At 50.4% G+C, this 50,129-nt stretch carries 41 protein-coding genes (1 of these 41 only partly in view); 21 read left to right on the forward strand and 20 right to left on the reverse strand.

The window, feature by feature from the left end; all coding sequences use genetic code 11:
• A protein-coding gene (locus H6F68_RS28420) for a WG repeat-containing protein (protein ID WP_199299980.1) crosses the window boundary here: on the forward strand, positions 1-1,356 show its 3' portion. It extends 378 nt beyond the left edge of the window; 1,356 of the gene's 1,734 nt are visible here — the last part of the coding sequence; its start codon lies off the left edge, out of view; the stop codon is at positions 1,354-1,356.
• Between the two features lie 44 nt (positions 1,357-1,400).
• Here the strand turns inward: H6F68_RS28420 and H6F68_RS08315 are convergent, their stop codons facing one another.
• Positions 1,401-3,065, reverse strand: a complete 1,665-nt coding sequence (locus H6F68_RS08315; protein WP_190558046.1) for an NAD(P)/FAD-dependent oxidoreductase — start codon at positions 3,063-3,065, stop codon at positions 1,401-1,403.
• A 63-nt stretch (positions 3,066-3,128) separates the two neighbouring features.
• Positions 3,129-4,253, reverse strand: coding sequence for a class I SAM-dependent RNA methyltransferase (locus H6F68_RS08320; RefSeq protein WP_190558048.1), 1,125 nt, complete (start codon positions 4,251-4,253; stop codon positions 3,129-3,131).
• Between the two features lie 254 nt (positions 4,254-4,507).
• Here H6F68_RS08320 and H6F68_RS08325 point away from each other — a divergent pair, with 254 nt between their 5' ends.
• From H6F68_RS08325 to H6F68_RS08355, 7 genes are all read left to right on the forward strand, one after another.
• On the forward strand, positions 4,508-5,431 hold the full coding sequence (locus H6F68_RS08325) for a C1 family peptidase (RefSeq protein ID WP_190558050.1): 924 nt from the start codon (positions 4,508-4,510) through the stop codon (positions 5,429-5,431).
• 182 nt (positions 5,432-5,613) lie between these two features.
• The gene (locus H6F68_RS08330; RefSeq protein ID WP_190558052.1) at positions 5,614-6,864 is read left to right on the forward strand and encodes a hypothetical protein; all 1,251 of its coding nucleotides are present in this window, start codon (positions 5,614-5,616) and stop codon (positions 6,862-6,864) included.
• 147 nt (positions 6,865-7,011) lie between these two features.
• On the forward strand, positions 7,012-7,344 hold the full coding sequence (locus H6F68_RS08335; RefSeq protein ID WP_190558054.1) for a hypothetical protein: 333 nt from the start codon (positions 7,012-7,014) through the stop codon (positions 7,342-7,344).
• A gap of 42 nt (positions 7,345-7,386) precedes the next feature.
• Entirely contained in the window at positions 7,387-8,907 is a 1,521-nt protein-coding gene (locus H6F68_RS08340) for an IPT/TIG domain-containing protein (RefSeq protein ID WP_190558056.1), read from the forward strand.
• The gene (locus H6F68_RS08345; protein WP_190558058.1) at positions 8,904-10,715 is read left to right on the forward strand and encodes a DUF6734 family protein; all 1,812 of its coding nucleotides are present in this window, start codon (positions 8,904-8,906) and stop codon (positions 10,713-10,715) included. The genes H6F68_RS08340 and H6F68_RS08345 overlap by 4 nt, the downstream gene beginning before the upstream one ends.
• Before the next feature lie 143 nt (positions 10,716-10,858).
• Complete coding sequence (locus H6F68_RS08350) at positions 10,859-11,548, forward strand: ParA family protein (RefSeq protein ID WP_190558060.1); 690 nt, start codon at positions 10,859-10,861, stop codon at positions 11,546-11,548.
• Entirely contained in the window at positions 11,545-12,522 is a 978-nt protein-coding gene (locus tag H6F68_RS08355) for a ParB/RepB/Spo0J family partition protein (protein ID WP_190558062.1), read from the forward strand. The genes H6F68_RS08350 and H6F68_RS08355 overlap by 4 nt, the downstream gene beginning before the upstream one ends.
• Before the next feature lie 11 nt (positions 12,523-12,533).
• Here the strand turns inward: H6F68_RS08355 and H6F68_RS08360 are convergent, their stop codons facing one another.
• The 5 genes from H6F68_RS08360 to H6F68_RS08380 are packed head-to-tail and all read right to left on the reverse strand — an operon-like array spanning position 12,534 to position 20,326.
• Complete coding sequence (locus H6F68_RS08360; RefSeq protein ID WP_190558064.1) at positions 12,534-13,715, reverse strand: VWA domain-containing protein; 1,182 nt, start codon at positions 13,713-13,715, stop codon at positions 12,534-12,536.
• A 2-nt stretch (positions 13,716-13,717) separates the two neighbouring features.
• Positions 13,718-16,171, reverse strand: a complete 2,454-nt coding sequence (locus H6F68_RS08365; RefSeq protein WP_190558066.1) for a DUF5682 family protein — start codon at positions 16,169-16,171, stop codon at positions 13,718-13,720.
• 45 nt (positions 16,172-16,216) lie between these two features.
• Complete coding sequence (locus H6F68_RS08370) at positions 16,217-17,380, reverse strand: AAA family ATPase (RefSeq protein ID WP_190558068.1); 1,164 nt, start codon at positions 17,378-17,380, stop codon at positions 16,217-16,219.
• Between the two features lie 4 nt (positions 17,381-17,384).
• Positions 17,385-18,935 carry a DUF5691 domain-containing protein gene (locus H6F68_RS08375; RefSeq protein WP_190558070.1) on the reverse strand — a complete coding sequence of 517 codons (1,551 nt, stop codon included), beginning with the start codon at positions 18,933-18,935 and terminating at the stop codon, positions 17,385-17,387.
• Positions 18,932-20,326, reverse strand: a complete 1,395-nt coding sequence (locus tag H6F68_RS08380; RefSeq protein ID WP_190558073.1) for an SWIM zinc finger family protein — start codon at positions 20,324-20,326, stop codon at positions 18,932-18,934. Before H6F68_RS08380 ends, H6F68_RS08375 begins: the two co-directional genes overlap by 4 nt.
• A gap of 362 nt (positions 20,327-20,688) precedes the next feature.
• Between H6F68_RS08380 and H6F68_RS08385 the strand changes: the two genes are divergently transcribed.
• The 4 genes from H6F68_RS08385 to H6F68_RS08400 all read left to right on the forward strand — a co-directional run bounded on the left by H6F68_RS08385 (position 20,689) and on the right by H6F68_RS08400 (position 25,470).
• Entirely contained in the window at positions 20,689-20,922 is a 234-nt protein-coding gene (locus H6F68_RS08385) for a DNA-binding transcriptional regulator (RefSeq protein WP_190443022.1), read from the forward strand.
• A 13-nt stretch (positions 20,923-20,935) separates the two neighbouring features.
• Positions 20,936-23,908, forward strand: a complete 2,973-nt coding sequence (locus H6F68_RS08390) for an ATP-binding protein (RefSeq protein WP_190558075.1) — start codon at positions 20,936-20,938, stop codon at positions 23,906-23,908.
• An 86-nt stretch (positions 23,909-23,994) separates the two neighbouring features.
• Positions 23,995-25,101: a catalase family protein gene (locus tag H6F68_RS08395; RefSeq protein ID WP_190558077.1), complete on the forward strand. Its 1,107-nt coding sequence runs from the start codon at positions 23,995-23,997 to the stop codon at positions 25,099-25,101.
• 57 nt (positions 25,102-25,158) lie between these two features.
• Positions 25,159-25,470 carry a hypothetical protein gene (locus H6F68_RS08400; protein WP_190558079.1) on the forward strand — a complete coding sequence of 104 codons (312 nt, stop codon included), beginning with the start codon at positions 25,159-25,161 and terminating at the stop codon, positions 25,468-25,470.
• Between the two features lie 85 nt (positions 25,471-25,555).
• On the opposite strand, the gene H6F68_RS08405 is transcribed toward H6F68_RS08400, so the two are convergent.
• From H6F68_RS08405 to H6F68_RS08420, 4 genes are all read right to left on the reverse strand, one after another.
• Positions 25,556-25,882 (reverse strand): hypothetical protein, encoded by a 327-nt coding sequence (locus tag H6F68_RS08405; RefSeq protein WP_190558081.1) that lies wholly within the window; start codon positions 25,880-25,882, stop codon positions 25,556-25,558.
• A gap of 112 nt (positions 25,883-25,994) precedes the next feature.
• Positions 25,995-26,708 carry a L,D-transpeptidase gene (locus tag H6F68_RS08410; RefSeq protein ID WP_190558083.1) on the reverse strand — a complete coding sequence of 238 codons (714 nt, stop codon included), beginning with the start codon at positions 26,706-26,708 and terminating at the stop codon, positions 25,995-25,997.
• Positions 26,709-26,910: 202 nt separating this feature from the next.
• Complete coding sequence (locus H6F68_RS08415; protein WP_190558085.1) at positions 26,911-27,777, reverse strand: glycerol acyltransferase; 867 nt, start codon at positions 27,775-27,777, stop codon at positions 26,911-26,913.
• A gap of 59 nt (positions 27,778-27,836) precedes the next feature.
• Positions 27,837-28,898, reverse strand: a complete 1,062-nt coding sequence (locus H6F68_RS08420; protein WP_190558087.1) for a tRNA-dihydrouridine synthase — start codon at positions 28,896-28,898, stop codon at positions 27,837-27,839.
• Positions 28,899-29,072: 174 nt separating this feature from the next.
• Between H6F68_RS08420 and H6F68_RS08425 the strand changes: the two genes are divergently transcribed.
• From H6F68_RS08425 to H6F68_RS08435, 3 genes are all read left to right on the forward strand, one after another.
• On the forward strand, positions 29,073-29,468 hold the full coding sequence (locus tag H6F68_RS08425; RefSeq protein WP_190558089.1) for a tetratricopeptide repeat protein: 396 nt from the start codon (positions 29,073-29,075) through the stop codon (positions 29,466-29,468).
• A gap of 305 nt (positions 29,469-29,773) precedes the next feature.
• The gene (locus tag H6F68_RS08430) at positions 29,774-30,298 is read left to right on the forward strand and encodes an HAD-IIIA family hydrolase (protein WP_190558091.1); all 525 of its coding nucleotides are present in this window, start codon (positions 29,774-29,776) and stop codon (positions 30,296-30,298) included.
• A 440-nt stretch (positions 30,299-30,738) separates the two neighbouring features.
• Complete coding sequence (locus H6F68_RS08435) at positions 30,739-31,575, forward strand: SGNH/GDSL hydrolase family protein (RefSeq protein ID WP_190558093.1); 837 nt, start codon at positions 30,739-30,741, stop codon at positions 31,573-31,575.
• A 66-nt stretch (positions 31,576-31,641) separates the two neighbouring features.
• On the opposite strand, the gene H6F68_RS08440 is transcribed toward H6F68_RS08435, so the two are convergent.
• The 3 genes from H6F68_RS08440 to H6F68_RS08450 all read right to left on the reverse strand — a co-directional run bounded on the left by H6F68_RS08440 (position 31,642) and on the right by H6F68_RS08450 (position 35,105).
• Complete coding sequence (locus tag H6F68_RS08440; protein ID WP_190558095.1) at positions 31,642-32,364, reverse strand: alpha/beta hydrolase; 723 nt, start codon at positions 32,362-32,364, stop codon at positions 31,642-31,644.
• Between the two features lie 381 nt (positions 32,365-32,745).
• Positions 32,746-34,056 (reverse strand): type III glutamate--ammonia ligase, encoded by a 1,311-nt coding sequence (gene glnT / locus H6F68_RS08445; protein ID WP_190558096.1) that lies wholly within the window; start codon positions 34,054-34,056, stop codon positions 32,746-32,748.
• A gap of 74 nt (positions 34,057-34,130) precedes the next feature.
• The gene (locus H6F68_RS08450) at positions 34,131-35,105 is read right to left on the reverse strand and encodes a fatty acid desaturase family protein (protein ID WP_190558098.1); all 975 of its coding nucleotides are present in this window, start codon (positions 35,103-35,105) and stop codon (positions 34,131-34,133) included.
• A 49-nt stretch (positions 35,106-35,154) separates the two neighbouring features.
• On the opposite strand from H6F68_RS08450, the gene H6F68_RS08455 reads away from it, so the two are divergent.
• Complete coding sequence (locus H6F68_RS08455) at positions 35,155-35,316, forward strand: hypothetical protein (protein ID WP_190558101.1); 162 nt, start codon at positions 35,155-35,157, stop codon at positions 35,314-35,316.
• Positions 35,317-35,435: 119 nt separating this feature from the next.
• On the opposite strand, the gene H6F68_RS08460 is transcribed toward H6F68_RS08455, so the two are convergent.
• Positions 35,436-35,849, reverse strand: a complete 414-nt coding sequence (locus H6F68_RS08460) for a hypothetical protein (RefSeq protein WP_199299981.1) — start codon at positions 35,847-35,849, stop codon at positions 35,436-35,438.
• Between the two features lie 276 nt (positions 35,850-36,125).
• Between H6F68_RS08460 and H6F68_RS08465 the strand changes: the two genes are divergently transcribed.
• Positions 36,126-36,338 carry a hypothetical protein gene (locus H6F68_RS08465; protein ID WP_190443004.1) on the forward strand — a complete coding sequence of 71 codons (213 nt, stop codon included), beginning with the start codon at positions 36,126-36,128 and terminating at the stop codon, positions 36,336-36,338.
• 41 nt (positions 36,339-36,379) lie between these two features.
• Here H6F68_RS08465 and H6F68_RS08470 read toward each other — a convergent pair whose 3' ends face one another.
• On the reverse strand, positions 36,380-37,414 hold the full coding sequence (locus tag H6F68_RS08470; RefSeq protein ID WP_190558105.1) for an isochorismatase: 1,035 nt from the start codon (positions 37,412-37,414) through the stop codon (positions 36,380-36,382).
• A 93-nt stretch (positions 37,415-37,507) separates the two neighbouring features.
• On the opposite strand from H6F68_RS08470, the gene H6F68_RS08475 reads away from it, so the two are divergent.
• Positions 37,508-38,200 (forward strand): NrtR DNA-binding winged helix domain-containing protein, encoded by a 693-nt coding sequence (locus H6F68_RS08475; protein WP_190558107.1) that lies wholly within the window; start codon positions 37,508-37,510, stop codon positions 38,198-38,200.
• A gap of 66 nt (positions 38,201-38,266) precedes the next feature.
• Here the strand turns inward: H6F68_RS08475 and H6F68_RS08480 are convergent, their stop codons facing one another.
• The gene (locus H6F68_RS08480) at positions 38,267-38,833 is read right to left on the reverse strand and encodes a tetratricopeptide repeat protein (RefSeq protein ID WP_190558109.1); all 567 of its coding nucleotides are present in this window, start codon (positions 38,831-38,833) and stop codon (positions 38,267-38,269) included.
• 503 nt (positions 38,834-39,336) lie between these two features.
• On the opposite strand from H6F68_RS08480, the gene H6F68_RS08485 reads away from it, so the two are divergent.
• On the forward strand, positions 39,337-39,585 hold the full coding sequence (locus tag H6F68_RS08485) for a hypothetical protein (protein ID WP_190558111.1): 249 nt from the start codon (positions 39,337-39,339) through the stop codon (positions 39,583-39,585).
• A 332-nt stretch (positions 39,586-39,917) separates the two neighbouring features.
• Positions 39,918-43,397 (forward strand): ATP-binding protein, encoded by a 3,480-nt coding sequence (locus tag H6F68_RS08490; RefSeq protein ID WP_190558113.1) that lies wholly within the window; start codon positions 39,918-39,920, stop codon positions 43,395-43,397.
• Positions 43,398-43,441: 44 nt separating this feature from the next.
• On the opposite strand, the gene H6F68_RS08495 is transcribed toward H6F68_RS08490, so the two are convergent.
• The 3 genes from H6F68_RS08495 to H6F68_RS08505 all read right to left on the reverse strand — a co-directional run bounded on the left by H6F68_RS08495 (position 43,442) and on the right by H6F68_RS08505 (position 49,134).
• On the reverse strand, positions 43,442-46,315 hold the full coding sequence (locus tag H6F68_RS08495) for a GAF domain-containing protein (protein WP_190558132.1): 2,874 nt from the start codon (positions 46,313-46,315) through the stop codon (positions 43,442-43,444).
• A gap of 220 nt (positions 46,316-46,535) precedes the next feature.
• Entirely contained in the window at positions 46,536-48,299 is a 1,764-nt protein-coding gene (locus H6F68_RS08500; RefSeq protein ID WP_190558115.1) for an ATP-binding protein, read from the reverse strand.
• A gap of 19 nt (positions 48,300-48,318) precedes the next feature.
• Entirely contained in the window at positions 48,319-49,134 is an 816-nt protein-coding gene (locus H6F68_RS08505) for an alpha/beta fold hydrolase (RefSeq protein WP_190442988.1), read from the reverse strand.
• A gap of 306 nt (positions 49,135-49,440) precedes the next feature.
• Between H6F68_RS08505 and H6F68_RS08510 the strand changes: the two genes are divergently transcribed.
• Positions 49,441-50,129 (forward strand): DUF305 domain-containing protein (locus H6F68_RS08510; RefSeq protein ID WP_190558117.1); only part of this gene is annotated, 689 nt, incomplete at its 3' end.

A 50,129-nucleotide genomic window follows, 5' to 3' on the forward strand; every position in this document is an offset into this window, starting at 1 on the left:
GTCCAGGCGATCGCGATTGCTACCAATGCCTTAAATCATCCAGCTCCCGATCAACCTGATGCAGTCTTACGACAATATTTTGACGATGCCGCTCAAGTACCTACTTATGCCAAACGGGCGATCGCCGCAGGGACACTGAACCGTTTAGTCGTGAATTACCCGCAGGTCAAACAACTCCGACCCAACCAAGCAGCTACTAGGGGGGAAGTGGCAATACTCCTTTGCCAAGCTTTAGCTTCTAGCCAACCAGAACTCGGTCAAACGGTTCCTAGTCAGTACATTGCTGGGAACCAGAGCGGGTTTGCCATTCCTTCTGCATCGGGTGGGTTTGGACAGTTTTCTCAAGGGCTTACAGTTGCACAGAAAGATGGACGCTACGGATATATCGATACGACTGGCAAAACCGCGATCGCCCCTCGCTTTAATGTGGCTTTGCCGTTTTCGGAAGGGTTTGCGGCTGTGGGAGTTGTCCCCGATGCCCAAGGAACTCGCTGGGGCTATATCGATCGCCAAGGGCAATGGCTAGTGGAGCCGCAGTTCGCTAGCGCCCAACCTTTCTCCGCCGGACTGGCAGCCGTTAGAGTAGGCAACAAGGTTGGCTTTATTGACCGCACTGGCAAACTTGTAATTTCGCCGCAGTTCGACGACGCTCTCCCCTTTTCCGAAGGATTGGCTGCTGCACAACTCAATCAGCAATGGAGTTTTATCAACCCTCAGGGGCAGTGGGTGATTCCCATCCAACCTTATGGCTCAGTTGCTCCATTTTCTGAAGGATTAGCTCAGGTTGAGCGCAACAATCGGATTGGCTTTATTGATAAAACCGGAACGGTGGTCATTCCACTCCAATTTACGGGTGCTCAGTCGTTCGCAGGCGGATTGGCAGCAGTACAAACCACTGAGAGCCGCTGGGGCTACATTGATAAAAGCGGCAAGCTAGTGATTCCACCCCAGTTCTATCGGGCACAATCCTTTGCTGAAGGGTTAGCGGGCGTATTAATTGCTGATAAATGGGGTTTCATTAATGCCCAAGGCGCGATCGCGATTCCGGCGCAGTTCTATGCTCCCCAAGCTCAAGCGGGCAATGGCACCTCCGTCGTGGCCGAAGATGTAGCCGTAGTATCTCCCTTCTCCAGTGGGCTGGCAATGGCACGACTCGGAAACAAAGCAGGCTTTATCGATAAAAGCGGCAAGTTTGCGATCGCACCTCAATTTGCAGATGCCAATTCCTTCTCAGAAGGTTTGGCCTACGTGAATCTGGGTGGACGTTGGAGCACTCAAGCTCCTGGCCCTGAAGGTCCATACTTAACGCAGCTTGAAGGAGGGGAGTGGGGCTATATTCGCGCTCCGGGTCGTTAGTCTATTAATTGGTTATGAAGCAAGAGTTGTGAAGCAGGAGTGAATTAAGCAGTCTGAGTTGCCCCCTGCCCAGTTCCTTGATTCACCCCTTGCAAGATGTTGAGGGCGACTGCCTCTGCGACTTTAATGCCATCGATACCCGCCGAAAGAATTCCGCCAGCGTATCCCGCTCCTTCACCCGCCGGATAAAGCCCTGCCGTGTTGAGGCTCTGATACTCTGTGTTGCGTTTAATCCGAATTGGGGAGGAAGTGCGGGTTTCTACCCCGGTTAAAACGGCATCGTGCATGGCAAAGCCTTTGATCTGTTTGTCGAAGGCAGGCAGCGCTTCACGGATGGCGGCGATCGCATAATCGGGCAAGCTAGAGCTGAGATCGCAGAGATGCACCCCCGGACGATAGGAAGGCTTGACACTACCGAGGGTAGTTGAAGGCTGCTGAGCTAGAAAGTCGCCCACCAACTGTCCCGGAGCCTCATAAGTGCAACCGCCCAACTCAAAAGCTCGCTCTTCTAATTGACGCTGAAGCTCCATTCCTGCTAGAGGGTTGCCCGGATAATCTTCTGGCGTAATGCCAACGACGATGCCGCTGTTCGCATTTTTGCCGCTGCGCTCATACTGGCTCATGCCGTTTGTGACGACTCGCCCCACTTCTGAGGTTGCCGCTACCACTTGCCCTCCTGGACACATACAGAAGCTGTAGACCGATCGCCCATTTGAGCAGTGATGCACCAACTGATAATCGGCTGCACCCAAAATCGGATGGCCCGCCTGAGATCCCAATCGGCACTGATCGATCACAGATTGGGGATGCTCGACTCGGAAGCCAATCGAAAAAGGCTTAGGTTCAATGTAAACACCTTGCTGATGCAGCATCTCGAACGTGTCACGGGCACTGTGACCCACAGCTAGGATCACGTGTTCGCTGGGGATATACTCCCCAGTAGCTAGAACCACACCTCGCACTTGCCGATTTTCACCATGCTCCTCGATCTCAATCGTTTGCACCCGACTCTCAAAGCGGAATTGACCGCCCAATGATTCGATCGTGCGACGCATATTCTCAACAATTTTGACTAGTCGATAGGTACCAATGTGGGGTTTGTTGACATAGAGAATTTCCGGAGCAGCCCCTGCATTCACGAATTCTTCGAGGACTTTTCGCCCGTGATGATTGGCATCTTTCACGCGGCTGTAGAGCTTGCCATCCGAAAAAGTGCCTGCACCCCCTTCGCCAAATTGCGCGTTAGATTCGGGGTTGAATTTGCCCTTGCTCCAGAAGCCAAAGGTATCGACCGAGCGATCGTGGACTGGCTTCCCCCGTTCTAGAATCAGCGGGCGAAACCCCATTTGTGCCAACAGCAACCCCGCAAAGATGCCACAGGGACCCGCACCAATTACGATCGGTCGATTCGCCAAAGATGCAGTTGTCGTGTTAGGAGCCTGGGCCACATACCGATAGCTCGTATCAGGCGTGGGCACAACATGCGGATCTTTTCTGAATCGCTGGAGTAGCCGCTTTTCTTGAGTCGTTTCTACATCCAGAATATAAACAAAAACAATGTCATCTTTTTTACGAGCATCATAGCTGCGCTTGAAGATGGAAAAGCTGACTAGCTCGGCAAGCGTAATTTGCAGCTTTTTGAGGATTGCGGCCTGAAGTGCCTCTTCAGGGTGATCAAGCGGTAGTTTTACTTCGGTGAGTCGGAGCATGATCGATGTTGGGTGGTGCTACGAGCGTTCTTCCAGCCTGGATTTGATATTTAGTCCAGATCTCTAGTACAGCTCATATTTCATTAACTGGCAGGGCAGCGTTCCATTGTACACCGCGATTCGCTGGCTTGATTTCAGCCCGATCGACTGAGCCAGCTCTTTGTTGCCGCTCAAGATAAAAGCAGTCCAACCTTTAAACCGCTGTTTCAAAACGTCACCGAGCTGTTTGTAAAATGCGCCCAGGTCAGTGTCTCGGCCCAAGCGATCGCCGTAGGGAGGATTGCAGAATACAACCCCGCTATCGGTCGGTGCGACTACCTCAGAAAGATCCATCTCCGAAAACCAGATCTGATCCAATACCCCGCACGTTTGGGCATTGGCGATCGCCTGCTCAATCACCTTGGCATCGCGATCGCTGCCCCAAATCGGTGCAGGTAACGTGTCCCGTTGATTGGATTCCGCCTCTTGAATCAAGCCTTCCAGAAGATTGAGGTCAAAGTCAAGCCAGGTTTCAAACCCAAATCGTTCCCGAAACAGTCCTGGGGCAATATTGAGCGACTTTAGACAAGCTTCTAGGGGTAAGGTGCCAGAGCCACAGAGCGGGTCATAAAACATTTGCTCCGGTTGCCAGCCGGAAAGCTGAATTAAGGCTGCTGCTAAAGACTCTTTCAGCGGGGCCGCTCCAACCGCAGGACGATAACCTCGGCGGTGCAAACTGTTTCCAGAACTATCCAGGCTGACTGTGCAGCCCTCACGATCGATATGAATATTAATCTGCACATCCGGTTCTTGCAGCTCGACATTGGAGCGATCGCCAAACTGCTCTTGCTGCTGGTCCACGATGGCATTTTTAGCCTGTAGCGCGGTGAAGTGAGTGTGGTTAAGTTGATCGGTTTTGCCCGTCGCGTTCACTGCCAACGTTAAATCTGGCGTCAGATACTCGGACCAATCGATCGTCTGAATCCCACGATAAAGATCTTCGGCACTCTGGCAAGGAAACTGGTGCAGCTTCATCAGGATACGGAACGGCAACCTTGCCCACAGGTTAACGCGGTAAAGCAAGGTACGATCGCCCTCAAATGCGGCACCACAAAACCCTGGCTTCACAGAATGTGCGCCTAGCTGCTCTAATTCCTGAACGATGAGTGGCTCTAAACCATTCGCCACCGTAGCAAAATACTGATTCATACTGACTCACTGCTGAATAGGTCGCACCTTCTTATTGATATAGTCCCTTAGCCGAGGCGCAACCAGAGCGGTTTCATCCAAGAAAACAATCTCCCCTAACACGAAACACCCTGTAATCTCAGTTCCCTAGGTAGAACGCGATACAGCACGGTAAGTTTTGTAACTAATTGGGGAAAATACGGAATTAACCAAACAAGGGCTGAAGCATATAAAAGTCCGCACCTCATCCTGAAAATCGAAAGTCACAACATTGCATGAATGGAATCCCTAGTCGTCAACATGGCATGGGCTGGATACGCGATTATCCTGATCATCGAGATCTAAGGTTGACCAGTAAAGTCATCCGACCCATGATGGAAACTGTCATGGGTCAATCTGCAGAACTGATTGAAAAAAGGCAATTCAAAAAGTTAGAGTTACCTGCTTTCGTTGATCTGCGCTCAGGGTTCTCTCCAGTTGAAGATCAAGGCAAAATCGAGTCTTGCACTGCTCATGTTGTGAGCGCCATTGCCGAGTACTTGGAACAAAAAGCTTTCAATGAGTACAGCCATCGCTCCCGCTTGTTTCTCTATAAAGCCACCAAAAATTTGTTGCGAGCCCAAGGCAATGTTGGAGTGTTTTTACGCACTGCGATGGGAGCTTTGCGGTTATTTGGGGCTCCGCCAGAGGAGTACTGGCCCTACGACCTTAGCAAGCAAGACGAAGAACCACCCGCGTTTTGCTATGCCTTCGCTGCTAACTACAAATCAGTTAACTATGTCCGTCTAGATACCCCAGACATTGATACTGCCGAGTTGTTGATGGCTATCAAAACCCAATTAGCAGCAGGTTTTCCCTTAGCTTTCGGCACCATGCTCTTTGATACGCCTTTGATGCATGCTAGTCGGCCTGAAACCCTCGGTCAATTGCCATATCCATGCAACAGCGATCGCCCGAAGGGAGGTCATGCAATGGTGGCTGTGGGCTATGACGACTCCATTGTGATTGAGCATCCCAAAGCGGGTGGGAGCAAAAGCAAAGGCGCAATCTTAATCCGGAATTCCTGGGGCACGGGTTGGGGTAAAGATGGGTATGGTTGGCTGCCCTACAGCTACATTCAGGGTGGACTTTCGGTGGATTGGTGGGTGCTTCTTAAACAGGACTGGGTAGATACTGGCGTATTTGGCCTCAGCTGCTAAAACCAAGCGCTGTTCGCGATGTGAACAAACAACATCGTTACTCTCTCGCTAAAAGTTTTTGACTGTCACTGCAAGCTCCAAATCAGAAAAAACAGATTCAAGAGAAACAGTCTCTGCTGATTTGCTGGTGCTCAGCGGTCGAATTGCCTCGGATTTATTAAACATCAAGGAGATCTTTAGACATGGCTCGTAATCGCAAGCAAAACAATGATTCCAACCCTGAGAACTTGAGTGCTGATATGGAACTACAACCTCAGCCTGAAGCGATCGCCCCTGTAGATGAAGCAGTGGCAGGTGGCGTAGAGCGCTTGATGGAAGTCATCGAGCGTAGCGTGGAAAACGTTGGCAGTGATGAAGCCGAGCGCGAATTGCTCCGTCAGGGAGTGACCACGATTGTGCAAGATACCTTGTTGGAATTCTTGCGACCCCAAGAAGGCAACATGGAATCGATGGCGATGGGCTTAGTCCAACCTGTAGGTGAATCGTTAACCCTGGGTGCTGATGGTGCAAATGGCACCACAGAGCGGGCGATCGATGCAGCGGTGAGAGGTTCTCAGCAAACGGGTATGGCGTTTGTTGACTTCACTCAAGGCTTAATCACAGGTACTTTCAACTCGATTATCAAAGCTACCGTTGATCAGATGAAAGCCTACAGTGAAATGGTGGCTGACCTGACCAAGAGCTTGAAGGAATTTGCCTCCGATAACGTTTCCGAGGATGCGATTTCGGAAACGTTGTTAGAAATGGCTTTTGAGGAAAAAGTTGGTAACGAAACTAAACCCTTTAAGGTGGAAGCAGATCAACCTCGACGCTCCTATCATCTGAAGCGGCTTTACTTCCTTGCTCCTGTCACGGGTGGCTACCGAGCAGAAATCCTGAAGGTGTTCGGCCTTGGTACATTTGTTAATTCTAAAGGTCAAATTGATGATAGCGTTAAAGACCAGTTAGACAAAGACGACATCACAGGTCTTGGTGCCCTAGATGGCTCGGGCAAAAAGAATTATCTAGCTACCGATATTGCCACCATTCGAGCCGCAGTTAAGCATGGTCTCGCCAAGGATGGCATGAACCAACTTCGGCAGATGGCGCGTGAGGGCATGGCTCGGATCGTCATCACCGAGGGTGAAATCAATACCAAACTTCTGTTCCGGGTGTCCTCTACTGACTCCACCACCACAAACAAGACCAACACTAATCGCACTAGCTTCGGTGGTTCGCTAAAAGCAGGTGCCATGTGGGGTTGGGGTAATGCTAGCCTCAGCGCCTACTACAATAACCTGAGCGTCAGTACGGTAGATCAAACTACGGTGGGCAACATCGAAACGCTGACCCAAATGAGCGGTCAAGTCACCTTGAAGTTCAAGACTGACTACAAGCCACTCAACGATGGTACAGGTACAGTGAAAGAGTCGGATCTCGCTCCTATCGTTTAGAGCTTCATTCCTCTGGTATGGACTAGCGTTGATACCCAGTTAGACCTAACCCCTTCCCTTTCCTCAAGGGAAGCTAGATTTAAAGCCTCTCTTCGCTGCGGAAGGGGTTGGGGAGAGGTCAGCCGAAACTTTCAATTTTTCGAGAATATGAATCCCGCTATTCACTTTAGTGACTTAGTTGTGATGACCGCTGGGGAGATCTCTCAAATTCCCGTGACGCACGAACTAGCGCCCGATGAAATTGAGGAATTAGTAACTGAGTCGAATCTCCAGAACTTGGCCTCAGAAATGGCTCTTCCAACTTTAAGGCTTGATGAAATTGCGATCGCGGTCCCGGTGCATTTTCATCTCTCGCCGCGATCGGACAATTCGCTATCAGAGACTCGACTGATGACTACCTTACCTTCACCTCTGGTACCAAAGTCAGTCAATGCTTTGAGTCATTTTAGAGTTACCTTAAAGCTAAATCCTCTGGACTAAATTCTTTTAGTTCTTGCCATCTCATTACGTGACATAGCCTCTGTGACCAATAGCGATCGCCCCCTGACTCCCAATGAACCTCCTGCTCTACCTAACGATGAGTGGGAGTTATCTGAACTAATCCAAGTGATCACGGCAGAGTTGGATCAAGCTCAAGATACCTTGATCCTCAAGTCGCAAAATCGTCGGTTGTCCATGATGGTCAACCAGTTAAACCTGGATCTCCAAGTGGATGTTCGCCGCGACCCCAACGGCCATCTCATGTTTCGCACCGTAGCTCCTGGTCAAACGGGGGCTACTGTTTTAAAGCTAGGTTTCACGCCCGCCCTCGATACCCAAGTTCAAGAAACCCGTAAGTCTGTCGATCTGGAAACGGGTGATTATCGACGCCTAGAAGACCTGCCAGAAATCCAGAGTGTCGAGATCCAGAAACTCAAAACGGTTGGGATTCACTCCGTCAATGATTTGGAAGTGGCAACCCAAACGCCTGCCATGCTGACAGAGATTTCGTCTAAAAGCGGGTTGGGTGAAACGCGGTTGCGTTTGTGGCGCAACTTACCATTGATTACGCAAATCAAACCGGAGAGCGGTGCTCCTGGAAGCACTGTGATCATTGATGGTGCCAACTTCGGTGCGCCAACAGATACGGTTGAAGTTTACTTTCAAGATAAACTGGCTAGAATTCGCGATCGCACTAATAGTCGCTTGACGGTAGAAATGCCGCGAAATGTCATTGGTGGCGGGTTGGTGGTGGTGAAAACTGCGAACCAGAAAACCAATCTGCTACCCTGGCGAGCCGATATTGTGGATCTGAATGTTCAAGATGTTGTGCTAGATTCACCTACCCCATTGGTAGCGGGGCAAGAAGTGACATTTCGAGCAATTCTAAGTAACCAAGGTAACGTGGATGCTGCAGGCTTTGATGTTAGCTGGGAAGTCTCTCAGGTCGGAATTCGTAGGGTGCCGCCATTAGACTCTGCGGGTTCGATGATGCTACGAGCTGTAGTGGATGACTCAGACGATATCCAGGCAACGCCTACCCAATCTATTAAGCAAGTGCTGTATTCCCATACGGCTCTGCGATCGCAACAGCAATCAACTGATGGTGCGCTCCTGTTTACCCACAAGTTTGACCAACCTGGCACTTACCAAATTAGTTTCACTGCTGATCCAGGTAATCAAATTTTCGATCAATTACGCACGAATAATCAATTTGTGCGTGAGTTTGTAGTGAATCCTCCGCCACCTCCTGCTCCCTTCTTCAATGCAGCGCCGGATCAGTTTACGCCCAAATTTGGCAAGGCAGGGGATATTATCACTCTGTCTGGCCAAAACTTCACTGTGGGGACAGCTGCCGTTCGGTTTGGTTCTGTGAATGGCACTATAGTCGGTACGCCGACTGCAACACAGATTATGGTGAGAGTGCCGTCCTTCTCACGAGGGGTAAAAGTGCTAGTCACAGTTCAGACAAGAGGTGGAACCGTGACTAGCACTGATAGTTTCACCGTCGTTGTGCCTGGTTACTATGGTTCGGGAACGGCGATCGGAAGTAATCTCTTATGAACCAAGCGATCGCCCGCTCGGTGTGGTCGTTCTGGACGAAACCTTTCCGATCGCATCGCCAAACCATCTGGTTTAGTGAAAAACATCATCTGCTGGCTTGGATCTTGTCGCTCGAAACCGCGCGAAAACATTATCCTGAGACTGCGCTGGTGACGGATAATGCTGGAGCCAAGATGTTGATCGATGGGTTGGGCCTAGAGTTCGATGCTGTAACAACCGAGTTGAATGCGTTGCAAGCTCAAGACCCAGATTGGTGGATTTTAGGTAAACTATGGGCTTACCGCAGCCAAACCCAGCCTTTCATCCATGTCGATAACGATGTGTTCTTGTGGAAGCCGCTGCCCCCGGTCGTCAACACTGCGCCTGTGCTTGCTCAGAACCCGGAGTATTTTGTCTTTGGCAAACCCTTAGCAACGTGCTGGTGGTATCGCCCAGAAATTTTTAATCATCGCGTCAAAAGTACAAATGGTTGGCTACCGGATGAGTGGAACTGGTATTTTGCCAAGCGCCGAAATCTGGCTTATTGCTGCGGTATTATGGGCGGCGCTCAGGTAGACTTTATTCGCCACTACGCTGACATGGCTTTGCGAATTGCTGCCGATCCTGGCAATCAAGCGGCTTTGGCGTTGATGGATAACAAACTAGGAGATTGCCTACTGATTGAGCAATATTTTTTAGCAGCTTGTATTGAATATCATCAGCAGTTGGCAGATTCGCCCTTTGCCGATGTCAGTATTGAATGCCTGTTCGATTCCCCAGAAGCGGCTTTTTCCTCTCAACAACCTGACCAGCTCGGCTATACCCATTTAATTGGAGAAGCCAAGCGAGATGCTGCGATCGCCCAGCGTCTAGAAAAACGAGTAGCTGAAGAGTACCCAGATCAGTATCAACGGTGTTTACGGTATTTAGAAAAAGTGGAATTTTTTCTGGGTAGCGATCGCACCTATTCGCCAGTTGCCGCTCAAACTGAAGATTTACTAGAAGTGTCAGGTAGCGACACCGAACTAGGCTCAAGCCTTAACTCTACTGCATCTCCGCTTACATACCCAACGCCTACAGACCTGAATCGAGTTATTTATGCAAGTTGGCATCATGATCAGGTGTTGGCTAGAAACGCATTTCTAGAGCTAATACAGACTGTAGGACTGGTGATTCAGTTTGCTAAACCAGTACGTGTAGATAGCCTCCATCAGCGAAGTGTTTTGCTTTGGAGCCATGGTACAGACGCGATCGCTACTCAGCAGCTAATGCATCAGCTCAAAATTCAGCCTGTGCAGGTCACTGCTCTGACGAACAAACAAATTTGCTGGCGCGTTGGTGAAACAGGCATCGAAAATGGGTTTCAGCTGATCGGTGAAACTGAAGCGTTAGAAAATGTCCTGCTTACAGACGCAGTTCAGCTGACTTGGCCTGAAGCGCAGCAATTTATAAAAGCAAGCGAACTAGATCAGCTCACTGTCGAACTGCGAGGGGACTGGATTCTAAATGAAGAAGTTCTGTTCAATATAGATCTAGAGTTGCAAATGGAGTTAGAGCGAGGCACTATTTCACCAAAGTTGCGAGAGTGTTTTAGTAGTAATGGCATTCCACTTTCGGGATCTGTAGCGATCGCGTCTGAAGCAACAGGATTATGCTGGCGCTTGGTTGCCCAGGACAAGCTGTATGTGATTCGAAAAGATACAAGACAGTTGAGCGTTCGTCGTCTTTGCGCCTTAGATGGGAATCATATTTGGCCTGGGGTACCAGAACGTCCTAGCGGCAATGGTTGTGAGGGTGGAGATTGGCTCAGCGTCATTCATCTACAGTAATGAAGGACTGGCGATCGCGAAATCTTCTAATTCCAACCAATTTTTTAACCAAAACGTTTTGGTTAGCCTCGAATCGTTGGTTTACTGTTGCACTGCACAAAATCAGTGATACTATCAAACCATAGGTTTTGGTTATTTAACTTATGCCAAGAGCTAAAGCTGTAAAAGCGGTGAGTGTGGCGACGAAGTTGCCCAAGATATTAGCCTTTGCCAATCAAAAAGGTGGAGCGGGTAAATCAACCGGAGCTGTACATGCAGCTGACTGGTTTGCTCAGAAAGGATATTCGACAATTTTGGTCGATGCGGACGGTCAACAAAGTTCATCTGGTTGGCTGAAAGAGCTAGAGCTGCCCTGCCAAATCATTAGTGATCCAGAAACTTTATTTGATGAGTTGCCAAAATTAGCCGAGTCCTATGATGTGGTAATTGTGGATGGTCCTGGTAATGCCAGCGAAATTACTAAAGCGATGCTAATTCGCTCCAACTTGGTGCTAATTCCCTGTCGAGACTCCATGATTGACTTAGCCAGCACAGGCAAGATTGTGCAGTTTGTGCGGCAAGCTAGAGAGATCCGGGGTGGATTACCCGTGGCGGCACTATACCTCAATGCTGTCAAAGACAACACAGTTTTGTTGCGAGAAGCGAAAGAAGCTTTGCAAAGTGGTTTATTGCCGCTTTTAGACACTACGCTTCCCGATCGCCAATGTATCAAAGATGCACCGGGCCAAGGCAGCACTGTGTTTCGGATGAAAGGAACTGCCCCAAAGTCGGCAGCCAACGTCTACACCAAACTTTTAACCGAAGCCCTGAAACTGTTTGAGGCTGAATCATGACGACACGACGCAAACTCAGTGACGCGATCGCCAACAGTGAGGAACTAAGCTTTGTTTTTGGTCAAGCAGCCACGCAAAAAATTACGCAAGCTGCTGAAGAAACCAAAGAGCAAATCATCCCCTGGAAAGCGATCGCCTGTACGTTTACCTTTGTGCCGGATGGCAAACCTGTTCGTCACTACTACGACAACGACGAGTTGCAACAATGGGCACTCAACGACATCAAACCAAATGGCATTCGATCGCCGCTGTGGGTGCGCCCCCATCCCAGACAGTCGGGTCAATATGAGCTGGTTGCAGGACTGCGTCGGTTTAAGGCAGCAGAAATTTTAGGGCTGGAGACAGTTCCAGTTAAGGTATTCGACTGGGACGATCGCACTGCATTTCAAGCTGCGATCTCTGAGAATTCCAATCGTCGTGATTTTAGTGCCCTAGAAGAACTAGATAACACGCTGCGTTTGTTGGAAATTCAGTTGGGGTATGACACTGAAGAAGTGATCAGTTTCCTTTATCGGATGAATAACGCCGCTAAAGGGACAACTAACCAAAACGTTTTGGTTAGCCAAGAAGCAGAACTGGTTAAGCAAGTCTTTGATGCCTTTGGACGCATCACTTGGCAATCTTTTGTCGCGACTCGACTGCCACTCCTAAAGAAGCCGAGCGAAGTTTTGGATGGGATTCGCCAAGGCAAGATTCACTATACCAAGGGAATTGTGATTGCCAGTATTAAAGATTTAGAGGCGCGACGACGAGTATTAAAGGAGGCTGTGAGTAAATCTCTCAGTTTGTCCGAAATTAAACAACGAGTCAAAGCTCTAAATGACAGTACGAAACCAGCTGCTCAGCCAGACCTAAAGCAGCGCTTAACCCAAGTAGTACAACAAGCGAAGAAAGATCGAGCCCTGTGGAGTAGTCCAGAAAAAACTCAGCAGTTAGAAGAGTTGCTGAGCCAACTAGAAGCCATGCTCAAGTGAAGGTAGAGCCGTTAGCGATCGCTGCGAGCTGTTACGATGTCTTGCTTAGCGGCCCACTGTCCTAGATCTTGCCGATTAATCGCTGTGGCCATCAGATCTGGAAACAGATCGGGGGTGCAAGCAAAGGCAGGGATGCCTAAATTAGCCATAAATGCAGCGTTTTGATGGTCGTAGTAAGGGGCACCTTCATCATTTAGCGCTAAGAGTGTGACAAGCTGGACGCCAGAGGACGAGAGAGCCACGACTCGTTTCAACATTTCCTGGCGATTACCTCCTTCATAGAGGTCACTGATTAACACCAGGATAGTTTCTTGCGGTTGGCGAATGAGAGTCTGGCAGTAAGCAAGAGCTTGATTGATATCGGTGCCACCGCCGAGCTGAGTCCCAAACAAAACTTCTACAGGATCTTGTAAAAGATCGCTCAGGTCAACTACGGCGGTGTCGAATACCACTAGACGAGTTTGCACCGCAGGTAAGGATGCCAAGACTGCACTGAAAATGCTTGCATAGACGACAGAAGTTGCCATTGAACCGCTTTGATCTACGCACAAAAGGATGTCTCGCAAGGAGGAGCGTTTGCGCCCATAGCCGATGCGAGTTTCAGGAATGATCGTGCGGTATTCAGGTTGGTAGTGCTTGAGGTTGACGCGAATGGTCCGATGCCAGTCAATCTCGTTGTGGCGAGGCCGACGATTGCGGATGGCTCGATTTAAGCTCCCCATCACGGCTTGACGAGTAGGGTTTTCTAATTTGCGCTGTAACTCTTCAACCACCCGCCGCACCACAATCCGGGCCGTCTCTTTGGTCTTGCTGGGCATCACGCCACTGAGGGATAACAGATTTGAGACAAGATGCACATCTGGTTCTACAGCTTCTAGCATTTCTGGCTCTAGCAACATTTGCCGTAGATTCAAGCGGTTGAGCGCATCTTGCTGCATCACTTTGACCACGGAAGAGGGGAAATAGCTACGAATGTCCCCCAACCAGCGAGCGACCTTAGGCGAAGAACTGCCCAAGCCACCCTGGCGATCGCTGTCATACAAAGCACTCAAGGCATCATCCATCGCTTGGTCGGCGGCACTCAGGGTCAGATCAAGCCCATCTGTATCCCCACCTGTACAAATCCCATCTGCTGATCCGCCACCCAAAATTAAACGCCAGCGGCGGAGACGTTCGTCAAACGGTTGAGTCATAGCTAATAGGTATCCTTAACGGCGGGGTCAGAATTGACAGGATAATGTGGGGTCAGTTCAATTCCCAGAAGTTGGGACACGATCGCCAAAACCTGATCGGCGCGATCGCGATCGAAGCTTTCACTTGAAGTTGATGTAGTAAGGTTGGCCGAACCAGAACTTCTACCTTGCCGCACTTGCTCGCCCATCTGCCGCCGTTCTGGAGCTGAAAAGGTCGAAAAGGTACGACGCAGCAATGGCAAAACCGTTGTGAAATGCTCGGCCGATAGCGTGCTAATCCACTCATCTAAAACCTGCCACAAAGTTGGGTTATGAAGTAACAGCAAACCGCTGCCTTGCAATAGCCCTTCTACCCAAGCCGCAGATTGGGCGGGTTCATTGCCGCTAGAAAGGGCAAGACCAAGACGCTGAGCAGTTTCCTCGGCACTGAAAGCCCCAGACTCTAAGAGCAAGCGACAGCAACGTCCCGCCAACAAACCATGTAATCCTTGCTGATCGGCTAGTTGGGTTAAGACTGCTTGCCAGTCCGCGAGATGTTCTGGCTTTTGCAATAGGGTCACGACTCGGTGCATCTCTAGAAGCAAGTTGTACAAAGTCGCAGCCGCTTCATCATTGAGCGAGGCACAAGCCACGGGTAAACCAATACAAACGCGCGTGATCAGGCCATCCACTACAGGGCCAACAATGCCTGTGTCAATTTGACGAACGTTGCCATAGCGCAGCACATTGGCTAGGGGAGGAAGGGCAGCCATGAGATGAGCGACATCACTGGCGATCGCAGCTTCAGCTTGCAGCCGTACCATTAAGTGGTGAATCGCCTCTGGCAGGTTCGCTAATAGAGTTTGATCAATTAGTCGGGTTAATGTGGGCAAGTCAGCAGCCCGATTCGCAGCATCGCAGACAAAGGCGATCGCGGCTGCTTCAATCGTGTTGCCCCAAATCCCCGCCTCAATCAGGGCGATCGCAAACTCTGGTTGCCACTGCAAGCGCCACAATTCATGGAAGGTACCTTTGCTACCAGAATTTTTCTGAGGTTTACCCCAACCAATACCGAACAAATTAAGTCGATGCAGGAGATGCGATCGCTCTAGATCCGTGGGCTTCCGCAAATCTAAATCTAGCGCTTGCTCGGTAGCATCAACTTTCAGCCGCAAGCGCTTTTGTTGCCGCAACAAATCCTGCTGCAAAGGCACCATCGGCGTTTCGTCGGGCACCTCGCCTAAGCGTTCTCCGACGATCAGCTTTTTGTGGATTAGCTTCATTGGCAACGCATCCCCAAAACAAAGCACGGTTTGCGTGGCTTCATTTAGTTCCATGAGGCTAGGTAGAGCGCGATCGCGTAAAGCTGCTAACGCTTCGGCTAAGCGCACAGCCTCAATCACACTGGCGGAGGAGGCATCGAGATCTTGTTGCCGCAACAGACGAGCGACGCGGGTCATCCAACTGATGGTGATTTGAGAGGCGGAAGTGGAGTTTGGTTCGTCAGATGCGCCTGCTTGCCAAAGGTGATAATACCAACCGGGGGATTCAATGCCTGCGCCATAGCCGCTACTCATGGCTAGTCGCCCGTAGGTCCAGGGAACCCAGGTGGTTTGGACTTTGGTTTTGGGTAGTCCTTTAAGAGTTGCAGTATCCGCTTTTGCGTTTGACAACTCGGCTAAGGCTGGAGCGTGCCAAGCCCCACAAACTACAGCAATCCGCTCTTTACCTTCCTTCTGGGCGGCCCGAATCGTTTGGCGCATGTAAGCTTCTCGCTTAGCTTCTCGCTCAACCTGGAGCGGATGGCGTTGAGCGAGGCCAGAACTGTAAGCTGGGTCAGCCTCGACTTCGGCACGGAGAACTGTCATCACCTCCAGAATCGCCGCGAAGAGATCGGTGCTGTCCTGGCGATGTTCTACCATGTGCTCCCACCAGCGCTCGCCATCGCTATAGCCCGCAGCTTGGGCTAACCAGGTAAGAGGATCCGAGATCACAGCCTGACTGGGGTCTGTAGGAGAAAGAGGGCGATCGCCTGATAGTTGCAGATCTATCGCTGGGTCAGGGGTTGCCTCCTCTGGTTCGGCGGTGGCAATGTTCTCTTTTTCGTCACTAGTTCCTGTTTCCCTGGCGGTTTCTTCAACCGGGCTTACCCCTAGCTGATGCATTTGCGGTAAGTCCATGAACCGAACAGGAATCTGATGTTGCAGGCCATAGTGCAGGGCTTGCCATTCTGGAGAAAAAACGGCAAACGGATAGTAGACTGCCTGCTGTGGTTGATCTGGGGCATAGATTAGCAGGGCAACCGGAGGCTTCATGTCTGTCTGGGCCAATAGCGGTAAAACATCATCTGCATCGGGAGGCCCCTCAACCAAAATCACATCCGGTTCTAGGGTATGCAGCGCTTGCACCAAACTCCGGGCAGAACCGGGGCCATGATGCCGAATGCCAAAAATATGAACATTAGAACTTGGCGACATAACTCAAGGGGGTCAGTTTTTCTGGAGATCTAAGCAGCGATCGCGCTACATCACTTCTCGGCTAGCGCGGTAGAGATCTTTCCACCCCTCTCTTTCTTTCACCACTGTCTCCAGATATTCCTTCCAGACCACCTGATCCTGCACTGGGTCTTTAATCACAGCTCCAACCAGACCTGCCATGAGATCGCTAGCGTTTAAGCTGCCGTCTCCAAAATGGGCGGACAACGCCATGCCGCTGCTGACAACGGAGATGGCTTCCGCCGTGCTCAGAGTGCCTGTGGGAGATTTCAGTTTGGTCTTGCCATCGCTAGTCACGCCATTGCGTAACTCTCGAAAGATGGTGACGACTCGGCGAATTTCTTCGAGGGCGGGCGGTTCGGCGGGTAACTCCAAGGCGCGGCCTAAGCTAGTCACCCGACGCTGCACAATATTCACCTCGTCCTCGGCGCTATCTGGAACGGGCAGAATCACGGTGTTAAAGCGACGCTTCAAAGCACTGGAGAGTTCATTCACCCCGCGATCGCGATTGTTAGCTGTGGCAATTACGTTAAATCCCTTGGTTGCCTGCGCTTCGGTATTCAGTTCTGGGATGGGTAGCGTTTTTTCCGAGAGAATCGTAATCAGTGTATCTTGCACATCTGAGGGAATCCGGGTTAGTTCCTCAACTCTGGCAATCTGTCCGATCTCCATCGCTCGCATCATGGGGCTAGGAACCAAGGCTTGCATGGATGGGCCTTCTGCTAGTAGCCGCGCATAGTTCCAGCCGTAGCGGATGGCTTCTTCACTGGTTCCCGCTGTACCCTGAATTAGTAGCGTTGAGTCACCTGCGATCGCGGCGGATAGATGCTCAGATACCCAAGATTTTGCTGTTCCTGGCACCCCATAGAGGAGCAGAGCGCGATCGGTGGTCAAGGTTGCCACGGCAATTTCAATCACGCGACGATTACCAATGTACTTAGGAGACACCTCAAACCCATTGTCGAGAGTACCTCCCAGCAAATAGGTTGAAACGGCCCAGGGAGAGAGCTTCCAGTTGGGGGGACGCTGGCGCGTATCTTGTTTGGCGAGTTCATCGAGTTCATGGGCGAACTGATGCTCGGCGTGCTCTCGCAATAAGGTGGTCTGGGTTGAAGCGATCGCGGGACTAGCTTCGACCGTTGCGGCTTTCTTCGAGGTGCGGGTTTTGGTAGTTTGCTTGCTGTCTGTCATGGTTTCACTTTGATTGCTGGGTAATGGCCTGTAACATGTCTTGCCGGAACTGAAGCAGCGCTAAGAATTTCTCAATTTCTCTAGACCAACAACCTTGATCAGTGCTGGCAGCCCAGTTGCTACGGTTCTCAATGGCTGCGGCTAAGGGGATGGCTTCGGTTAATAAAGAGGGAGGTATCCAAAGGGCAAATTCTTTCAAAGCTTCTAGCAGGTGCCACAAAGGCTGCGCTTCCAAGACAGTGATGTATTGATAGAGCGCATCCAGCACCGCTCGGCCTAGCTGGATACTCCAGGCTGAGCGCACCTGATATAGCAGTCGCAATACGGCTGAATTTTCTATCCCTTTGATCTGCAAGTGATTGAGCGCCAATGCTTCTTGCTCAGCTTCAAGTAAAAGCGCCATAAGTTGTTGTAAGTCTTCGTCCTGGAGATAGGTGACATCTTGGGTTGTGGCCAGATGAAACTCCAGCAGAGCAGGCACCCAAGTCGGCGATCGCTGGCGAATAGTCGCTTGCTTCCAGCCTTGCCAAAATACTGGAGTCCATTCACTCTGCACGGCAGCTTGCACTAACACTTCTGGAGCGCATTGTGTTTGCGTCCAAACCCTTAGGGGAGTGGCCGCTACAATCTGCAACAGCCACCAAGCTTTTTCGCCCATCGAGTAGTTATAGGGTACTTTTGGCTCAATCCCATCTCGAAGCAGGTCAGGATCAAGCGCTTCAGGCAGGGTGACTTCTAGGGTTTGGTTCGGGCCAAACTTGATGTAGCGGTGGACTCGTTCTGTCATTCGTTGGCAGAGGCGGGAGTCGGGTAGTCTCGCCAACAAATCAGCGGCAACCCGGCGCACATCCTTGCTGCGATCGCTCAACGCCGATTCTAGAAAAGGTTCATCTGCCAAGCTCAACTGGGTTGAAAAAGTTTCCAGAAAGGCTGCTTTTTCGGCGGCAGTTTCTTGTTTCCAAGTAGCTTCTAGGGCATGGCGGGCGCGTTCTGGGTCTTGCGATCGCCAGCGATTCAGCAAAGCTTTTCGAGCGGCACGGTTGCCCGTCTCCCAACTTGCATCATCCTCAGCCCCCGTGACAAAATTCCAGTCTGGGTTTTGCGCTGCTAACCATTGCCCTCGCTTGCCTAAAACAGGCGCAATTGCCGTTTGTAAATCGGTTTTGCGTTGACCCAGATCCAGCAAAGCAGGCAAATTAGATTCTGGTACTCGCTGCCCTGCCGCCGCTACTGCCGCTAACCATTCTGGTAACACTTTGGCGTAGTCTCCGCTTAGCATCAGGCTCAGGTGATGACCCGCTTGAGGACTACAGCGGGGTAGGTCGTCTAAGTCGCAAGCCGTGGGTAAAGGCTGACGCGCGATCGCGGGCAATTGCCCGACCTGTTGATGCAAAGAGACAGTCGCCGCCGCGCTGAGTAGAGCCGCTTCCGGGTTGGCAGCATCTAAACGCGAGAGCAATTTACCCAGCAAGCCAGCCTCAGCAGGCGGAGTAAACGCTTGGCGCTCTGTGCCCAAAAGAGCCGCTGTTACAAGGGCTTCCCAAAGCGAAGTCATAGGGCACCACCCTTCAAAACATAGAATTTGTTTTCTGTCCAAACGCTGAGCGGCAGTAGCGTCTCTCCTTCCCATTCGGCAAACAGCGCTATCAGATGTCCTCCGCTGAGGGCCAGCAATTGCCAGCTTCCAGAAAAGCGATCGCTAAGCTTGAGGAACCGCCCCTCGGAGTCCTGCACAAACCAATGGTTGCCTTCACAGACTGGAGTTACCGCTTGGAGCACAACTGGAAACCTCTCTAGCCAGGGATTGCAGCTCATTGCCTGAGCATAAGCTTGCAGGGCGATCGCAATGGTTGGATAACCTGGCATCTCCTGCATTGGAGTTGGGACGTGGTGGCGAGTTTTGAGCAAGGCTCGGAGCGGGTAAGCGCTAGGGTAAAACACCAACTCTGCATCCAAAACTGTGCCTGCAATCAAGCTGGCATCCATCGGCTGATTGCCATGAGCAAAATCGAGTAATAGGGCGCTGTGTTGGCTCTCCTGCCCCCAAAGCCAGCTCCGCCGAATTCGTAGACGGTCTTCTTCGGAGTGATACTGTCCTAGGATTAACCAATGGTCACGCAGCACCTCTTTTGAATCATCACGCCCTGCGTTTTGAAGTTCGTTGGGTAGCTCTGTCGCGATCGCCTCTGCCAATAACTCGTCTTGAGTTTGGGTCCAGCCAATTAAACTCCGGATGTCGGCCTGAGTTCCAGGAGGTAGCGACTCCAAACGCTGGAACCCTTCTAGTAGCAAGTGAAGTTTTCCTAAACGGCTCAGCAATCGTTCTGCCCACCCCGACCCCGAAGACGGAATGCTTGCCATTTCTCGCAGTTGTCGAGCCAATCCGGGTGCTTGGGCATCTACCAGCCGAGCTGCGGGCATGTCCCAAAACTGATAAGAATTTTGTTGCACCGTCGCTAACCCATGACGAGTTAGGTCATGAAGCCATAGTTGCAAATCTTGGATACCAGCCGTAACCTTAGCCGCGCGATCGCTAGCCCGCTTTGCCTGAGCAGCCGGATCAATCGGTTTGGATTGCTCTTGTTTTTGTTTTTGCGTGCGCTTTTCTTGACGCTGTTGGCGAGAACTCAGCCACTCTTCAACCCAGGACGGCGGCGTGCCAACACTAAAGGCAGTGGATTGCTCGGCCCAGACCAGAAACAGCCCTAAGCCATGTTTACAAGGAAACTTACGGCTGGGGCAACTGCACTGAAACGCGGGTTCGCTCAAGTCAATCTGCGTTCGATAAGGGTTTTTGCCACTGCCTTGACATTCTCCCCAAACTGCTAGCTCCGCTTGGCCCAACACAACCCATTTGCGAATGCTCGCCAAGCCTTTGCCGTTCTTAGCAGAACTTGCATCGGGCGCTAGCGCCAAGATTTGCTCAGCGGTCCAGGTCGCAGACATCAGCGGGATCTCCAACGCTTACCAAAATAGGTGAGGAAATAGGTGGCTCTGAAAAAGCTCCAAACGCTTAGAACACATCGGTTCTGTTAACACCAGATGGGTCAGACGCTAATCTGATCAACAGTAAACCCAAATTGCTTCGCTCTCTACCAAAGGGCCTCCGCATCCTTTACTTCATTACTGTGGAATTCTTCGGCAAGCAGTAATGCCAACAGTTACAAAAATAAGACCGATCTCGACTTTATTCCTGTAACGAGTATTCCTTAGACGAGATAGCAACGTATTTCCTGTGTCTTCTGAGGGAGAAGGCTTTCTATACCACGTGGTATAGCTAGTGAATGCTGTTTTATGGTTTGTGCCTTATGCCTGCGATCGCCGCATCGGAGCTAGCGGATCTCGTGCGAGAAACGCGACAACGGCTAGCACTCTCCCAAGTCAAGTTTGCCGCGAAGCTAGGAGTTTCATTTCAGAGCGTCAATCGCTGGGAAAATGGGCGAACCAAGCCCTTACCCATCGCGTTGAAGCAGATTGAACAATTGCTGCATCAGATGGGTGAAACTGGCAAAGATTTGCTCGCCAAATATTTTTCAGAGTAAGGATGGAGACTGTATGACTGATAGCCTTCGTCGCTCTGTCGCTTCTGACAAGTATTTATCTCAAAACATCACTCAAAACATCACTCAAAACACCGCTCAGGGCAGCGCTGAAGCTGAACAGGTAGAGCCAATAATGGCACTAAGCCAAAGTCAGGACTTTGATCAGCAGATTCTTGAAAGTAGCGATGACTGCATCAAGGTATTGGATTTAGAAGGGCGAATTCTGTTCATGAGTCCGCGAGGGCAAGCGCTGCTTAGCATCCAGGACATTACGCCGTTTCTGAATACATCCTGGACTGAGTTCTGGCAAGGATCGACTCAGGCTGTGGCAATCGAGGCGATCGTGAAGGCTAGAGCGGGTAAAGTTTGCACTTTTCAAGGATTTCGTCCAACGCTGAGCGGCGAGCCTAAGTGGTGGGATAACAAGATTAGCCCTATTCGGGGAGCAAGTGGGCAAGTTGAAAGGCTGTTGTGCATCTCGCGAGATATTAGCGATCGCGTGCGCGCTGAAGACGAACGCCAGCAGGCGGAAAAAGCCTTGCGCGAATCGGAATCAAAGTATCGATCGCTGTTTGAGTCGATCGACGAAGGCTTTTGCTTGATCGAAGTTTTGTTTGATGAAATCGGAAAAGCAGACGATTACTGCTTCCTGGAAGCTAACCCGCTGTTTGAGAAACACACGGGACTGGTAGATGCGATTGGCAAAACAATGCGCGAATTAGTCCCAGAGCATGACGCATACTGGTTGGAGATTTACGGCAAAATTGCGCTAACAGGCGTAGCGGTGCGCTTTGAGAACTCTGCTGAGGCGCTGGGACGTTTTTTTGATATTTACGCCTTCCGGGTTGGTGAGCCGCACGAGCGCAAAGTGGCAGTTCTGTTCAATGACATCAGTGAACGCAAACGAGCAGAAGAAGTTTCACGGCGTGCTGCCGAGTTTGATGCCTTCCGGGTTGCTCTGACCGATACCCTACGCCCACTTGCTGACCCAGTGGAGATTCAGGCTACAGCTAGCCGAGTGCTGGGTGAATATCTCGGTGCGAACCGCGTAGCCTACTTCGAGGTTTGTGGTGCTGATTACGTGGTTGAGCGTGACTACGTCAACGGTGCCGACGCGATCGCTGGCGGCTATCCCATTGATTCATTTGGACCCAAGCTGCTTGCGGCGTTCCGTGCGGGTCGTACGGTGTCCATGCCCAATGTGGCAACCGATCCCAACCTATCCCCAGCCCAACGGTCAGCCTACGCTGCGATCCAGATTGGAGCCTACATCGGCATACCGCTGGTCAAGGGTGACGAATTTGTAGCGGTACTAGCAGTCCACATGGCTGGACCGCGAGACTGGACACCAGACGAAGTGGCTTTAGTAGAAGAAGTCGCCGAGCGGACTTGGGCAGCAGTCGATCGGGCCCGCACCGAAGCAGCCTTGCGCGACAGTGAAAACCGCTTCCGCATGGCGATCGAATCTGCCCAGTTAGGGACCTGGGACTGGGATTTGATCACCAATCAACTGATTTGGGATGAAGGTTGCAAAGCCATGTTTGGCTTACCCCCAGAAGCAGAGAGCAACATTGAGAGCTTTTTTGCAGGTCTACACCCTGATGATCGCGAACGATTAGAACAAGTACTGCAACAAGTTTTGAACCCAGCCAGCGGCGGCAAGTATAGCGTAGAATATCGCACGATCGGAATTCAAGATGGCATTGAACGGTGGATTACGGCAAAAGGACAAGTTTACTTTGACGCTACCGACCAGCCACAACGCTTTATTGGCACTGTACTCAATATCACTGAGCAAAAACATATTGAGGCAGAACGCGAACACCTCCTGACCCGTGAGCAAGCTGCCCGAGTCGAAGCCGATCGCGCGAATCGGCTCAAAGATGAGTTTTTGGCAGTACTCTCCCATGAATTGCGATCGCCCCTTAACCCAATTTTGGGTTGGTCAAGGCTCTTACAGAACGGCAAGCTAGACGCAGCCAGAACCCAGCAGGCATTGAAGACCATCGAACGCAATGCCCAACTGCAATCGGAATTGATTGAAGATTTGCTCGATGTTTCCCGGATTCTCCAAGGCAAGCTCAACCTTGAAGTTAGCTCGATTAATCTGATTTTCATCATTCGAGCGGCGATGGAAACGGTACGGCTAGCGGCAGAAGCGAAGTTAATCCAAATTGAGAGTAGCCTTGAACCAGATGTGGGATTGGTTTCTGGAGATTCTACTCGGTTGCAGCAAGTGGTTTGGAATCTGCTCTCCAATGCGGTAAAGTTCACGCCAAACGGAGGGCAAGTCAGGATTCGGCTAGAGCGCTTAGACTCATACGCCCAGATTACGGTCAGTGATACGGGACAGGGAATTGTCCCTGACTTCCTGCGCCATGTGTTTGACAGCTTTCGGCAGGCTGATGCCACTACAACACGAAAGTTTGGCGGGCTGGGATTAGGGTTAGCGATCGTGCGGCACTTGGTCGAACTACACGGAGGCACGGTCGGAGTCGAAAGCCCAGGGGTTGGCATGGGTGCTACCTTTACCGTCAGACTTCCACTGATGCCCACACAGGCGATCGCTACTCAGAACCGTCAGTCACCAGAATCCGATTACGATTTGAGTGAGGTTCAGGTTTTAGTGGTGGATGATGAACCGGATTCGCGAGAATTCGTAGCCTTTGTGTTGAAAGAAGCTGGAGCAACTGTGCTGATCGCAACGACTGCTGCTGAAGCCTTGACTATGCTCATCCGCTTCAGGCCAAATGTACTGCTGAGTGACATCGGGATGCCAGATATGAATGGCTACATGCTGATGCAACAGGTGAGAGCGTTGCTGCCGGAGCAAGGTGGACAAGTTGCAGCGATCGCCCTGACTGCTTATGCCGGAGACTTCAACCAGCAACAAGCACTACAAGCTGGGTTTCAACAACATGTCTCAAAACCAATCGAACCCAAGAAATTGATTGAAGTAATTTCTAGATTGATTCAAGCTACTTGATTCAATCTATTTAAGGGCAGACTCCATTTCAGATTGTTAAACTACGACTGTCTAGAATAATCCCCTCAACCTGACCAGGAACCTTAATGCCCAGCCCCAGAGAACAATACGTTCGCTACTCGGACGATGTAGAAGTCAAACAACCCGACGAAGACAAGCTCATTCACGAAACCTTAGACTCGGTTGGCCGCATGGGGCAAAGGGTGTTTGACAAACATCGCCATGCCATGCGCGGTGCCCATGCCAAAGGACACGGTGGGCTCAAAGGGGAACTGACGATATATGACAACCTGCCTACACCGCTAGCGCAGGGCTTGTTCCGTGAACCGCGAACCTATCCTGTAATGATTCGCTTCTCAACCTCTCCCGGTGACATCATGCCTGATGGCATGTCTGCGTTTCGGGGGATGGCCATTAAGGTGATTGGCGTAGAAGGTTCTAAGTTATTTAGCTCTGAACCAGACGCACTGACCCAAGATTTTTTGATGATCAACCGCCCGGTTTTTCCATCGGGAAATGTCGCTCGCTACCTCAATGAGCAATTACTTCAAGAAAAGGTTGTGGTCCGAGCCCCTGAGGAGGCGCAACAACTTCTGACTACCGCCCTACGCACTGTGAATGCCGTCACCAAAAAGGTAGGAATAGACCTCTACCCGACTGCGTTGGGGATCACGGTGCCAGAAACACACATTCTGGGAGAAACTTACTATACGACTGCTGCCTTGCGCTATGGAGACTATATCGCCAAAATCAGCGCCGTTCCCATCTCGGATAGTCTACAGCCACTTATAGGTAAAACGGTCGAAACCAACGATTCTTCAGTTCTACGCGATCTGATTGTCGATTTCTTCCGTCAGCAACCTGCCGAGTATGAACTGCGTGCTCAGCTTTGCACCAATTTGGAGACGATGCCGATCGAAGATGCCTCGATTCCGTGGTCCGAGCAGGAAAGTCCCTATCAGGCGATCGCCAAGATCACAATTCCGGTGCAGGAGGCATTTAGCCCCGCGCGGCGCGTTTATGTAGATGAAGTGTTATCATTCAACGCCTGGCACTGCATTGCAGAGCATCGACCACTTGGTTCAATCCAGCGAGTTCGGAGGCAGGTGTACGAAGCCTCCAGCCAATACCGTCATGAGATGAATCAGCAGCCGAAGGGTGAACCACGCAGCATTGAGGAAATGCCTGATTAGAAGGATAGAGAGACAGAGGATGAACCCTAAAGCATTTAAATCCTTTACCCAGAGACCATGAACTATTCTTTCCCCCCAGATCTTCAGCGATCGATTCAGCAAAGCTTGCAGGAAATTGCGGCACAGATGGGGAAACCGCTGAATGAGGTGGCAGCAGAACAGCTATATGAAGACGCTAATGCCCTGCTGAATCACGTGCCTCATGAACCCCTTACCTTGGCACGAGTGGCAGGCACACTGCTAGTGTACCAAGGGCCAAACACAGAACCAGAAGAGTTAGAGTGGTTCAAATCTCAGGTGCAGCAATGCTCTAGTGATGAGGAGATTGAGGAGCTGATGGAGTCACTGCATCGGATTGATGCGCTGTAACAGAGGCCAACTGGATATACAGCTTTTCGCCAAAATGACTCAACACATAACGAGACTTCTCACGGCGTGAGCTTCCTGGCAGGATTCACACTCTACCGAGGTTAAGTCCCAGCGTCAGCATACTCAACAATACAATCAAGCCAAGCGCTCGACGAAAGTAGTTAACTCCCTCAAACAGTTCCTGCCAGGCCCAAGTAAACAAAGCACCAAACGCGACTAAATCAAATGCGGTCTGGATTTTGCCACTAGGAAGCACGGATTGCAAGACAGTTGCTGTCAACCCAACCAGGAGGGGGAGATTGGGCATTTGCGCAATCACGATCTTGCCTTCACTGTCTCGAAAGGTGCGATCGAACAATGTACTTTGCTTAGCCTCAAGTTTTTCTGGCTTACTGCTCAATTGAGATGACATGTGCCTTACCTGAAATACGACTGAAGCTCAATGTTATGGGTGTTCACATGGCAGTGCCTATATCGGGAGGTAGGTTACATTGCTCCCACAATTGCGGATTTAGCATCCTAGCTTAATCCACAATTTTAACGGCGGTGCCGAGCTGGACCCATTTTTGCTCAATCAACTGTTTCAAGGTATCGGGGGCCAAATGCACGCAACCACCAGAATTCGCTTGACCAATATTCTTGAGATTAGGAGTTCCATGCAGGGCGATCGAGAACCAGTAAGGCGTTGAGGCAAACGTGCTCATCTTAGGGCCTGTAATCGTGGTTTCTGAGGCGAGTCCGATGTACCCATCGCCATAGGCTTTGTCTGGGCTACCATTGCCATCAAAGTCAAGCCGACTCATGTTCTGAAATAGCTGAACCAAACCTTGTGGTTGACTCACCAGGGGACGAAATTGGGGATTTTGAGCGAAACGCTGTACATTCTGGCTCGCGATTTGGTTGTAAGCAGATTTTTTGTAGAGAATTAGGTCTACTGTCATCTCGCCCGTCGGTGTTACTAGGTCAGCCATGTCCTGTTTTTCCTTCAGGCCACCCTGCCCGATCCCGATCGGGGCTTCATACAGGCGATCGCCCTGACTGTTGAGTACTTCCAGGCGCTTATCGCTGCGGTGAATCACGAGAGAATAGGTTTCTTTCTGTTTGTTACTAACGATTGAAGAATTCTCAACTAACTCAACAGGCTGTTTTGTTGCTACAGCAGTGCTTGTCTCTGGACGCTGAGGTTGCTCAGCTCTGGGGGCAGTGCAAGCAAAGAGTACTACTGGAAGGAGTACCAAACTTCTAGAAAAGGCTTTAGAAGTTTTGAGTTGCCTGTTTTTGCTCTTTCTGCTAAATACCTGGATCAATAGTTGAGATAGCCCTGATCTCCCAGTAGACATTGACATTTCTGACCTCTGATTCAGGAAGCGCTAACCAACGATGTTTTTTAGTGAGTTGTTCTAATTTCCTACGTTACACCCTGGGGTAAAACAGGTTAAATCAGGGCCGATTTTGGCGCGCAACTAAATCATCCAATTCGCTTTGCATGTGGGCTCGTACTTGTTCGTAGCAGGTATCCACATAAGCGCGATCGCAGGCAGCGGCTCGTCCATAACGCTCAAAGACGACTGGCGCACATACGCGGGTTTGAATTGGCACTGGCAGAGGGAAGTTAGGCAACGGACCGATTCCCACTCCCCAAGGCAGCCCCAAGTAGATAGGAAATACTCCAGTGTTGCCATCTAATCGCCAAGGAAATCCCCACTGATGAAATTGCTGCATCTGTTCATAAAAGTCGCCTAAAACCATCAGCGTTTCATGCGCCCCATGAGAAATTACAGGCACAATCGGCGCTGACTCTCGTAAGGCCAGCTTAATGAATCCTCGGTGTCCTGCCAGGTGAATGCGATGGCGCAAGCTGTAAGGACGAAACATATCTTGGGCACCTCCCGGATAGACCAGTAGAGCCGCATCGGCTTGCAAGGCCGCGATCGCCATTTTCGGATGAGCCTGAATCGCTCCCACCTGCGCCCCTGGAACCGCAAAGATAGGAGTTTGCCAAGCGGTCGGATGCATCAGAGCATAGGCGGGACGCTCAGTGCCAAATCGCCGAAACCAATCGAGCATGACCATTGAGGTATCAGGTGACGCCAAGCCTCCATTATGGGAGCCCACAATCAACACCTTGCCGCTAGCTGGCATGTGCTGCCACCCTTCTGTTTCTACCCGGAAGTAGTAACGATAGAACCATTCCCAGATCGGCATCCAAGCTTTGATCGCTTCAGGATCACGATCTTTCAGGGACCAACCATCAAAGCGATGAAAACCCTGGCGATGTCCGCGATCGCTACCGAGCCATGAAGTCATCTGTTGCCAGAAATTCATATGATGTTGAGATCAGTAGATAGATTATCAAAGGTAAAGTATCAAGCACAGCAATCTTGGGGAGTTTCACAAGTGGGACGAGCGACCAGCCCCGGATATGGCTCCAAAGCAAATTCTGTCTCTGGGTTGCTTAACAAATGGCGATCGCAGACTGCCAACAGTTCCGTTTCCGTCCGAGCTTGGCGCATCTCCCTTAAGAAGGCTCCCGCAACATCAACACTTTGAGCAATAAAGTTGAGATACATCTTCATGTGGCTGACCCGCGCCCGCTCTGGTACCATTGACGCGGTTTGGGTTTGGCGCAAGCGCTCAATGTAATTGTGAACGGCACTGAGAGGAACGCCAGAAACAGGCTGACCGTTCAAGGCTTGGCGGATTTGCTGAAAAATCCAGGGGTTACGAATAGCAGCCCGACCAATCATCACTCCTGCAGCCCCTGTCATCTCTAAAACAGATAGGGCAGAGGTGGCGGAGGTCACATTACCGTTGGCTAGCACTGGGCACCTAACTCGTTGGACGGCGTGGGCAATCAGGTCGTAGTGTACGGCGCTATGATACTTCTCCTTCACCGTACGGCCATGTAGGCTCAATAAGTTGATGTCGCATAAATTGATCAGGTCGAGGAGGCGATCGAAGTGATCTGTGTTGTCGAAGCCAATCCGCATTTTGACAGTCAGCCGTCCTACCACAGCTTCCCGTAACTCGCTCAGAATCCGTTTCACCTGTTCTGGGTCACGCAACAACCCGCCACCAACGTTCTTGCGATAAACTCTGGGAGCTGGACAACCCAAGTTAAGGTCGATGCCTGCAACCGGATAGTGGCTCAACTCGCGGGCTATACGCACTAAGTCAGGAATGCTCTCGCCAATCAGTTGCGCGAAGACTGGGCGACCCGTCTTGTTTTCTGTAATCGATCGCAGGATCTTTTTATTGAGCGTGGAACTAGGATGGACGCGAAAGTACTCGGTAAAAAAGTAATCGGGACAGCCATAGTGAGCCAGCACGCTCATAAAGTGTAAATCTGTCACATCCTGCATGGGAGCTAGGGCTGTTAAGCTAAGTCCCGGACAAGTTGACAACGGCAGGATCTGAGAGAGTGACATTTACAGGTTCGCTTGCAAGGCCGAAGGGGTGGAGATTGTCTCAAGACTGGATCACCTGAACCATCCTATCAGGAATCGATCTGCACCGAGCTGGACCGATCTGGTTGATTGGCGCTGCCGTTCTGCATATTCGGCATAATGGAGGAGAACGGATTGAACTGAGTGGGCGATCGCATGACTTCAGCAGAACTAGAGATTAACTCTGCGGTACAGTGGCAAGCGCAAGGCTGCGATCTTTGTGCGGCTGAGCAATACCCAGCGGCGATCGCAGCATTTGATATTGCTTTAAGTTTAGAGCCGAATAACTGCCAAACTTGGAACTACCAAGGTAATGCCTACAGTGCCCTACGGCGACAAGCAGAAGCCCTAGCTTGCTACGACAAAGCCACGTTCATAAATCCGCTATATCACCAAGCCTGGTTCAACCGAGGTCTGTTGTTGGTAGAGATGGGAGCGTATGGTTCGGCCCTCGCTGCCTATGATCAAGCCATTACCTTACATCCTGATCCTTGCTATCTCCATGCCAGAGCCGACATTTGGCTGAAGAAAAAATTGACTCCCTTTGCCTGAGGCACTCGTAGAACGCTCATTCAAATTAGGCAAAGCACAGGTCACTCAACAAGTTGCTCAGGGTCAACAATTGGGCGATCGCTATATTGAGCAATCTGCCAAGCCTGATTAGTCAGCCCAAACTCCACCCTGAGCGATCAACATTTATTCAGGTGGCAATAGAGCCTGTAGGCTTAGCTACCAAGCGCAATCTCTCCTTAGGGCTGATGAATTGTGCTGAGCAAATTATCAGTATGGAAAGTAGGGCTGACAGCAATTGAGCTTGCGGTTGGTCTAAGTGTTTCGGCGATCGCAGTTTTCCTATTATGAGCCTTCTTCTTCTCGACCTCGACGGCACCATCCGCGAACCCTTAGAGGGACAGCTATATTTGCAGCACCCCCGAGACCAACAAATCATTGCTGGGGCAGAGCTAGCGATCCAGAGCTATCCCGCAGATTGGATCATCGTAGGCATCACCAATCAAGACGGTGTTGCGGCTGGGCACAAATCCATCAAGCAATGCATCCAAGAGCAGCAATATACCCTGCAATTAATTCCTCAACTGAAAGAAATCTACTTCTGTCCTGACTTTGAAGGCAGAAAGTGTTTCCGCGTGACTGGCCACAACGTCCATAACCACAGCATAACGAAATGGTTCCGTCAGTATCGCAAACCTGATCCTGGCATGCTGAAGTTGGCGATGGTTAGACACAATCACTTATCAGAAAACTGCTTGTATGTGGGTGATCGTCCCGAAGACGAACAAGCCGCCCAGCGAGCAGGCATAACTTTTCAGTGGGCTTGGGCTTGGATAGCAAGACATAGAGCTGAGATGGCTTTGAAGATTTAGCCGCGATCGCCCAGCTCAACCAGAGAGCTAGATCTCAACAGAGCCATCTTTGTCAGATAGATAGTCAGATAGATACTGTTCCAAGTCAATTGCTCCCCTTAATCTTCCTTTTACGGGTGACTGGGGTCGCACCGCCTGTAAATGTACCTGAGACTCTGCATGGAGATTGGAGCTAAAGTCTGCTAGCAAGCCACCGCTAGAGACTTTAGCTGTAGTGCTACGGGGTAGAACAATCCTCTCTATCTAGTACGGTTTATCTCCCCCACACTTACTAGCGGAATGGCTAGAGTAGAGCAAGTGTCAAGGGCGATTCCAGGATACTTACAGGCTCCCATTTGGGTAATCCAACCTAGCTCTCCTGAGCAGAAGGTTTGAATAGGAAGATTTTGAACGTGGTAAAAAAAGGACTTTTAGCAGTAATTCTGGCGTTTTTAAGTCTTATGGTTGCACTGACACTATCCACTCAAGGTTCCACTCCCATTAATCAGCTCTATGTGTTTGGAGACAGCCTTTCAGATGTAGGCACTGTGTTTCGGGCAACTGGAGGGATGTATCCGCCTCGTCCCACGTACCACCAAGGACGCTACTCAAATGGTCGAGTCTGGGTGGAGTATCTGGGCGATCGTCTCTCTTTATCTAATGCGCAGACGAGTAACTTTGCCTATGGTGGGGCCACAACTAGCAGCGATCGCAGCAGTTTAGTTCCGGGGCTGCTCAGCCAAGTCAACTCATTTACCCAAACCCATCCAAAAGCAGATTCTAAAGCTCTGTATGTTTTGTGGGCAGGGGCAAATGATTATTTGCAAGGAGTCAGCAACACCAATGGCCCAATCCAGAATATTACTCAGGCGATCGCATCGCTGAACAAAGTGGGAGCGAGAAAGATCTTAGTGGCAAACCTACCAGACTTGGGGCAGCTTCCTTCTACCCGGAATGGAGGCCAAGCTAAGACTCTCAGTGCCTTGAGCCAAACCCACAATCAAGGCTTACGGCGATCGCTCAAAGTGCTGACTCAGCAGCATCCAGATTTACAGATTGCGACTCTAGATGCCAATACACTTTACCGAGAAGCCATCAGTAATCCAATCAAGTTTGGCTTCACCAATGTCACTAGTGGATGTTTAGCAGGTTCTAATGCTTGTGGCAATCCTAATCAGTTTTTGTTTTGGGATGGCATTCATCCCACTACAGCAGCGCATCGAATTTTGGGTGAAGCGGCCTTCTCAACCATTCAAGCTGAGGGAATAGCCAGCTCCCGCTCAGCATTGCTGCCATAAAATTTCTACTACTTTTTTGCAGCTCCTAAGCCCTTCCAGCGATTGCCTTACTGCATCCGGAAGGGCTTAGCTTTGGTTGGGATTGGCTTGGGTTGGATCGGTCTGAATAAACCACTCCAAGGCTCCCCGCGCGATCGCCGTTGGGACTGTATGCGGTCCCTCAAATTCTTGATACAGGACGTTGTAATCAGCTCCTTTTAGTTGCGGCACCAGTTTGCGGCTACAACGATCAATTGGGAGAACTTTATCTTGGGTTCCGTGAGAGACGAAGATATGTGGATCGCCTGCTTGCCGAATCGGAGCCATAAATCCCGGTGAGAAAGCGAGGACATGGGTGAATAGATCCCCATTCATGATGCCTAGAGAGAGGGCGTAAGAAGCGCCATCGGAAAACCCAGCTACTCCAACTCGCTGAGGGTCGATGGCATAGCGGCTAAAGGTTTGAGTCAACGCTTGATCAATAAAGGCAATATCTGGCCCATATTGACCCATAATCACATCCCAAGTTTGCCGCCGCGAGTCAACTGCCAATACAATGGCTCCGACTGAATCAACGATTTGCTGAAGGATAGTCAGCGCTCCCTCAGCATCTCCTCCAGCACCATGTAGCATCACCACCAAAGGAGCGGGGCGATCGGCGCGATAGCTAGCAGGCACATAAAGGAAACCATCTCTTTTTTCACTTAACTGGAGAGGATGCAGCCCAGGTTTTCCAAACACTGTAGGCTGTTCTGGTCGAGACCGTAGTTGGCCTGTAGCGGCTGAATCGATTTGCTTTGAAGTTCCCATAACTGATAAATTCTGATTTTCACAACGCGTTATTTGAGAAACCGCGATCGGTAAAGCGCACCCCACGATCCCAAATCGCACGAACCGTCGTCTCGTCCAGTGAGCAGGCCAGTTAAAAAATAAGGCGTGGTTTTTCCTCATCGCGATCGCCGAGCCTCCGAGTGAGGGCAGTAGCGCAGCCGTAGCACAGTTAAAAAATATTGGTCTCAAAGAACTAGTCTTTGTTTTTCGGGTGCTCCTAGGGAGGACTGCAACTCTATATCCACCCTAAGCCGTTTCAAGCTTACTGGCTTGGTTCTTCCGGAGGATTCAACGCTCTAAAATTATTAACGATGGAAGTGACATAATTCACATCTCATCCTTTGCTGCACCCGTCGAAATTTAGCAATCTAGAGTAGTTTCTCGCTCCCAAGGAGTGATTTGGGTGCTGTAGTCACGCCATTCTTGATGCTTCAGCTTCAAATAAGACTGCACAAACTCTGCTCCCAGTGATTCGTGCAAGGTCGAGTTATTTTCTAGCTGGCGTAGGGCATCGAGAAGGTTGCCAGGAAGAGATTTCGCCGTGTCTGGAAGTAGGGGCTGAGTGTAATTGTTGTTGTCATAGCGAGGACCCGGATCTCGTTTTTGCACCATTCCATCTAACCCTGCGGCAATGAGGGCGGCGGGTAGCAGATAGGGGTTGGCAGCTCCATCGGCTAGACGTAGCTCAAAGCGTCCAGGTTCGGGGATGCGGATGGCATGTGTCCGGTTGTTGCCGCTGTAACTGATCGTATTGGGTGACCAAGTTGCTCCAGAGAGGGTAGCAGGGGCGTTGATGCGTTTGTAGGAATTGATCGTGGGGTTAGTGAAGGCGCAGAGAGCAGGGGCGGCATGGAGAACCCCGCCGATGAAGTGGTAGGCCAAGGATGACAATCCTAGGTCTCCTTCGGGATCATGAAACAGGTTGGTAGTGCCCACCGCATCCCAAACGGATAAGTGGGTATGGCAGCCGTTCCCGGTGAGATGGGCAAAGGGTTTGGGCATGAAAGTGGCCCGGAGCCCATGCTTTTCCGCGATCGCCTTCACCATGTACTTAAAGAAAGCATGGCGATCGGCAGTCACGAGTGCATCAGCATAGGTCCAGTTCATCTCAAATTGCCCATTGGCATCTTCATGATCATTTTGATAGGCTCCCCACCCTAAAGTGAGCATGGCATCGCAGATCTCAGCAATCACATCAAACCGCCGCATCAGGGCTTGCTGGTCATAACAGGGTTTGATCTGGCGATCGCACAAATCCGATAACGTTTCTCCATCGGCTGACAACAAAAAGTACTCGCATTCTACTCCTGTCTGGACGCTGTAGCCCATATCCTGCACCTGTTGTAGCACTCGCTTCAGCACCAGACGGGGAGTTTGCTGAATCGATACCCCTTTAGGTGTCACTAGATCTGCGGGCATCCAAGCTACATCCGGTTTCCAGGGTAATTGAAACAGGCTGCTGGTGTCAGGCAGGGCAAACATATCTGGGTCAGCAGGCGTCATATCCAGCCAAGTGGCAAACCCCGCAAATCCCGCACCACTAGTTGCCATTGCATCGATCGCCGCTGTCGGTACCAGCTTCGCTCGTTGCGTCCCAAACAGATCGGTAAACGAGATCAAAAAATAGCGGATACCACGCTCACGGGCGATTTCAGACAGAGCTGGAGTCATGTGGGGTTTTCCTAAAAAGAGGGTTAGCACTGGAGCAAGACAGTGCTCCACCGTCTAGCATCTGGTCCAATTACTCAGGCAGCCTCGTCAAACCGAGCAGCAATATGACGGTTGGCTGCTACATATCCTGGTCTTACTTCAGTGAACTGCCCTGCCAACTTTTCGTGGGCCTTAGGTAAAGCATGAAAGGGGATCGATGCGTAGAGATGATGCTCCGCATGGAACGGCATATTCCACATCAACAATCGCATCGGCCACATTGTCAGCGTGGTGCGTGTATTACTCAGAGGATTGCCATCCTGGGTGCAACCTGTGTGCTCTGCAAGCAAAACGAAACGCAAGATTGGTTGTCCTACCACCAGTGGCAACAGCCAGTAGATGAAGAACCAGGGTTGTTGAACAGCGATGGAAAGGGCGATCGCGCCGCCATAGACGGCCAACTGCCACCGAATCGATCGCGTCACCTCTCTTCGCGCTGTTTCAGAAATATACGGACATCCCTCAAACTGTCCGAACGCAGTCTGAATATGTCTCCGTCCCTTCCCCATCCACCAGGGAATGCCACTCATCTGCCAGAGGTAGTTCATCCAGTTGGTCGGTGGGATATCCTCCAACTCCGGATCTTTTCCGGGGATTTGAGTATAGCGATGATGCCACTTGTGATAGCGCCGATAGAATGTGCTGTTGTAGAACGACAATACCCCGGCTAGCCATGCCACCGCATCATTCACGGGATGACTAACAAATGCCGTCCGATGCGCACACTCATGCATAGGTGCAAACATCGACGCCAGACTAAAACCGTAGACCACCAATGCTGGAGTTGCGATCCACCAGTGCCCCCAACTCCAACCCCAGATGGCACCGCTAGCCACCATTACTGTTAGATGTCTGCTTAATTGCTGCCAGCCTTGGCGATCCGATCGCTCATTTAACTCCAGCAACTCTTGCACCGACAAAATTGGACTTGGTTTTACGTGCCAGGCTTCCGCATACTCGGAAGCATCCGGCGGCACGGATGCAGAAATAGCCCTATCCAGCGTAGACATACTTGTTCGCCCAACCCAACAGAAACGATGGAAAGCACATTAAGGCTTCGTGTATTGGTATACCGCCCACGCTTCATCGCTCGTTGTACTAAAAGCTACCGTCTGGAGTTTGCTAGATGAAGCTACGACTTGGGATAGCTTCAAACCGTTGTTATTATCCTGCCTACGTCACCCAGAGATTGCACAAGAGGCGATCGCTGCCATTCTCTAATTCGGTGCCATTCTCAGCTTCAAAGCTCGCACTGCATAGCTGACCATTAAAAAAGCGATGGAGAACTGGTTAGACTCAGTTCTCCATCGCTCTCTAATCAAGAAGTTGCTATTTATTGTCTACTTACCGAAGACACCTTTGATGCTATCAACCGCACGTTCAACTGCATTTACGTTGTTGTCGATCGCTTTTTGAGTCCGAGCTGCATCTTCATCGGCTCTTTTCTCAATGCGAGCTACATCTCTCTGAGCCTTGCGCTGGATTGGGTTGGCGCTACCATCAGTTGCGTCCTCAACCCGACTCGCATTTTTGTTGGCAGTTTCTTTCACTTTCTCTGCCGCATCTTTCACAAAACTCTTGTTTTCTTTCTTAACTTGCTCCCCTGTATCGCTTGTCGCGATTAAGGTGGCAGCAGGAGCGGCCATTGCGCTCGTGTTCGAGAAGAACGCACCTTGCCAAACGAAAGCGATCGCTGAAGCACAAAATAGAACAGTAGCTGTCCAGCGTCCAACTATAGAAAAGACTTTAGTCATTGATTTCATAGAACACAGTTTTCACGAGATTTATCATCCTAATTTCTACTTCATTTACCTTGCAGGCCAAACTGTCCTAAGACAGAGTCCGTTTGGCATAGACACCGTTTCTCACAACCTTCTCAGACCAGCGGAAGGGAGAGCGAATCCAATTTCACAAGCCTCAACTAACCTTCTAGGTAGCTGGGTAAAGCCTAACCAACAGAAACCCACAAATCTAATGTGGTAAAGTCTACCAAAGACTACTGCTGTGGTTTGTAGGAGTTAGGATTCATCATGACTGAGCGCCACTTCCACGACGAATTTACCCTAGCCGAAACAGCAGAACAGTTGGGCTATGAAGCCATGAAGTTAGGCCTAATTCCCAGCTTCGTGGTGCGTCATTTTCCCGATAGCCGCCAGTTTTACATTCCCAATGAAACGGAATCAGAACCCCTCACCCCTGAGGAAGCCTACCTGCGCCTCAAACGCCTAGTAGAACCTCAGTAATGTCGTCTTAGTAATCAGGGGAGCGATCGCCTCTTATTCTGCTAATTGTGGTTTCTAAGCGCGATCGGCTCTGTAGATTTCACTACATGCATGTCCGCGTCTGCAAAGCGTTGAAACGCAGCATTCGCTTGCTCCGTAAAATCGACAACCCCAGGAACTACAACCGGCGAAGTGCAATCCTCCAGCAGATAAACCTTTTTAGCCAGGCTGGGGTCTTGGGCCTGGATTTCGCTGAGCAAATCATCAACGGTCCAGGCTAGACAATGGCTTTTTGCCTGCCCAGCAATGATTACCGCATCAAACTCCAGCAGCTTTTGAATCAAGTGGGTATTTTTCTGGGCGATCGGGTGACCGTCAGGGTTATCAAGCACTTCAGGCCGCAGCACTGAATAGTTCTCGGTTAGGGGATTTCCCCCTTTGATCTCAAAATGAGTCTGACTGTCGCGGGCGATCGCGTGAAAGAAGCAGGCTTCCTCTACAGCAGAAACCAACGCATGTCCAATACCGCCCAGCATGGCGTGATAAGGCCAAATGGTCAGAGGATATTTGCCGTTGTCGCTGAGGCGCTGGGTATAGTGCAAAGCAAAGCGTTCTAGCAGCATGTAGTTGCCTTGAGTAAGGCTGTAGGCGATCGCAGGATTTACCTGCCAAATACCCTGCTGCACTTCCGCTAAAGAAATCATGGTCATGGGAGCGGGATGATCTCCAGCACCATTCACCCAAAAGCTAGGATGAAAAATCTGCATCGCTGTGTGGGTGTCCATGGTTGGCGCAATCTCAGTGATCACGTCCAGATTGCGGTAGATGAATTCGCACAATCGCCTGTTATCTTCCACAGCCCCATTGCTCGATCGCCCGCCCACAAACAGTTCAAAATTAGGGATACAGAAGGTATTTTGTACATCGATCGCCATTAAGCAAATGCGTGTCTGGTCTTTGGCGGCTGGTTGTAACCCCTGCTGCTTAGCCCATGCTTTCGCCTGCACTGCTCGCTCTTGATAAGGAACGCGCCACACCTCACCGACGCGCTGAGTAGCAAAGTGGGGAGGAATCGGCAGTTGTGTTTGAATTGTCATTCCAAGCCACCCGCTAATTTAATTTGGGTCTCCACTATGGGATAGTGTACCTATGACAACAAGGTTAGTGTCAAAAATACACAATGTCAATCCATGGCCTACCTGTACCCATATGCTCGCCCCAACTTGGCTGTAGACTGCGTAATATTTGGGCTGGATGAGCCGAATAACCTGCAAGTGATGCTGATCCGACGCAACCTACCTCCCTTTCAAGATCAGTGGGCACTTCCTGGCGGTTTTGTCCGAATTGACGAATCCATTGATGCGGCGGCTCGCCGAGAGCTACAGGAAGAAACAGGGCTACAAGATGTGTTTCTAGAGCAGTTATATACATTTGGAGCGATCGATCGCGATCCTCGTGAGCGCGTTGTCACCGTTACCTACTATGCCTTAGTTAATCTCAGGAAGCATGCTATCGAAGCCGCCACCGATGCCAGCGAAGCAGCTTGGTTTTCGATCTCCCATCTCCCTTCGCTGGCCTTTGACCATACGCAAATTGTCGATATAGCGATCGCTCGACTCAAAGGCAAAGTTCGCTATGAGCCGATCGGCTTTGAATTACTTCCCCAAAAATTCACTCTCTCCCAACTGCAAACTCTTTACGAAACTGTGTTGGGCATGCGGCTCGATAAACGCAACTTTCGCAAAAAGCTTCTAAAGATGAATCTATTGGTTGAACTAGAAGAAACTCAAACCGACGTTGCACATCGAGCCGCCCACCTCTATCAGTTCGATGCAACCAAATATCGCCAACTCAGGGAAAAAGGCTTCAATTTCGAGATTTAGCACGAGATTTAGCAAAGGTTAATCCTGAGAGTGAGGGGAAAAGCTAGAGCCATCCCCCTCACTCTCCTACAGCGTGTCTGAGGAAACACTACGCAGCGCTTCCTGAGGATTGCCTTGCGCTAAGAAAAGAGCCGAAGCCTGCCGAGCATCCCGAATCGCTCCAGCTTTGTCTCCTAAGCTCAGCCGAGCAAAGCCTCGATTCTGGTAGGCTTCAGCATCTTGGGGATTTATCTGGAGGGCTTGAGTAAAGTCTGCGATCGCCTGAGACTCGCTACCCAACGCTTGATGCGCTAGACCTCGGTTGTTGTAGGCATCCCCGTCTTTCGGGTTAATCTCTAGGGTGCGGTCGAAATCTGCGATCGCCGCTGACGCATCGCCCAACATTAAGTGAGCAAGCCCCCGGTTGTAGTGAGCTTCGGGGAATTGCGGATTGAACGCGATCGCATGACTCCAGTTAGCGATCGCCTTAGAGTAGTTGCCTTGCTGAGCTTGGTACACGCCTTCGTTATAAGCATCGACAGACCCCATGGGAGCGGTGATTGCAGTCGTGGGGTAAGCTTGAACGACCGAGGGCATACCAATTAGAGTGGCAGCCAGGCCCAAAGTCGTTAGCACTGAAGAAATACGGTTCATGGTGTCACCTAGAAATGGGTGCAGCAAGGTATGGATGGAACCACCCTTGCAACAGGCTCATGAATGAGCTTGCCATCGTCCTCGACAAGGTAGCGGACCTATAGAGAGACAACCCTCTATCATTTGAGGGGTTTCAGAATCAAAGCAATTCCAACCCGTGACAGATGTAAGTAAAAAAATGCAGAAACCATACCAACTCATCTGCTTAGGTACAGGCGGTATAGAAGTCAGGAGGGCTTGCAATCGAACCTCTCATAAACGCTTTAAGATACGGCGGATTCTTATCAATGGGTTCTAGACCTTAAAACCAAGTGGAGAGACAGACTTCAAGCTCCCGTCTCTTCAGCCAGGATCATAGACAGATAGAAATTGGGAGCGATTTCTAAGAGAGTTGTATCTAAATATTACAACTTGGCTTTTCTATTAAGAAATGTTGCAGGTACAGTTTGACCTCGTTATGGTGGCAAACATAAACCACAGAAGTACTAATGCTGGAAGGCTCTATGCTGCTACCAATCTTGGCCATTGCTGTGGCACTACTCAGTATTTGGGTTGTGACTTTAGCGATCGCCTCCTACCTCCAGGCTCCCCGGACCGCAAAACCTATCTCACCCACATCTGGCAGGCAGGTCTCCCTCTTCTCACTCATCCTATTTTTGTTTGCGCCCTTTAGCCTGATTCCGTTAACCAGTGGTTCAGAGCTAGAGACCAGCACCCGAGAATTCTACGAGCGTTCGGCCCGGAGTAGGTAAGCCGAGCGGCTCAACTCGCTGTGTGTCCTAGCCCACTGGGCCTCCTGCTGTTCTACGCCTGCGTCCACCAAAAGCTGATCTAAATTGACTGATGCTACGATGTTGTAGATGAGCAGTGGCGCTCAACCTTCACCACAAGCAGGAAAGACCCGAAGTTCGTACGATTTTGCCCCAAACTTACAGCATTTTGACGCAGCACCCATCACAAGGGTGTTGCGTTTTGTTTCGATATTCACAACCCACAGTGATTCAGTCAGCCTTGGTGGGGAAAAGTATTTCTATGCAACCAAAATCTTGAGAAGATGCTGACTCGGCCGCTAGCAATTCTCGGCATGCTGCAAAAGCGCGCGCTGGCTTCATTGTTTGTATTGCCGTTGGCAGTGGGTCTGAGCACCTCAGCTGCTAGCCTTTGGCTTTGGCAAGCGCTCGTGAAGCAAGAGGGAATCCAGATTCAACGTGCGGTTGATCAAGAGGCAGCCAAGCTGAAGCTAGAGATTCAGGAAAAGATTCAGCCGAAAGTATTGGCCTTGGTACGCATCGCTAAGCGGTGGGAGCATGGGGGCAAGCCGCCTCAGGAAGAGTGGGAGTTTAACGCCAACTTAAATCTGGAGCACTTTAAGAGCTATCAAGCGATCGCCTGGATAGATCCTAGTCTTCAGGTGCGCTGGATTGCCCCACTGAAGGGAAACGAAGCTGCGCTCAACCTCAACCTTGGCTCTGACTCCCAGCAGCGTCAGGCTCTCATAGCAGCGCGGGACCAACAAAGAATTCGGATGACTCATGAGATTGACTTAGCCCAAGGTGGTAAAGGCTTTCAATTATATGTGCCCATCTTTCCTCAACCAACCCAGTTTGATGGGTTTATTGCTGCCACGTACCGAACTCAAACGCTCATCGATAACATCTTGACGCAAAAAGATGTGTCGGGCTTCGCAGTGGCAATTTTTGATGGGAACGAGCAGATCTACCAGGACCCAACTGCGAATAGGCAACTGCAAAAGCAGTGGGGACGAGCAACGCGCATTCCTATGTATGGGGTTACGTGGCGGCTCCAGGTCTGGCCAACTCCAGCCCTGCTAGAGCGGATGCATTCTCCGCTCCCAACGATCACTTTATTGGGTGGTCTGTCTCTCGCCTGGGTATTGGCCTTGGCAGTCCACCTCAAGCAAAAGTCCAATCGCTCAGCGCGAGAACTGCGAGAAGGCGCAGCAGCCATTCGCGCTTTATATAACTTGAGTGTGGATCATGAACTCGGCTTTGAGGCTCGCCTCCAGCAACTGTTGGCTTTCGGCTGTCAGCAATTCCAGCTTGAGTTTAGTTTTCTATCTCATATTCAAGGCGATCGCTACGAAATCATTGCAGTCCAAGCTCCAGATGGCTCAGTCACACCGGGCACCATCTTTGAACTTCAACAAACTTACTGCTCAGAGACCTTCAAACTTGCGGAACCCTTATTTATTCCACATGCAAGTGCATCCCAGTGGTGTCAGCATCCTGGTCATACCGACTTCAAAATCGAAAGTTATCTTGGGATGCGGGTCTTGGTTGCGGGTGAAATGTATGGCGTGTTGTGCTTCTGGAGCCGTGTGCCGACTCAAGAACGATTCCAACCGGTTGATAAAGAACTGTTGAAGCTAATGGCTCAGTGGAGCGGTAGTGAAATTGAGCGTCAGCAAGCCGCAATTGCTTTAAGGCAGCAACTACATCGCGCTTCGTTGCTCAAAGAAATTACTCAAAGAATTCGTCAAAGTCTCGATCCTGAACAGATTTTTCAGACGACAGTCGCTCAAATCGGTCGAGCCTTCCAAGCCAACCGCTGTCTAATTCTTGGCTATATGGCTACTCCAACTCGGCAACTGGAGGTCAAAGCCGAATATTTAGAGTCTGGGTATTCCTCCCTCTTACAAGTCGGCATTCCGATTCATGACAATCCCCATGCCCAACAAGTTTTAGCGCAAGAACGAGCGATCGCCTCTGCTGATGTTAATAGCAACCCCCTACTGCAATGCCTACTGCCGCTCTGTCAGGAGTTCCGCATCAAATCCATCTTGGCGATCCGCACCTCTTATCAAGGGGAGCCGAATGGCATCATTACTTTGCATCAATGTGATCAGCGTCGTGACTGGAGTGCCGATGAAATTGAGTTACTTGAAGCCGTAGCCGACCAAGTAGGGATTGCCTTGGCTCAAGCTCAGCTTTTAGAACAAGAGCGGCATCAACGCCAACAACTCAAGCAGCAAAACTTCTCTCTAGAGGAAACAAAGCGAGCCGCAGAAGCAGCCACTGAAGCCAAGAGTAAGTTTCTGGCCACCATGAGCCATGAAATTCGCACCCCCATGAATGCCGTGATTGGGTTGACGGGTCTGCTACTGGATACGCCATTAACGCCTCAGCAACGCGATTTTGCCGAAACGATTCGCAGCAGCGGTGAAACCTTGCTCACCCTGATTAATGACATTTTAGATTTTTCCAAAATTGAGTCTGGCAAGTTGGAGTTGGAGGAGCAAACCTTGAGTGTGCGCGCTTGTGTAGAACGAGCGCTAGATTTGCTCAGCCCGAAAGCTTATGGAAAAGGATTGGAGTTAGCCTACACCATAGAACCGACGGTACCAAGCGCGATCGTCGGAGATGTGACTCGCTTACAGCAAATCTTGGTGAACTTGCTCAGCAATGCCATCAAGTTTACCCCGGTAGGAGAGGTCATGGTTTCTGTGACAGGACAACCCCTAGACCTACAGTCACTCCAGTACGAGATTCGATTTGCAGTGAGGGATACAGGGATTGGCATTCCTCAAAACCAACTTCATCGCTTGTTTCAGTCTTTTAGCCAGGTAGATGCTTCTACCACTCGTAAGTATGGAGGCACAGGTCTTGGCTTAGTGATTAGCCAGCGGCTTTGTGAGCTAATGGGCGGCAAGATATGGGTGGAAAGTCGGGTTGGGCAAGGCTCCACCTTCTACTTCACGATTGTTGCTCCGGTTGCTGGGGCCACGGTTACTAAATCAACGTCTCTCTCGTCCAGTCCCATTAGCTCTCCCTTTGATTCACAATTAGCCGAGTGCTTACCCTTACGGATTCTGTTGGCTGAAGATAATGTAACTAATCAAAAGGTAGCCACCCATCTCCTCCGGCGGCTCGGTTATCGGGCTGATCTGGCTAGCAACGGGTTAGAAGTCTTAGAAGCCTTACGCCGCCAGTCTTACGACGTGATCTTGATGGACCTGCAAATGCCAGAAATGGATGGTCTAACCGCGACTCAAGCGATCTACCGAGAATGGGGTTCCACTGATCGCCCCCGGATTGTGGCCATGACCGCAAATGCCATGCAAGGCGATCGCGAAGAGTGCCTGAGTTGTGGCATGGACGATTACATTAGCAAACCCGTGCAGGTGAAAGAATTGGTGCGGGCACTCAGCCAATGTCAAGTTTACCCGCAAGTCACTGCCTCTCTCCCCTCATCTGCATTAGCAGTCGCGATCGCCGAGGCGAAGCGTTCAGTTCAAGAGCGGGTCGGTGAAGATGCCTCTGAACTGTTTCTGCAAATGATTGATTGCTTTTTGGAGGAGGTACCTCGACGCTTAGCAGCGATGCATCAGGCGATTGCTGAAGCGGATACAGCAGCATTGGCGCTGGCAGCCCATAGCCTCAAGTCGAGTAGCGACCTCCTCGGCATCTTCTCTTTTAGTGAACTTTGCAACCAACTAGAAACAATCGGACATCAAGGGGAGGTAAGCACGCATCCCCAAGTTTTACAGTTGGAAGCAGAGTGGGAAAGCGTGAAAATTGCTCTGCTGCAAGCGCGGCAACAGTGATTTAGAGCGTTAAGCAATACCAATTTTCACAGCACTCGCAGGGTTTAGGCGATCGCGACTCTTTGCTGCACGGGCAACTTCAGGATAAATTCTGTCCCCTGCCCTAGCTGAGAGCGGCACAATAGCTCACCATTGTGTTTCTCAACAATTTGATGACTGATAAATAAACCTAAACCAGTTCCTTGTCCTATAGGCTTAGTCGTGAAAAAGGGATCTAATAGCTTGGCTTGAACGGCTTCGGGAATACCTCGCCCATTGTCTTGAATCACTACCTCTACCCACTCAGCATCGACACTGCGGGTAGCAATGGTGATGGTTTTAGACGAGGTGGTACTCTCGGTCGCAGCATCAACTAATTCATCGATCGCATTGCTCAGCAAATTCATAAAGACTTGGTTGAGCTGCCCAGCATAGCATTCCACTAACGGCAGTTCTTCGTAGTGCCTCTCAATGGCAATCACAGGATTAGTGGGACCTGGCTTCAATCGATGTTGCAGAATCAAAAGAGTACTCTCCAAACCCTCATGCAGATCAACCGCTCTCACATCTGCTTCGTCAAGGCGCGAGAAGTTGCGTAGAGATTGAACAATTTCTCGAATCCGGTCAGTACCCAGCTTCATGGAAGCGCAAAGCTTGGGAAAATCCTCTTCAATGTAGCTCAGGTCGCTATCTTCAAGCTGCTGATCTAGGGCTGCTGATGGGGTAGGATGCTCCTGCTGATAGGCATGGAGCAGATCGAGTAAGGTTTGAGTGTACTCCTGAATCGGCGCTAAGTTGCCGTGAATGAAGTTGATCGGATTATTCACTTCATGGGCAATGCCCGCCACGAGTTGCCCCAAGCTCGACATCTTCTCGCTGTGCACCAACTGAAGTTGCGTCTGATTCAGGTCAGCTAAGGTGTTTGCTAATTGTTCAGCCTGTTGTTTAGTACTAGCAAGCAATTGTGCATGTTGTAGCGCGACTCCAAGTTGAGTCGCAATTTGGCTGACAAACTCAACTTCCGACTGCTTCCAATGACGAGTTGTCGAATGTTGATAAACACCTAACAGTCCCCAAAGGCTAGAGCCCACAAAGAGGGGAACGATCATAAAAGCTTTGATCTCAAACTGCTCCAGCAAGTCAATGTGACACTGAGCATACCCTGGTTGATAAATGTCAGAAACGACAGAAATCTCACCGTTACGATATCGTCCACCTTGGGTTTCTTGCAGGTGAGTGTCATCCCAGACCATATTCACGCCTAAATGACCAATGCTTTGCCATTCCGGTATGGTGGCTTCGTAGTTGCCGACAAACTCTCCGCCCCAATCAGGCTTGAAGCGATACACAGCGACTCGTTCAGCTTTGAGCACCTGGCTCAGTTCCTGAGTGGTGATTTGAAAGATGGTGTCAATCTCTAGGGACTGCCGGATTTTGGACACAATGCGCGATAGGGTGGTTTGTCGCTCCACTAAATATTCCAGCTCGATGTTCGTTTGCTGGAGCTGCTCAGAACGTTGTCTGAGTTCTTCAGTGCGTTCTTCAACTTGGCGCTCTAAATTGGCGTTGAGTCCTTGCACCTGTTGGTACAGCCGATATTGTTTTGCCGTTGCTGAGAAACGCTCTCCTAAAACTTGGGCATATTTGATCTCTTCTTCCACCCAGCTTTGCGATTGCTCTTTCTGGATTTGCCGCCACACGTCAAAGGATTGCCGTGCCATGAGCTGGCGCGTATCTGGATTGTGATAGCCAGCCCAAAGAGTTTCAGTATCAAGACCACTACGGAAGAAGGTGAGACAACCAATCACTTGAGCGCCGTGCTTCAGGGGAATAATTAAGGCGCTGCGAATCCTGGTGTCGCTAAAGAAGGGGGCCAAGGTACGAAAGAGGGGTTCTTGATAGATATCATTCACTGCCCAGGATGAAGGCGCTGGCTTGGTAGATTGAGTTGGTTCTGCTAGTTCGTAAACAGCCCGCATCCACTCAACCGACCAAGGTTGATATCCAGTTCTATCTGTAGCTGTCGTTAAGACTGAGTGCAAATATCTCTGCCACAGTAAGTTTTCTTCAATACAGCGATTCTGAGTGGAATCAATTAAGGTGGGCTGCTCGCCGCAGGTATAAAGTTCTCTGGGGTGGTGGGTGTCTGGAAATAAATACAGCCTGCCTCCTCCGTCAAGAGTGTCAGCAGCTTCCTTCAGGGCATCTTGCCAGTCTACAGTGGGAGACGTTTGTAGCAGTGCTGTCACCCGATTCAGGTTGGCTTCTTGCCGTGCTTGGGCTCGCACCTGCTCCAGCAGAATGGATTGAGCAATGGCAACCGCAACTTGGTCTACCACTGCTTGAATGAATTGCAACTCTTCTTCCGTGACCGTATGCGGTTCGGCATGATGAGAAACTAACAGCCCCCAAAGTTGGCTCTGGGATTGGGGAGATGGACCCTGAGAAGACCCGGTTGCTTCTGCTTCGAGCACCACCGGAACCACAATAGAAGATTGCACGCCCATCGCGGTCAGGTACTCTTGATGACAAGGATCAACGGGACGATAGCGAATATCTGTATCGTTGAGCAGTTCCCCAGTTTCGGGACAGTTAAGAGGGCTGATGCCAATCTCGTGGGTGCCCATATTGATGATTGAGCGTTGCCGAGCCCGCACGAATAACTCCCGCGCATAGGGCGGAATGTCATCGGCGGGAAAGTGCAGACCTAGCAAGGAGGGCAAGCGATCGCTCTGTAGGGATTCGGCAATCACCACGCCATGACCGTCTGGTTGAAATTGGTAAATCTTGACTCGGTCGGTTCCCAGGTAGGAACGCACTTCTGCCACAGTCTTCCTCAAGATCTCCGGAAGCTCCAGGGATTGACGGATACGATTCGCAATACGGTGGAGGAGGACTTCCCGATTTAAGGATGAACTGATGTCGTGGGTGGGCAGCATAGTCACGATTCAACTCAGGATTCAAGGGTGGCTGCACTTAGGGTTCCCTTAATTTTTGCAACATATATTAAGAACGACTAAATTTCTCAAAATATATTGAAATCCATCATTAATATTGCAGTCCAATAGTTCATAGCTACGGCAAAGAGCGTCCAGGGGGCAGAACACTTATAGATCAGAGCACTCAGAGATCAGAACGCTTAGAAAAATTTTGAGAGATTTAGAGAGATGTTGATGCAGCAGCTTCAAACTCTAGAACAAAGGTGGTTTTCTCGCTACTACTTTCAACTCGGATGTCAATGTCTAAGCGCTCTGCAAACTTTTTCACCAGTGCTAATCCGAGCCCTGTCCCGCCATGCTTCCAAGGATCATGATTGGGAATGCGGTAGAATTTGCTGAAAATTCGCTCATGTTCTGCGACTGGAATTTCGACTCCAGAATTACTAACTTGAATTTCTAGTGCTGCTGAAGTTGCCTGAGCCGATAGCGCGATCGTGGCTCCAGGAGGGCTGTATTTGCAGGCATTATGCAGCAGTTCGATCAAAATTCGTTCTAAATAGGAAATATCTGTGGTTAAAAGGGGGAGATTTTCAGGAAGATTGATCTTCAAGTGCTGTTGTTGATGACGAGTCCGTTCTATAAACGGTTCTACAAAGTAGGGTACAAAAAGCTGAAGATCAATTGTAGCCAGGTTAAGCGGTTCAGTATCAGCATCAAGCCGAGCCATATCGAGAAGATCATTGATCAACTCCATCTCGCGCTGGCTTTCGTCGCGGATGATTTTGCAGGAACGAGCGATCGCATGGGATTCATCGGCCAACAAACCCAACGTTTTCAAGTTCGCTTCTAGGACTTGATTTGCCAGTTTGATGCTAGCCATCGGGGTACGCAACTCATGAGAAACCGTATTGAGAAAGTCATCTTTGAGTTGGCTCAACCGTTCCAGTTCTTGGACTTGCATCTGAGCTTCACGATACAGGCGCGACTGGCGCAGCGCGATCGCACAATGATTCGCGACCTGTTGGACCAACCGGATTTCTAAGTCACTAAAAATTTGTTCTTTTTGCCGGAACAGCCACAGATCCCCTAAAACTCCCTGATCATCATAAATAGGGCAAGCGAGGACAACCAATTGACTAGAGTGCAAAACTGCACTCACTGGGCCGAAGGGACAGAACTGCACCGCTTCTCCCGCTAACAAAGAGACATCCACCCAAGGAGAGGGAGGCGTAATGTCCAGATACCAGCCTTGAGCCGTAGCTAGAGTCTGGTGGGAGGCGTAAGCAATGGTCGATCGCGTTTGATCAGCCTGGTATACTTCGACATCGCAGTACTCGACGTCCAACCCTAAGCCCAATTCCTGTACGGCTGTTTGGAGGATTTGGCGCTCATCTAGACTGTCGCGGACTTTGGCCGTAATTCGTTGCAATAATGACTCAAAATTCAGGGCTTGTTGCAGTTGAGCAGTCCGTTGCTGAACTTGCTCTTCGAGCTTGACATTTAACTCTAATAGCTCTGCCTGCTTAATCTCTAGAGCTGCCTGAGCTTGCGCCAACGCTGCATTAGCCTGGTTTTGGGCCTGAGTGGCTGCCTCTGCTACTTTCTTCGCTTGCAGTAGTTCATCTTCATACTGAATGCGTTGGCGCATGGGAACCAAGATACAGTCGTTGCAGCAGCTACCACCTCGTTCTTGGCGCACCGCGTTCACGAGCATAGGGATATTACCTCCCTGCTTAGCGCGGAGTAAAAGGTAGATTTCTTCGACTTTGCCGTGCAGTTTCAGCAACGGGAAGAAATGAGTTTGATAGAAGATGCGACTGGCGATCGGTAGGATAGATTCAATGGGCATCCCCTCTAGCTGATTAGACTCATACCCCAGCAATTTCGACAGTGTGGCGTTAAGCATCGCAATGGTGCCATCGTCATTAAATGAGAGGAAACCGCACGGCGCTGTATTGAACGGCTCGTCTATCTGGCAAATCATAAACTTACAGTTGCGGGCCTCAGCTAGCAGGGGTTTCAGTCAAATAAGTTTGGATCAGTTGAATGATTTCCTCCGGGTGGCTCATGTGAGGGCAATGCCCTGTTGCTTGCATCATTTGCAAGGTGCTTTCGCTCAGATGGCGATGTAGGTAATGTCCTATCTCAGTAGGGGCGATCGCATCTTCAGAGCATTGCAGGATGAGAGATGGCACTGTCACTTGAGGCAAGTCAGAGCGGTTATCAGAAAAAAAAGTGACTTCCGCAAAGCGACGCATAATCACCGGATCAGTCGAGCAGAAGCTAGTTTCAAGCTCCTGAGTCAGTTCTGGTTGCGCTGAATTCTGCATAATCACAGGGGCTAAAAAGCTGGCCCAGCCAATGTAATTTTTGTCCATCAGATCTAGCAGTTCTTCAATGTCTTGGCGATCGAATCCACCTTGGTAATCCGGTAAATCATTGATGTAGCAGGGGGAAGGAGCCACAAGGATGAGATGGCTGAAGAGTTGGGGGGCTTGAATAGATGCCAACATCCCAATCACACCACTCACAGAATGCCCGACGAAGATCACGTCTTTCAAGTCCAGGGCGGTGCAGACATCTAGGACATCCTGGGCATAACCCTTGAGATCGCTGTAGCGCTCGACGTTGTAGGCTTGAAGATCTGACTTTCCAGACCCGACATAATCGAACAAGACAATCTTGTAATCGTCTTTGAAGGCAGACGTTACAAAACGCCACACATTTTGGTCACACCCAAACCCAGGAGCGAACAGTAGAGGCTGGGTGCCTTCGCCGAACACGGTGATATTATTCCTGAGAAAAATGTTTTGAGTCATTCTCTTTCATCAACCATTACTATAGATTGCCCAACCCTTCCGAGCCGATTTGTGACCGTCATCATTCTTCTCAAAAGCATCTCATTCCTGGGAGATAGAGCAATTTCATCTTAATTTCATAAGTAAGTGCAATGCTGAGTGACTGTGTATCGCTGGTTTCTTTGGGTAAATAGCTGACTGTAGATAACTCAGGAAGGTGCTTGAGCCTATTTCATTTATAGAGTTGACATATAGAGTTGACACTCCAGCCAAAGGGAGACTTCAGAATAACAGCATAGACTTTTGCAATTTCTCTGCGGAGAACTTATGTATCGGATGTTTCGGATGAGAATCAGCGCTATTGCTTTGTTACTAGGGGCGATCGCCACTGCCAGCCTCTTGAATGCTTGCTCAACCCCAAGTCAAAATCAGGCTCAAACTCCTAGCCCTGCTGCTACCACGGCTGGATCAAGCCAACCAATGGATCATGGCAACGCCCATCACGGCGGCACGATGGACCACAGCGCCAGCATGGAGTTAGGGCCAGCCAATGCCGAATATGACTTGCGATTTGTAGATGCCATGACTCCACACCACGAGGGAGCGGTAGCAATGGCAAAAGAGGCTCAGCAGAAGTCGCAGCGGCCCGAAATTCAGAAGTTAGCAGCCGATATTGTCGCGGCACAAAATAAAGAAATTGAAGCATTGAAGCAGTGGCGACAAGCCTGGTATCCCAACGCGAGTGCTCAACCCGTCGCCTGGAATGCTCAGATGGGTCACGCTATGCCAATGTCGGCAGATCAAAGAAAAGGCATGGCAATGGATATGGACTTAGGCGCAGCCGATGCTGAGTTTGATCTGCGCTTCATCAATGCCATGATTCCGCACCATGAGGGAGCGGTAACGATGGCCCAAGATGCGCTCAGCAAGTCCAAGCGCCCAGAAATCAAACAACTGGCTCAAGACATCATCAAGTCCCAAGAAGCTGAAATTCAGCAGATGCAGCAATGGCGACA

The sequence above is a fragment of the Trichocoleus sp. FACHB-262 genome (genome assembly GCF_014696035.1).
Taxonomy (GTDB): Bacteria; Cyanobacteriota; Cyanobacteriia; order FACHB-46; family FACHB-46; genus Trichocoleus.

What these genes read in the sequence shown, in the direction of transcription:
- H6F68_RS08475 (WP_190558107.1), top strand. Translation starts at nt 37,508, where the DNA reads ATGGCCTACCTGTACCCATATGCTCGCCCCAACTTGGCTGTAGACTGC.
- glnT (WP_190558096.1), bottom strand. Translation starts at nt 34,056, where the DNA reads ATGACTCCAGCTCTGTCTGAAATCGCCCGTGAGCGTGGTATCCGCTAT.
- H6F68_RS08415 (WP_190558085.1), bottom strand. Translation starts at nt 27,777, where the DNA reads ATGACTTCATGGCTCGGTAGCGATCGCGGACATCGCCAGGGTTTTCAT.
- H6F68_RS08330 (WP_190558052.1), top strand. Translation starts at nt 5,614, where the DNA reads ATGGCTCGTAATCGCAAGCAAAACAATGATTCCAACCCTGAGAACTTG.
- H6F68_RS08360 (WP_190558064.1), bottom strand. Translation starts at nt 13,715, where the DNA reads ATGACTCAACCGTTTGACGAACGTCTCCGCCGCTGGCGTTTAATTTTG.
- H6F68_RS08480 (WP_190558109.1), bottom strand. Translation starts at nt 38,833, where the DNA reads ATGAACCGTATTTCTTCAGTGCTAACGACTTTGGGCCTGGCTGCCACT.
- H6F68_RS08420 (WP_190558087.1), bottom strand. Translation starts at nt 28,898, where the DNA reads ATGTCACTCTCTCAGATCCTGCCGTTGTCAACTTGTCCGGGACTTAGC.
- H6F68_RS08365 (WP_190558066.1), bottom strand. Translation starts at nt 16,171, where the DNA reads ATGTCGCCAAGTTCTAATGTTCATATTTTTGGCATTCGGCATCATGGC.
- H6F68_RS08435 (WP_190558093.1), top strand. Translation starts at nt 30,739, where the DNA reads ATGGTTGCACTGACACTATCCACTCAAGGTTCCACTCCCATTAATCAG.
- H6F68_RS08350 (WP_190558060.1), top strand. Translation starts at nt 10,859, where the DNA reads ATGCCAAGAGCTAAAGCTGTAAAAGCGGTGAGTGTGGCGACGAAGTTG.
- H6F68_RS08325 (WP_190558050.1), top strand. Translation starts at nt 4,508, where the DNA reads ATGAATGGAATCCCTAGTCGTCAACATGGCATGGGCTGGATACGCGAT.
- H6F68_RS08495 (WP_190558132.1), bottom strand. Translation starts at nt 46,315, where the DNA reads ATGCTGCCCACCCACGACATCAGTTCATCCTTAAATCGGGAAGTCCTC.
- H6F68_RS08450 (WP_190558098.1), bottom strand. Translation starts at nt 35,105, where the DNA reads ATGTCTACGCTGGATAGGGCTATTTCTGCATCCGTGCCGCCGGATGCT.
- H6F68_RS08395 (WP_190558077.1), top strand. Translation starts at nt 23,995, where the DNA reads ATGCCCAGCCCCAGAGAACAATACGTTCGCTACTCGGACGATGTAGAA.
- H6F68_RS08385 (WP_190443022.1), top strand. Translation starts at nt 20,689, where the DNA reads ATGCCTGCGATCGCCGCATCGGAGCTAGCGGATCTCGTGCGAGAAACG.
- H6F68_RS08370 (WP_190558068.1), bottom strand. Translation starts at nt 17,380, where the DNA reads ATGACAGACAGCAAGCAAACTACCAAAACCCGCACCTCGAAGAAAGCC.
- H6F68_RS08400 (WP_190558079.1), top strand. Translation starts at nt 25,159, where the DNA reads ATGAACTATTCTTTCCCCCCAGATCTTCAGCGATCGATTCAGCAAAGC.
- H6F68_RS08440 (WP_190558095.1), bottom strand. Translation starts at nt 32,364, where the DNA reads ATGGGAACTTCAAAGCAAATCGATTCAGCCGCTACAGGCCAACTACGG.
- H6F68_RS08390 (WP_190558075.1), top strand. Translation starts at nt 20,936, where the DNA reads ATGACTGATAGCCTTCGTCGCTCTGTCGCTTCTGACAAGTATTTATCT.
- H6F68_RS08460 (WP_199299981.1), bottom strand. Translation starts at nt 35,849, where the DNA reads ATGACTAAAGTCTTTTCTATAGTTGGACGCTGGACAGCTACTGTTCTA.
- H6F68_RS08380 (WP_190558073.1), bottom strand. Translation starts at nt 20,326, where the DNA reads ATGTCTGCGACCTGGACCGCTGAGCAAATCTTGGCGCTAGCGCCCGAT.
- H6F68_RS08430 (WP_190558091.1), top strand. Translation starts at nt 29,774, where the DNA reads ATGAGCCTTCTTCTTCTCGACCTCGACGGCACCATCCGCGAACCCTTA.
- H6F68_RS08465 (WP_190443004.1), top strand. Translation starts at nt 36,126, where the DNA reads ATGACTGAGCGCCACTTCCACGACGAATTTACCCTAGCCGAAACAGCA.
- H6F68_RS08355 (WP_190558062.1), top strand. Translation starts at nt 11,545, where the DNA reads ATGACGACACGACGCAAACTCAGTGACGCGATCGCCAACAGTGAGGAA.
- H6F68_RS08315 (WP_190558046.1), bottom strand. Translation starts at nt 3,065, where the DNA reads ATGCTCCGACTCACCGAAGTAAAACTACCGCTTGATCACCCTGAAGAG.
- H6F68_RS08375 (WP_190558070.1), bottom strand. Translation starts at nt 18,935, where the DNA reads ATGACTTCGCTTTGGGAAGCCCTTGTAACAGCGGCTCTTTTGGGCACA.
- H6F68_RS08345 (WP_190558058.1), top strand. Translation starts at nt 8,904, where the DNA reads ATGAACCAAGCGATCGCCCGCTCGGTGTGGTCGTTCTGGACGAAACCT.
- H6F68_RS08505 (WP_190442988.1), bottom strand. Translation starts at nt 49,134, where the DNA reads ATGACTCAAAACATTTTTCTCAGGAATAATATCACCGTGTTCGGCGAA.
- H6F68_RS08335 (WP_190558054.1), top strand. Translation starts at nt 7,012, where the DNA reads ATGAATCCCGCTATTCACTTTAGTGACTTAGTTGTGATGACCGCTGGG.
- H6F68_RS08490 (WP_190558113.1), top strand. Translation starts at nt 39,918, where the DNA reads ATGCTGCAAAAGCGCGCGCTGGCTTCATTGTTTGTATTGCCGTTGGCA.
- H6F68_RS08405 (WP_190558081.1), bottom strand. Translation starts at nt 25,882, where the DNA reads ATGTCATCTCAATTGAGCAGTAAGCCAGAAAAACTTGAGGCTAAGCAA.
- H6F68_RS08500 (WP_190558115.1), bottom strand. Translation starts at nt 48,299, where the DNA reads ATGATTTGCCAGATAGACGAGCCGTTCAATACAGCGCCGTGCGGTTTC.
- H6F68_RS08320 (WP_190558048.1), bottom strand. Translation starts at nt 4,253, where the DNA reads ATGAATCAGTATTTTGCTACGGTGGCGAATGGTTTAGAGCCACTCATC.
- H6F68_RS08425 (WP_190558089.1), top strand. Translation starts at nt 29,073, where the DNA reads ATGACTTCAGCAGAACTAGAGATTAACTCTGCGGTACAGTGGCAAGCG.
- H6F68_RS08485 (WP_190558111.1), top strand. Translation starts at nt 39,337, where the DNA reads ATGCTGCTACCAATCTTGGCCATTGCTGTGGCACTACTCAGTATTTGG.
- H6F68_RS08470 (WP_190558105.1), bottom strand. Translation starts at nt 37,414, where the DNA reads ATGACAATTCAAACACAACTGCCGATTCCTCCCCACTTTGCTACTCAG.